58 protein-coding genes and 2 pseudogenes (1 of these 60 cut by a window edge) are annotated in these 55,207 nt (G+C 72.1%); 22 read left to right on the top strand and 38 right to left on the bottom strand.

Annotated elements, in window-relative coordinates; all coding sequences use genetic code 11:
• Positions 1-529: 529 nt before the first annotated feature.
• From IE248_RS24960 to IE248_RS38415, 6 genes are all read right to left on the bottom strand, one after another.
• Entirely contained in the window at positions 530-1,054 is a 525-nt protein-coding gene (locus tag IE248_RS24960) for a hypothetical protein (RefSeq protein WP_190031732.1), read from the bottom strand.
• Complete coding sequence (locus IE248_RS24955) at positions 1,051-1,665, bottom strand: hypothetical protein (RefSeq protein WP_190031731.1); 615 nt, start codon at positions 1,663-1,665, stop codon at positions 1,051-1,053. The genes IE248_RS24960 and IE248_RS24955 overlap by 4 nt, the downstream gene beginning before the upstream one ends.
• Positions 1,666-2,081: 416 nt before the next feature.
• The gene (locus IE248_RS24950) at positions 2,082-2,546 is read right to left on the bottom strand and encodes a lamin tail domain-containing protein (RefSeq protein ID WP_037796643.1); all 465 of its coding nucleotides are present in this window, start codon (positions 2,544-2,546) and stop codon (positions 2,082-2,084) included.
• A gap of 382 nt (positions 2,547-2,928) precedes the next feature.
• Positions 2,929-4,950 carry an FG-GAP repeat domain-containing protein gene (locus tag IE248_RS38235; RefSeq protein WP_190031730.1) on the bottom strand — a complete coding sequence of 674 codons (2,022 nt, stop codon included), beginning with the start codon at positions 4,948-4,950 and terminating at the stop codon, positions 2,929-2,931.
• A gap of 106 nt (positions 4,951-5,056) precedes the next feature.
• Complete coding sequence (locus tag IE248_RS24940) at positions 5,057-6,490, bottom strand: FG-GAP-like repeat-containing protein (protein WP_073797364.1); 1,434 nt, start codon at positions 6,488-6,490, stop codon at positions 5,057-5,059.
• A 157-nt stretch (positions 6,491-6,647) separates the two neighbouring features.
• A complete protein-coding gene (locus IE248_RS38415; protein ID WP_190031729.1) occupies positions 6,648-7,847 on the bottom strand; it encodes an FG-GAP-like repeat-containing protein in 1,200 nt (399 codons plus the stop codon).
• Positions 7,848-8,688: 841 nt separating this feature from the next.
• On the opposite strand from IE248_RS38415, the gene IE248_RS24930 reads away from it, so the two are divergent.
• On the top strand, positions 8,689-9,471 hold the full coding sequence (locus IE248_RS24930) for a DUF4328 domain-containing protein (protein ID WP_190031728.1): 783 nt from the start codon (positions 8,689-8,691) through the stop codon (positions 9,469-9,471).
• 36 nt (positions 9,472-9,507) lie between these two features.
• Here IE248_RS24930 and IE248_RS24925 read toward each other — a convergent pair.
• A pseudogene (locus IE248_RS24925) lies at positions 9,508-10,343 on the bottom strand (SDR family NAD(P)-dependent oxidoreductase).
• 225 nt (positions 10,344-10,568) lie between these two features.
• A complete protein-coding gene (locus IE248_RS24920) occupies positions 10,569-11,324 on the bottom strand; it encodes a hypothetical protein (protein WP_190031727.1) in 756 nt (251 codons plus the stop codon).
• 548 nt (positions 11,325-11,872) lie between these two features.
• Between IE248_RS24920 and IE248_RS24915 the strand changes: the two genes are divergently transcribed.
• Positions 11,873-12,244: a hypothetical protein gene (locus IE248_RS24915; protein WP_229895499.1), complete on the top strand. Its 372-nt coding sequence runs from the start codon at positions 11,873-11,875 to the stop codon at positions 12,242-12,244.
• Positions 12,245-12,271: 27 nt separating this feature from the next.
• Here the strand turns inward: IE248_RS24915 and IE248_RS24910 are convergent, their stop codons facing one another.
• Positions 12,272-13,177 (bottom strand): YihY/virulence factor BrkB family protein, encoded by a 906-nt coding sequence (locus IE248_RS24910; protein WP_229895498.1) that lies wholly within the window; start codon positions 13,175-13,177, stop codon positions 12,272-12,274.
• Between the two features lie 86 nt (positions 13,178-13,263).
• On the bottom strand, positions 13,264-13,527 hold the full coding sequence (locus tag IE248_RS24905; protein WP_100582135.1) for a hypothetical protein: 264 nt from the start codon (positions 13,525-13,527) through the stop codon (positions 13,264-13,266).
• Between the two features lie 151 nt (positions 13,528-13,678).
• On the opposite strand from IE248_RS24905, the gene IE248_RS24900 reads away from it, so the two are divergent.
• Entirely contained in the window at positions 13,679-13,852 is a 174-nt protein-coding gene (locus tag IE248_RS24900) for a CsbD family protein (protein ID WP_100582136.1), read from the top strand.
• Positions 13,853-13,940: 88 nt separating this feature from the next.
• Here the strand turns inward: IE248_RS24900 and IE248_RS24895 are convergent, their stop codons facing one another.
• Positions 13,941-15,191, bottom strand: a complete 1,251-nt coding sequence (locus IE248_RS24895) for an esterase/lipase family protein (protein WP_190031725.1) — start codon at positions 15,189-15,191, stop codon at positions 13,941-13,943.
• A 460-nt stretch (positions 15,192-15,651) separates the two neighbouring features.
• On the opposite strand from IE248_RS24895, the gene IE248_RS24890 reads away from it, so the two are divergent.
• The 4 genes from IE248_RS24890 (at position 15,652) to IE248_RS24875 (ending at position 20,287) form a co-directional block, all read left to right on the top strand.
• Positions 15,652-16,257 carry a hypothetical protein gene (locus IE248_RS24890; protein WP_073797372.1) on the top strand — a complete coding sequence of 202 codons (606 nt, stop codon included), beginning with the start codon at positions 15,652-15,654 and terminating at the stop codon, positions 16,255-16,257.
• Between the two features lie 288 nt (positions 16,258-16,545).
• Positions 16,546-17,091, top strand: a complete 546-nt coding sequence (locus IE248_RS24885) for a 2Fe-2S iron-sulfur cluster-binding protein (RefSeq protein WP_047961277.1) — start codon at positions 16,546-16,548, stop codon at positions 17,089-17,091.
• Positions 17,088-18,104, top strand: a complete 1,017-nt coding sequence (locus IE248_RS24880; RefSeq protein ID WP_073797373.1) for an FAD binding domain-containing protein — start codon at positions 17,088-17,090, stop codon at positions 18,102-18,104. Before IE248_RS24885 ends, IE248_RS24880 begins: the two co-directional genes overlap by 4 nt.
• Before the next feature lie 29 nt (positions 18,105-18,133).
• Positions 18,134-20,287, top strand: a complete 2,154-nt coding sequence (locus tag IE248_RS24875; RefSeq protein ID WP_190031724.1) for a xanthine dehydrogenase family protein molybdopterin-binding subunit — start codon at positions 18,134-18,136, stop codon at positions 20,285-20,287.
• Positions 20,288-20,359: 72 nt separating this feature from the next.
• On the opposite strand, the gene IE248_RS24870 is transcribed toward IE248_RS24875, so the two are convergent.
• Entirely contained in the window at positions 20,360-20,731 is a 372-nt protein-coding gene (locus IE248_RS24870; protein WP_008735595.1) for a winged helix-turn-helix transcriptional regulator, read from the bottom strand.
• A gap of 91 nt (positions 20,732-20,822) precedes the next feature.
• Between IE248_RS24870 and IE248_RS24865 the strand changes: the two genes are divergently transcribed.
• A complete protein-coding gene (locus IE248_RS24865; protein ID WP_190031723.1) occupies positions 20,823-21,662 on the top strand; it encodes an SDR family oxidoreductase in 840 nt (279 codons plus the stop codon).
• 82 nt (positions 21,663-21,744) lie between these two features.
• Here the strand turns inward: IE248_RS24865 and IE248_RS24860 are convergent, their stop codons facing one another.
• Positions 21,745-22,578 (bottom strand): enoyl-CoA hydratase/isomerase family protein, encoded by an 834-nt coding sequence (locus IE248_RS24860; protein WP_190031820.1) that lies wholly within the window; start codon positions 22,576-22,578, stop codon positions 21,745-21,747.
• Positions 22,579-22,700: 122 nt separating this feature from the next.
• Here IE248_RS24860 and IE248_RS24855 point away from each other — a divergent pair, with 122 nt between their 5' ends.
• From IE248_RS24855 to IE248_RS24845, 3 genes are all read left to right on the top strand, one after another.
• Positions 22,701-23,072, top strand: coding sequence for a winged helix-turn-helix transcriptional regulator (locus IE248_RS24855; RefSeq protein ID WP_100582140.1), 372 nt, complete (start codon positions 22,701-22,703; stop codon positions 23,070-23,072).
• A 60-nt stretch (positions 23,073-23,132) separates the two neighbouring features.
• Complete coding sequence (locus tag IE248_RS24850; protein ID WP_190031722.1) at positions 23,133-23,957, top strand: MerR family transcriptional regulator; 825 nt, start codon at positions 23,133-23,135, stop codon at positions 23,955-23,957.
• A gap of 90 nt (positions 23,958-24,047) precedes the next feature.
• The gene (locus IE248_RS24845) at positions 24,048-24,326 is read left to right on the top strand and encodes a GlsB/YeaQ/YmgE family stress response membrane protein (protein WP_073797379.1); all 279 of its coding nucleotides are present in this window, start codon (positions 24,048-24,050) and stop codon (positions 24,324-24,326) included.
• Between the two features lie 79 nt (positions 24,327-24,405).
• Here IE248_RS24845 and IE248_RS24840 read toward each other — a convergent pair whose 3' ends face one another.
• A complete protein-coding gene (locus IE248_RS24840) occupies positions 24,406-24,603 on the bottom strand; it encodes a hypothetical protein (RefSeq protein ID WP_100582142.1) in 198 nt (65 codons plus the stop codon).
• 125 nt (positions 24,604-24,728) lie between these two features.
• Here IE248_RS24840 and IE248_RS24835 point away from each other — a divergent pair, with 125 nt between their 5' ends.
• Positions 24,729-26,708, top strand: coding sequence for a helix-turn-helix domain-containing protein (locus IE248_RS24835; RefSeq protein ID WP_190031721.1), 1,980 nt, complete (start codon positions 24,729-24,731; stop codon positions 26,706-26,708).
• A 44-nt stretch (positions 26,709-26,752) separates the two neighbouring features.
• Here the strand turns inward: IE248_RS24835 and IE248_RS24830 are convergent, their stop codons facing one another.
• A complete protein-coding gene (locus IE248_RS24830) occupies positions 26,753-27,748 on the bottom strand; it encodes a magnesium and cobalt transport protein CorA (RefSeq protein ID WP_190031720.1) in 996 nt (331 codons plus the stop codon).
• Positions 27,749-27,776: 28 nt separating this feature from the next.
• Positions 27,777-28,406, bottom strand: coding sequence for a TetR/AcrR family transcriptional regulator (locus IE248_RS24825; protein WP_190031719.1), 630 nt, complete (start codon positions 28,404-28,406; stop codon positions 27,777-27,779).
• A 122-nt stretch (positions 28,407-28,528) separates the two neighbouring features.
• On the opposite strand from IE248_RS24825, the gene IE248_RS24820 reads away from it, so the two are divergent.
• A complete protein-coding gene (locus IE248_RS24820; RefSeq protein ID WP_190031718.1) occupies positions 28,529-29,980 on the top strand; it encodes an amidase in 1,452 nt (483 codons plus the stop codon).
• A gap of 43 nt (positions 29,981-30,023) precedes the next feature.
• Here the strand turns inward: IE248_RS24820 and IE248_RS24815 are convergent, their stop codons facing one another.
• The 3 genes from IE248_RS24815 to IE248_RS24805 all read right to left on the bottom strand — a co-directional run bounded on the left by IE248_RS24815 (position 30,024) and on the right by IE248_RS24805 (position 31,929).
• On the bottom strand, positions 30,024-30,641 hold the full coding sequence (locus IE248_RS24815; protein ID WP_190031717.1) for a hypothetical protein: 618 nt from the start codon (positions 30,639-30,641) through the stop codon (positions 30,024-30,026).
• Between the two features lie 79 nt (positions 30,642-30,720).
• Entirely contained in the window at positions 30,721-31,212 is a 492-nt protein-coding gene (locus IE248_RS24810) for a hypothetical protein (RefSeq protein WP_073797385.1), read from the bottom strand.
• Between the two features lie 156 nt (positions 31,213-31,368).
• A complete protein-coding gene (locus IE248_RS24805; protein WP_190031716.1) occupies positions 31,369-31,929 on the bottom strand; it encodes a TetR/AcrR family transcriptional regulator in 561 nt (186 codons plus the stop codon).
• A gap of 88 nt (positions 31,930-32,017) precedes the next feature.
• On the opposite strand from IE248_RS24805, the gene IE248_RS24800 reads away from it, so the two are divergent.
• Positions 32,018-33,583 (top strand): FAD-dependent monooxygenase, encoded by a 1,566-nt coding sequence (locus tag IE248_RS24800; RefSeq protein WP_308438180.1) that lies wholly within the window; start codon positions 32,018-32,020, stop codon positions 33,581-33,583.
• Positions 33,584-33,602: 19 nt separating this feature from the next.
• Here IE248_RS24800 and IE248_RS24795 read toward each other — a convergent pair whose 3' ends face one another.
• Positions 33,603-34,829, bottom strand: a complete 1,227-nt coding sequence (locus IE248_RS24795) for a phospholipase D-like domain-containing protein (protein WP_190031715.1) — start codon at positions 34,827-34,829, stop codon at positions 33,603-33,605.
• Between the two features lie 179 nt (positions 34,830-35,008).
• Positions 35,009-36,139, bottom strand: coding sequence for an NADH:flavin oxidoreductase (locus tag IE248_RS24790; protein WP_190031714.1), 1,131 nt, complete (start codon positions 36,137-36,139; stop codon positions 35,009-35,011).
• A 155-nt stretch (positions 36,140-36,294) separates the two neighbouring features.
• On the opposite strand from IE248_RS24790, the gene IE248_RS24785 reads away from it, so the two are divergent.
• Complete coding sequence (locus IE248_RS24785; protein ID WP_008735577.1) at positions 36,295-36,801, top strand: MarR family winged helix-turn-helix transcriptional regulator; 507 nt, start codon at positions 36,295-36,297, stop codon at positions 36,799-36,801.
• Between the two features lie 33 nt (positions 36,802-36,834).
• On the opposite strand, the gene IE248_RS24780 is transcribed toward IE248_RS24785, so the two are convergent.
• Entirely contained in the window at positions 36,835-37,137 is a 303-nt protein-coding gene (locus IE248_RS24780; RefSeq protein WP_037790056.1) for a winged helix-turn-helix domain-containing protein, read from the bottom strand.
• On the bottom strand, positions 37,137-37,589 hold the full coding sequence (locus IE248_RS24775) for a hypothetical protein (RefSeq protein WP_190031713.1): 453 nt from the start codon (positions 37,587-37,589) through the stop codon (positions 37,137-37,139). The genes IE248_RS24780 and IE248_RS24775 overlap by 1 nt, the downstream gene beginning before the upstream one ends.
• 179 nt (positions 37,590-37,768) lie before the next feature.
• On the opposite strand from IE248_RS24775, the gene IE248_RS24770 reads away from it, so the two are divergent.
• Positions 37,769-37,957 carry a hypothetical protein gene (locus tag IE248_RS24770; protein ID WP_229895512.1) on the top strand — a complete coding sequence of 63 codons (189 nt, stop codon included), beginning with the start codon at positions 37,769-37,771 and terminating at the stop codon, positions 37,955-37,957.
• A gap of 202 nt (positions 37,958-38,159) precedes the next feature.
• Here the strand turns inward: IE248_RS24770 and IE248_RS24765 are convergent, their stop codons facing one another.
• A complete protein-coding gene (locus tag IE248_RS24765; RefSeq protein ID WP_190031711.1) occupies positions 38,160-38,747 on the bottom strand; it encodes a pyridoxamine 5'-phosphate oxidase family protein in 588 nt (195 codons plus the stop codon).
• Positions 38,748-38,921: 174 nt separating this feature from the next.
• Here IE248_RS24765 and IE248_RS24760 point away from each other — a divergent pair, with 174 nt between their 5' ends.
• Positions 38,922-39,320, top strand: coding sequence for an STAS domain-containing protein (locus tag IE248_RS24760; RefSeq protein WP_229895511.1), 399 nt, complete (start codon positions 38,922-38,924; stop codon positions 39,318-39,320).
• Between the two features lie 218 nt (positions 39,321-39,538).
• Here IE248_RS24760 and IE248_RS24755 read toward each other — a convergent pair whose 3' ends face one another.
• Positions 39,539-40,168, bottom strand: a complete 630-nt coding sequence (locus IE248_RS24755; protein ID WP_190031710.1) for a class I SAM-dependent methyltransferase — start codon at positions 40,166-40,168, stop codon at positions 39,539-39,541.
• Positions 40,169-40,200: 32 nt separating this feature from the next.
• Positions 40,201-40,839, bottom strand: coding sequence for an SRPBCC family protein (locus tag IE248_RS24750; RefSeq protein ID WP_190031709.1), 639 nt, complete (start codon positions 40,837-40,839; stop codon positions 40,201-40,203).
• 119 nt (positions 40,840-40,958) lie between these two features.
• Between IE248_RS24750 and IE248_RS24745 the strand changes: the two are divergent.
• A pseudogene (locus tag IE248_RS24745) lies at positions 40,959-41,275 on the top strand (transposase); the annotation flags it as partial.
• 110 nt (positions 41,276-41,385) lie between these two features.
• Here the strand turns inward: IE248_RS24745 and IE248_RS24740 are convergent.
• Both IE248_RS24740 and IE248_RS24735 read right to left on the bottom strand, forming a co-directional pair.
• Positions 41,386-42,150, bottom strand: a complete 765-nt coding sequence (locus IE248_RS24740; protein WP_190031708.1) for a maleylpyruvate isomerase family mycothiol-dependent enzyme — start codon at positions 42,148-42,150, stop codon at positions 41,386-41,388.
• Positions 42,151-42,191: 41 nt separating this feature from the next.
• On the bottom strand, positions 42,192-42,806 hold the full coding sequence (locus IE248_RS24735; protein WP_190031707.1) for a TetR/AcrR family transcriptional regulator: 615 nt from the start codon (positions 42,804-42,806) through the stop codon (positions 42,192-42,194).
• A gap of 138 nt (positions 42,807-42,944) precedes the next feature.
• On the opposite strand from IE248_RS24735, the gene IE248_RS24730 reads away from it, so the two are divergent.
• Positions 42,945-43,736 carry an SDR family NAD(P)-dependent oxidoreductase gene (locus tag IE248_RS24730; RefSeq protein WP_190031706.1) on the top strand — a complete coding sequence of 264 codons (792 nt, stop codon included), beginning with the start codon at positions 42,945-42,947 and terminating at the stop codon, positions 43,734-43,736.
• Positions 43,737-43,751: 15 nt separating this feature from the next.
• Here the strand turns inward: IE248_RS24730 and IE248_RS24725 are convergent, their stop codons facing one another.
• Complete coding sequence (locus tag IE248_RS24725; RefSeq protein WP_100582151.1) at positions 43,752-44,045, bottom strand: hypothetical protein; 294 nt, start codon at positions 44,043-44,045, stop codon at positions 43,752-43,754.
• A gap of 41 nt (positions 44,046-44,086) precedes the next feature.
• Here IE248_RS24725 and IE248_RS24720 point away from each other — a divergent pair, with 41 nt between their 5' ends.
• Positions 44,087-44,842, top strand: coding sequence for an ASCH domain-containing protein (locus tag IE248_RS24720; RefSeq protein ID WP_229895497.1), 756 nt, complete (start codon positions 44,087-44,089; stop codon positions 44,840-44,842).
• Here the strand turns inward: IE248_RS24720 and IE248_RS24715 are convergent.
• Positions 44,827-45,501, bottom strand: coding sequence for a DUF4232 domain-containing protein (locus IE248_RS24715; protein WP_190031817.1), 675 nt, complete (start codon positions 45,499-45,501; stop codon positions 44,827-44,829). The two genes, IE248_RS24720 and IE248_RS24715, sit on opposite strands and share 16 nt — an antisense overlap.
• A gap of 322 nt (positions 45,502-45,823) precedes the next feature.
• On the opposite strand from IE248_RS24715, the gene IE248_RS24710 reads away from it, so the two are divergent.
• Positions 45,824-47,395, top strand: a complete 1,572-nt coding sequence (locus tag IE248_RS24710; RefSeq protein WP_229895496.1) for a N,N-dimethylformamidase beta subunit family domain-containing protein — start codon at positions 45,824-45,826, stop codon at positions 47,393-47,395.
• Between the two features lie 99 nt (positions 47,396-47,494).
• Positions 47,495-48,838 (top strand): LCP family protein, encoded by a 1,344-nt coding sequence (locus IE248_RS24705; protein WP_190031704.1) that lies wholly within the window; start codon positions 47,495-47,497, stop codon positions 48,836-48,838.
• Here the strand turns inward: IE248_RS24705 and IE248_RS24700 are convergent.
• From IE248_RS24700 to IE248_RS24665, 8 genes are all read right to left on the bottom strand, one after another.
• Positions 48,804-49,097 (bottom strand): Dabb family protein, encoded by a 294-nt coding sequence (locus IE248_RS24700; RefSeq protein ID WP_008741230.1) that lies wholly within the window; start codon positions 49,095-49,097, stop codon positions 48,804-48,806. The genes IE248_RS24705 and IE248_RS24700 overlap by 35 nt on opposite strands.
• A complete protein-coding gene (locus IE248_RS24695; RefSeq protein WP_190031703.1) occupies positions 49,094-50,263 on the bottom strand; it encodes an aminotransferase class I/II-fold pyridoxal phosphate-dependent enzyme in 1,170 nt (389 codons plus the stop codon). Before IE248_RS24695 ends, IE248_RS24700 begins: the two co-directional genes overlap by 4 nt.
• Entirely contained in the window at positions 50,260-51,576 is a 1,317-nt protein-coding gene (locus tag IE248_RS24690) for an MFS transporter (protein WP_229895495.1), read from the bottom strand. Before IE248_RS24690 ends, IE248_RS24695 begins: the two co-directional genes overlap by 4 nt.
• A gap of 73 nt (positions 51,577-51,649) precedes the next feature.
• A complete protein-coding gene (locus IE248_RS24685) occupies positions 51,650-52,423 on the bottom strand; it encodes an SDR family NAD(P)-dependent oxidoreductase (RefSeq protein WP_037792999.1) in 774 nt (257 codons plus the stop codon).
• Positions 52,414-53,175: an SDR family oxidoreductase gene (locus IE248_RS24680; protein WP_190031702.1), complete on the bottom strand. Its 762-nt coding sequence runs from the start codon at positions 53,173-53,175 to the stop codon at positions 52,414-52,416. Before IE248_RS24680 ends, IE248_RS24685 begins: the two co-directional genes overlap by 10 nt.
• Positions 53,175-53,876, bottom strand: coding sequence for a cupin domain-containing protein (locus IE248_RS24675; RefSeq protein WP_190031701.1), 702 nt, complete (start codon positions 53,874-53,876; stop codon positions 53,175-53,177). Before IE248_RS24675 ends, IE248_RS24680 begins: the two co-directional genes overlap by 1 nt.
• Entirely contained in the window at positions 53,873-54,487 is a 615-nt protein-coding gene (locus IE248_RS24670) for a type 2 periplasmic-binding domain-containing protein (protein WP_008741236.1), read from the bottom strand. Before IE248_RS24670 ends, IE248_RS24675 begins: the two co-directional genes overlap by 4 nt.
• Before the next feature lie 479 nt (positions 54,488-54,966).
• Positions 54,967-55,207: the final stretch of an alkene reductase gene (locus tag IE248_RS24665; protein ID WP_190031700.1), read on the bottom strand. 833 nt of this gene lie beyond the right edge of the window; the window shows 241 of its 1,074 coding nt (coding positions 834-1,074); its start codon lies beyond the right edge, outside the window; it ends in the stop codon at positions 54,967-54,969.

The following is a 55,207-nucleotide window of genomic DNA, read 5'->3' as shown; positions in this document are numbered from 1 at the left end:
TGACGGAAGCGCCTCGTCGGGCGACCCGAGCACGTGCCCGGGCGAGACGTGCTGTAGCTGCTCTGGCGGGGCCCAGAAAGCGGAGGCCTCCGGCTGGGGGTGGGGGTCGTGGAAGTGCGGGTATCCGTACGGCTCATACACGGGATCTGCCGCCCAAGCACTCGGGGACAGCCGGTGCGGAGGGCGCCGTCCTGCCCGGCCGCCTGCCGAACTCGAACGGGATCACGCTCATCGCATGGAGGAACTCCTCGAAGGTCGAGGAGGAGCAGATCGGATGGGCTTCCGGGCTCTCGGAGCGAATACTGCCGCCCTGCCCTCCTTCGCCTGCAGTCCTGCAGAAGGATGCGGGGAGCTCTGCTGTTGTCATATTCCATAAACGCCGACGGTGTTGCTCTGGGTGTGCGCCAACCGGGTGATGGTGGTCAATGCATACGCGTACGCATACGCGTACGGGGAAGGAACGCGGGCCCGGAACAGCGGCAGAAGCCCGACCCGGCTTCGGGATCGTCCGGGCGATCCGAGAGCGACGTCAGAAGGCCTTGAGGTAGACCCGTGCCCGGCCGTCGCCGATGTCCTGGACGAAGATGGTGATGGACTGGACGGCGGACCTGCGCTCGTCCTTGATGCAGGGCGGGCAGACCGAAGCGGTCCGGACCTTCTGCTGGGTTTCCGGCTCCGGCAGTCCGAGGTGGGACCACGGCGTGATGGTGGTGTACGTCGTGGAGTCGCGCGGGATGTTGGCCCGCAGGGCTTCCTCCGGGCGGAGGTCGGCGACGAACGCCTCGGCGTCACCGGTGGATGCGGCGAAGGAGAGCAGGTAGGTGGTGTCCTGGAAGCCGTGTTGCACCGCCCCCTTCATCTCGGCGGCGCCGGCCGGTGTCTGAACGCGCATGAATCCGACGGCTTCGGTGGCCCCTTGGCCCTCGGCCCAGACGGGTCCCCCGCTGCGGGACTTTGGTGCGCCGCTGCCGCCACAGGCGGTGGCCGACAGCGCCAGCAGGGCCGTCAGTGCCGCGGAAGCAGTGCGGATGGCGAGAGAGCTCGTACGCTTCACCGGTTCTCCTCCTCACCCCGGGCGGGGTCCTTGCGCGTGCCGTCCCGGCCGGGGTCGCCGGCGGACACGTCCGGCGTGCCGGCGCTTCCGAGATCGTGCTGTCGGGACGAGCTGGTCCCGTGCATGTCGAATTCCTGGGCAAGGCCTACGGTGTGCAGGCGGGCCATGTCGGCGTCCTTGATCGTGACCGGGCCGATGGGGGTCTCCTTGCCCGCGTCCCAGTTGTAGCGGTCCCACACGTTGACCTGGTAGTCCATGGTGATCTTCGGCTGTCCGTGCGCATCCGGCACGACCGAGACGTTCCCCGAGACGTTGCGCATGTGGGAGCCGACTCCGAGGTACCAGTTCCGGTCCTCGAACGTACCGCCGACCGCCTTCGTCTCCACCGGGATCGACACCGGCGCACCACCTGACTTCTTGAAGGCGTCCAGCGCCTCCTTCTTCCACTGCTCCTGGTGGTTGGAGATGTCGGAGGCGACCGCCGAGCGGAAACTGCTGTCGTCGCTCATGGCACGGTCGATGTCGAGCCGGAGCGTGGTACCCGTACCACCCAGGTAGTGGGCGAGGTTGCGGGAGGCTTCGGTGTTCCCGATGAGATCCCCGCCGGCCATCATCGTCTCCGCCTGCGAGAGCAGGAAGGCGTCGTGCGTGGTGGGTTCCTCGGAACCGAATCCGCGACGGTCGACGAGACCTGGTCGGGCCAGTCTTCAGGTCAGGCGTTTCCTCGCCGCCGCTTCCACTTCCACTGCCCCGCCGCCGTCAAGCTGGTTCAGGTGCATCCGGGTCTGCTCGGCCTTGATCTGCGACCACTCGTCGTCGAATGACATGCCCACCCCCGTCGATCTTGATCCCCTGCTCCCAGCCTACCGACCGGTCACTGCGCCGGGGCACCGAGCTGGGGGGGCGGTGGTGTACATGGCTGTGCGGGCCGCCGCCCGGTGGGGGTGGCGGCCCGCACGGGCCGGTGTGCTTGCGGGTGTCGGCGGTCGCCCGCCGTCAGGCGGCCGGCGGCAGTCCGCGCTGTGGATCAGTGGTGGCGACGGCCCCAGGACTCCGTGTCCACGGTGCGGCCGCGGTCGTCGCGCAGGGTGGCGGTGTCGGCGCGGTTGCCCCAGACGTATTCGCGGCGGTCCTGGAAGAGGTCGGTGCGGGTGTCGCGGCCGTTGCCGGTGTGGATACGGATGGTGGCGCGGCTGGCGATGCGGACGTTGTCGAAGCGGTAGCGGTTGCCGTCGTCGTCGCGCAGGGTCCAGCCGCGGAGGTTGATGGCGTCACGGGTGGTGTTGGTGATCTCGACCCACTCGTTGTTCAGGGAGCGGTTGGAGTGGTCGTCACGGCCGGGGCTGTCGGCCTGGACCCGGCTGATCTCCACCCGCGGACGCTGGTGGTGACCGTCGTGGGCGGCGGCCGGCAGCGCGGCCGCACCGACCACGGCTCCGGCGGCGAGGACGGTCGCGGCGATACGGCGGACGGAGGAAGAAGCAGAAGACATGGGTGACGCTCCCTCAAGAAGCAAGCCCGACCAGCCGAAAGAAGCTGGTGAGGCGGTGCGGTTTCCCAGCCCGGAATGAGCCGAGGCCCACACTCTCGACCCCACGACCGCCCCGCCGGCGCGCTCACCGGGGCCGGTTACCAGAACCGGACATTCCCGTCACAGTCACCTGCACACCACACGCATATCGGCTGAACGTGGCCCTGACATTTACTGACCGCTACACCCATCCGCCCCACCAGCGGAACCCGGAAACAACACACTCCGGCGCACCACCCGGCGCACTCCCGACCCCCGTCACCCGGCCGGAGTAGTTGTTCAAGTAACAACCGTTCTGCGGGATTCTTCGCTCCCGCGTTCGTGGCTCGCGCGGATGTTCGTGCTACCAGCCGGTGCCGGTCTGGACGCGCGCGCCGAAGGCGGTCGTCCCGGTGCCGGGGTAGAGGAAGAGGTTTCCGGTCGTGGTCGCGGGGGCCTCGACGGCGGCGAGGTCGCCCTTGCCGTCGCCGTTGAAGTCGCCTCCGGTCAGTTGGCGCATGCTGTCCCAGTTGGTGCCCATCCGGGTGCGGGCGCCGAGGGTGTTCATGCCGGTGAGGGTGCCGGTGCCGGGGTAGGTCCAGAGGTTTCCGCCCTGGTCGACGGCCACCAGGTCCGCATTGCCGTCCCCGTTGAGGTCACCGGGGCTGGTCAGTTCGGAAAGGCTGTTCCAGCCCGCGCCGATCTGCCGGCGGTTGCCCAGCCCGCTGCCGGTGCCGGGGTAGGCCCACAGGGCGCCGGCGGGATCGACGGCCAGCAGGTCGGGTTTGCCGTCCTTGTTCAGGTCGACGGAGGTCAGGCTGCGCATGGCCCCCCAGCCGGTGCCGATCTGGGTGCGGGCGCCGAGGGTGTTCATGCCGGTGAGGGCGCCGGTGCCGGGGTAGAGCTGGAGGGTGCCGGTCGCGGTTTCGAGCGCGAGCAGGTCGGACCTGCCGTCGGCGTTGAAGTCGCCGGCGGTGAGTTGGTTCATGCCGTTCCAGCCGGAGCCGATCTGGATGCGGCCGCCGAGGGTGCCGTTGCCGTTGCCCGGGTACAGCCAGAGCTTTCCGGTGGTGGCCTCGATGCCGACGATGTCCTGCTTGCCGTCGCCGGTGAAGTCGCCGGCGGTCAGGTTGACCAGACCCGCGAGTGCGGGCGGGGTGGGCCAGGTCGTGCGGTAGGCCATCCGCTCCTCCGGGCGTTCGTTGACCATCCACAGTTCGTCGGTGCCGGGCAGGTAGGCGAGGTTCTCGTTGTAGATCCCGGTGCGGGTCATCAGCCACACCGGTTCGTTGACGACACCGTGGTAGAGGCAGCTCGGCTGGTGTAGGTCGCCGCCCTCCTTGAACTCCGGGCAGGGCGCGGACAGGGCGATGCGGCCTTGGTTCATGGCCACGCCCTGGGTCCCGCCGATGGGCGAGCTGAACGCCTCCGATGCCTGGACCCGGCCGGTGGCGTCGGCCTTCAGGATTCCGGTGGTGGGGTCGATGGGCCAGCGGACGATGGGGGCGGACGCGAGATCGAAGGCGTCGCCGGTGGTGTTGTTCATCTCCGCCGTCACCAGGGCGGGCTGGGACCCGCTCAGATCGAGGGAGGCGGCGGAGATGCAGGGGCGTTCGGGCACCTTCTCGTGGACGCCGCAGCCGTCGCCCGCGCCGGTGTAGGCGTAGCTGCCGGTGCGCGGGAGGACGTACGTGTCGGTGCCGGTCTGCCAGATGTCGTTGACGTCGAAGACGTCGAAGCCGCTGCCGATGCTGGCGACGTAGAGGCGGGTGCCGGCCCATACGACGGCGTGGCCGTGGCCGGTCAGGGGTGAGTAGCCGCTGCCGTCGGCGGACAGGCCGACGAGCTGGACGTGCCGGTAGCGGACGTTGGCCGGGTCGGTGACGTCGGCGAAGGTGAGGCGTTCCGCCTTTTCGCCGGTGGCGTACCAGCTGGTGACGATGGTCTTGCGGCCGCCGGCCGCCGAGGCGGCGACGCCCTGCGGGGTCCACGATCTGGAGTCGTCGTCCTCGGGGGACCAGCAGAAGCCCTGGGCGCCGGTGATGTTGGTGGGGTGGCACAGGGGCCGGGCGGGGGTGGTCGTGGCCTGGTCGAGGAGGCGGGCGGCGGTGGTGCGCCGCAGGTCCGGGTGCGCGGCCTCGTAGGTCGCGACCCGTGCGGCGTCGGCGCCCGCGTCCCACTTCAGGCCGAAGCCCGTGGTTGCGCTGCGGGTGATGGCGTTGGGGGTGGCGAGCGAGGCGTCGGCGATGGCCGGCAGGGCGGACGCCGGACCGGCCGTCGTGAGCCCCGTGACCAGGGCCGCCAGCGCGCCGAGGACGGCGGTGGCCCTTCTGGCCCGGGTACGGGTACGGGAGCGGGAGCCGGCATGGTCGGCAGCGGCTGTCATGGCGGACGGTCCTTTCGGTTCGGCCGGTGGGGCGCAGCGGGCGGGGCCGCCACCGCGGTGGTGCGGTGGCGGCCCGTGGGTGGGGTGGGGAGCGAGACCTTCGGGGTTACCAGCCGGTGCCGATCTGGACGCGGGCGCCGAGGGTGTTGTTGCCGTTGATGGCGCCGGCGCCGGGGTAGGCGAAGAAGGTGCCGGTGGCGCCGGGGCTGGCCTGGACGGCGGCGATGTCGCCCTTGCCGTCGCCGTTGAGGTCGGCGCCGACCAGGTCGGTCATCGACTTCCAGCCGGTGCCGATCTGGGTGCGGGCGCCGAGGGTGTTCATCCCGCCCAGGGTTCCGGTGCCGGGGTAGACGAAGAGGTTGCCGGTCTCGTCCTTGGCGACCAGGTCGTTGATGCCGTCGGAGTTCATGTCGCCGGGGGTGACGAGGGAGTTCATGGCGTTCCAGCCGGCGCCGATCTGCACACGCGCCCCGAGGGTGCTCATCCCGTTGAGAGTGCCGGTGCCGGGGTAGGCGTAGAGGTTGCCGCTGGAGGTCTCGACGGCGACGACGTCCGCCTTGCCGTCCTTGTTGACGTCCATGCGGGTCACGTCGTGCATGCCGGACCAGCCGGCGCCGATCTTGACGCGTGCGCCGAGGGTGTTCATGCCGTTGGCGCCACCGCTGCCGGGGTAGAGGTAGAGGTCGCCGGCGGCGGACTCGGTGGCCAGGACGTCGGCCTTGCCGTCACCGTTGTAGTCACCGACGGTGACGTTGGTCATGCTGTTCCAGCCGGAACCGATCTTGACCCGGTTGCCGAGGGTGCCGTTGGCGTTCATGGTGCCGCTGCCGGGGTAGAGGTAGAGGTCGCCGCTGGTGGCATCGGTGGCGAGGACGTCCCGGGTGCCGTTGGCGTCCAGGTCGCCGCCCGCCAGGTGGGTCATGCCCGCCGCGGCCGGTGTGGCGCTGTCGTCGCTGTTCAGGACGGGCGAGATGTAGCCGCTGATGCGCTGCCGGCTCCAGGGGGTGGAGCCCACGGACCAGGAGGTGGTGGACTCGCGCTGGACGATGCCCTGGGTGTGGCCGCTGCCGTGGCCCTCGTTGCCGCCGACCACCGTCATCGTCGTGCCGTCGAATGCGGTCACCAGCGCGACGTGCTCGGCGTAGTGGTCGGAGTAGTCGAAGACGACCGCGTCGCCCGGCTTGGGGGTGGAGTGGAGGGTGCCGTAGGCCTGGCCGTAGTCGTAGAGGCTGGCCGCGCCGTCGGTGAGGGTGCTCATGTGGGCCACGTCGTAGTGGGACCAGATCCAGCCGACGAAGTCCGCGCACCAGGCGTGGGACTGGCCGCCGTTGCCGTTACAGCTGTTGCTCTGGCTGCGGTTGTGGCTCCAGTAGCCGCCCGGGGTACCGCAGGGGCCGTTGCCGACCTCACCGTACGCGAGGGAGGCCATGGACGATCCGGTGTCGGCGTGGGCGGGGATCGTACCCAGCGCGGTGACGGCCGCCGCGGCGACGAGGGTGGCGATGGCGGACTTCTTCAGGGTGGAGGCGAACTTCGACATGAGGTGAGAACTCCTGGAATCGTGAGGACGGGAGGAGCGGCGGACGGCCGCGAGGTGGGGCGGGTGGTGCGAAGTCATGGGCGTGGGTGGGCGCCACGTCTGCGAGCGGGTTCAGATCCGCGCTCGGGCGGTGAGGGGTGGGAGGAGCCCGGTGTGGCTACCAGCCGGTGCCGATCTGGGCGCGGTCGGCGAAGCCGCCGCTGCCGTTGCCGGGGTAGAAGTAGAAGGTGCCGGTCGAGCCGGTGGGGGCCTGGACGGCGTCGAGGTCGCCCTTGCCGTCGCCGTTGAAGTCCGCGCCGACGAGCTGGTGCATGGTGTCCCAGCCGGAGCCGATCTGGTTGCGGGCGCCGAGGGTGTTGGTGCCGGTCAGGGAGCCGGTCGAGGGGTACTTCCACAGGTTGCCGGCGGGGTCGACGGCGACGAGGTCGTCCTTGCCGTCGGAGTTCAGGTCACCGGGAGAGGCGAGCTCGGCCATGCTGCCCCAGCCGGAGCCGATCTGGGTACGGGCGCCGAGGGTGCCGTTGCCGTTGCCGGGGTAGGCGAACAGGGCTCCGGAGGGGTCGACGGCGAGCAGGTCCGCCTTGTTGTCCTTGTTGACGTCGATCGCGGTGAGGTTGCGCATGGTGCCCCAGCCGGAGCCGATCTGGACGCGGGCGCCGAGCGTGGCGCTGCCGTTCAGCGAGCCGGCGCCGGGGTAGACGAACAGCTTTCCGGTCGAGTTGTCGACCGTGACGAGGTCGGCCTTGCCGTCGCCGGTGTAGTCGGCGGCGGTGAGGTTGCTCATGCCGTTCCAGCCGGAGCCGATCTGGACGCGGTTGCCCAGGGTGCCGTTGCCGTTGCCGGGGTAGAGCCACAGCTTGCCGGACGCGGACTCGACGCCGACGAGGTCCTTCTTGCCGTCGCCGGTGAAGTCCGCGGCGGTGAGGTGGACCATGCCGACCGGCGCCGGGGGCGTGGAGGTGGCGGGGTAGGGATCCGCGTGGTCGCTTCCGAGGCCGGCGGCGGGCCCGCAGTTCGGCCAGGCCCCCTGGCCCTGCCCGGCGAGGATCTTCTCCCCGATGAGGATCTGCTGCTGCTTGGTCGCCTGGTGCGGGTAGGCGGCGTACTCGCGGCCGCCGAAGGCGTTCCACGTCTGGGGGGATATCTGTAGGCCGCCGTAGTAGCCGTTGCCGGTGTTGATCTGCCAGTCGTCGGTGGATTCGCAGTGGGCGACCTTGTCCCACGTGCCGACGGACGCGGCGTTGGCGGGGATGGTGGCGAGCAGGGCGGCGCCGAGACCGGCCACGGTCAGGGCGGTCGTGGCCAGAGCGGTGGTCTTCTTGTTGACGCGGCGCTTGGTACGGGGCGTTGCGGACATGACGAAACCTCACAGTGGTGTCGGGAAAGGCGTGGCAGGGCGACACGGGCCGGTTGGCCTGGGGCCACGGGGTGGTGCGGACGGCGCCGTTGGCGCCGGTGGGGCGGAGCGTGGGTGCGGCCGGGATCGGCCGGGGGGCTTGGGCTGCTGACAGCTGCCCTGCAGGAGCAGCTGGGAAGAGCGGGCCCCGCGTCGGACCAGCGGGTGTGTCAGGGTCGGCCCGTCGTCTACGTGTCGGCAGTCGGGGCGCTCAAGGCGGCGGCGGGGGCCGGCAGGAAGGTGGTGGTGAGCGTGGTGACCGCGGCGGCCTGGGCGAGACGGGTGCGAAGCATGGTCGTGGTCCTGTTCTGACGTGGGGTCGGGGCTCCTGAACCGGACCGCATCCCGCGGTGATGCCTTCCGGTGTCCGGCCTGCCGGGCGGTGTTCCCTGCTGGCAAGAACAACTCTCGCCGCTGGTGGGAGCGGTGGGAAGGTCCACCGGCTGGACCGAAACGGCCTTGGCCCGTTGAGTCCAGGCGGTGCCCGGCTTCCGGTGCGAAGGGTCGGTGGGGCGGACGTACGGTGTGCCCGGCCGCTGTCGTGGGTGTGTGCCGGGCCACCGCGAGGCGTTGTTCTCCTCCGTGACCGAGCGGGCGCGCAATCGCCGTACGAGGAGGCTGGCGCCGCCGGTGCACCCGCGTCCATCTGCCGCCCGGCCTGCGGGTTCTGCCGTGCACCCGGCACTTGAATCCCGTAGACGGCGGACTCGGAGTGACATATCTTCAGTCGGCTCGGGCCGCCCGTCAGGCGGCCCGTTTTCATGTCACACGTCGCGCATGTTCCCGTGGGGGGTACTCCGTCATGTCCGTCAACGCGCCCGGTCCTTCGCCGTCGCCGTCACCGTCGCCGTCACCACAGCCCGGGTCCTGGCCGGCTCCGCCGCCGCATGCCTCCGACGTCCTGCGTTCCCCGCAGGGGCTCGCGACGGCCCTGACCGTGCTGCTGGCCGCGGGTGCCGCCGTCGATCTCTTCTCGTCCGGGGTCGGCCTCTACACCCGGAAGCTGATGACGGACTACGCCGCCGATCCCGCGTCCGTCGAGTCCGGCAGCCTCGACCTGTCCGACTCCCTCACCATCCGTATCGGCTTCGCGCAGGGTCTCTTCTCCCTTGCCATCGCCGTGGTGTTCATCATCTGGTTCTACCAGGTCCGCTGCAACGGCCAGGTGTTCCGCCCCGACTGCTTCAGCCGGTCCGCCGGCTGGGCGATCGGCGGCTGGTTCATCCCGATCGGGAACCTGTTCATCCCGTACCGGACGGCGCGGGAGACCTGGGAGGCCAGCACCCCTTACGACCCCGACGGCACCCACCGCCGGGTGTCGGCCGCCCCGGTGATCGCCTGGTGGCTGGTGTTCACCGCCAGCGAGCTCCTCTACCGCTTCGGCTCGGCGCAGTACGTGCGCGCCGAGACACCCGAGGAGATCCGCGACACCTGCGCCTTCAACGCGGCGGTGGACCTGACCGCCGTCGTGGCCGCCGTGCTCGCCGTCGTGTTCGTGCGGAAGCTGACCGCGCTGCAACGCGCCCGGGCCGAGGAGCTGCTGCTCAAGCGGACGGCCCCGGGGGCTGCCACCGCCGCCGTGTGACCCGCGCGTCGGCGCGGCTGGGCCCCGTCGGCTGCTTCACGTACGCAGGTACGAGGCTCCGTTGAGGTCCAGAACACCGTTCCCGAGGCCCATTCGGCCGCGGGTGAGGCCAGCCACAGCACGGCCGCCGCGATCTCGTCCGCCGACGCCACCCGCCCGAAGGGGCTCTGGGCGCGGATCGCCTCGCCCTGCGCCCCGCTCAGCCGGTGCGCGACCCGCTCGGTCTCGAAGAACCCGGGTGCGACGGAGGCGACGCCGATTCCGTGGGGGGCGAGGTGTACGGCGAGCGACTGGCCCAGCGCGTGCACCGCCGCCTTCGTCGCCCCGTACGCCGGGTGGTCGGGCTCGCCCCGGAAGGCTCCGCGCGAGCCGACGTTGACGATCCGGCCACCGCCGCCCTGCTCGATCATCCGGCTGGCCGCGAGGTGGCTGAGGTTCGCCGTCGCGAGGAGGTTGACGGCCACGTGACCCTGCCAGGCGGTCGCCCAGTCCTCGTACGAGGTGGTGGCGAGCGGGTGCGGGAGGTTCACCGCGGCGTTGTTGACGAGCACGTCCAGCCCGCCGAGTCCCCCGGCCGCCGCCTCGGCGACGGCGTGCGCGCCCTCCGGGGAGGACAGATCGCCTCCGGCGAGCACGTGCCCCGTACCGGCGAGGGAACCGAGGGTTTCCTCCGCCTCCTCGCGCCGCGAGCCGAAGTGGACGGCCACCACGTCGCCGTTGGCGGCGAACGCCTGGGCGAGCGCGCGGCCGAGCCCGCGCGAGGCACCGCTGACGAGCACGCGGCGGCCGGTGGGCGGGAAGACGCGTGCGGAGGGAGAGGCAGCGGCGCGGGAGGCGGCCTCGGTGGGGGTGGAGGACGGGGCTGAAGTCATGTGGATCATGATGCCCCCCGGTCGGCTCGGCCGCGTCGGCGTCCCGCGCTGACCGCCGGGGAACCCGTGCTCGTGTTCCGGCACCACGAGGACGTCCACCCTGGACCGCTTCCGGCCAGGGTGGACGCGTGGAGCACCACGCGAAAGGGCTCGTCTCTTTGTTCGTTCGGTCCCTTCCGTCCCTTCCGTCCCTCCGTCCGCCGTGTACGGCAGTTGGGGGGGCGGTCAGGCGGTGGCGACGGCCGGTGCCTTCTCGGTCTGGGCCGGCACCTCGGTGCCGGCCGGGGTCTCGTCCGCCGTGCCCTTGGCCTGGACGGCCGTGTAGTAGACGGTGGAGCCCTGCTTGGAACGCTCCACCAGTGCGCGGGCCACCAGACGCTCCGTGGTGGTGCGCACCAGGTTGCCGTTCAGGAGCCGCTCCGGGTGCGCGGCGGCCAGGGCCTGGGTGATCTCGCCTGCCGTCTTGGGCTCCTTCTGGGCGCTGAGGTGTTGGTGGATCAGCCCGGTCAGCGGAGCCCGCGTCTCTCCGGAGGTGTCGGCCTTCTCCGCCGTGGCCTTCGCGGGGATCGCCTTCGCGGGAGTGGCCTTCGCAGGGGTGGCCTTCGCGGGAGTGGCCTTCGCGGGAGTGGCCTTCTTGGCGGTCGCCTTCTTCGCGGCCGGCTTGTTGGCTGACGCCTTGTTGGGCGCCTTCTTCGCCGCGGTGGTGCTCGTGGCACTCGCCGCCGTCTTCCTCCCCTTGGCGCCCGCGGACGTCGGGGTCTTCTTGTCGGCGCGCGGGCCGGGCACCACGGCCAGGGTGTCGCCGAGGGCGGTGCGCATCCCGATCAGGAGTTCGTGGTCCTGCTCCAGGCCGGTCAGGCGCTCCTGCAGTGATGCGATCTCTTCGCGGATACGTTCCTGCTCAGCCGTGTTCAGTTCGAGGTCGGCCGTGACCTTGTCGGCGTACTGGGACTTGAGGGTGGTGGTCTCCTGCGGGGGCATGAGGGCTCCTGGGTAGAGGTGTGGGATGCGGACTCTACCCAGGTGATCTGTGAGACGTGTGAAATAGCGTTGTTCACCCCTCCAAGGAGACAACATCTTCGTCGAAGTCCCGACCACCGCCTTCTTGACGGGTGTCACCCGATGCCGTGTCATGAGACGGGATGAACTGCGGCGAGGGGCGGCGGCGCGATGGCGGCAGACGATCAGGTCGGCCCGGGAGATGCCCCCAGCGGCGAGAGCGAAGACCTCCCTCCAGCCCGGGACAACAGCGCCCCGAGGCCGATTCCTGAGCACAAGGGGGGTAGTTGGGCCTCCGAGAACGTTCCCCTGATCCTCCTGGCACTCATCATCCTGGTGCTGATGGTCGTGGGCTTGAAGTCCAACGGCAACGTCACGTGCCCCGGCGGCGCCAGCAGCTGCGGCTACCCCTGACACGGGGGCCCGCAGCCGTCCCGACCTGCTGTGCTCCTTGCGGGGTAGCCTCGGCGGGTGCCCGCTCCACGGCGGGCCGCGGCCGGTGGACAACACGTAGGGGAGATGGGGCGTCGATGACTCTGAGGGCAGGCCAGCGGGTGGTGCTGGCGGCGGACACCCGGCTGACGGATTCGGTCGAGGTGTCGGGGGTCCTCGTCGGGTTCCTGTCCCTGGCCGCGGGCACCGGCGGGACCGTCGAGCAGGTGGTCGACCACCAGGACGAGAGCGACGACGTACGCGAGTACGAGCGGCTCAAGTCGCTGCTCGACGCCTTCGGGGGCGAGATGCCCCCGGAGAGCAGGAGGCAGCTCGAAGAGAAGGTCGGCTCCCTGGAACCCGCCTGGACCGCCTTCCAGGAACGGGCGCCACGCGTGAGCGTACGGGTCCGCTTCGACAACGGCTTCATCCTCGACGGGGCCCAGGCGGACGTCTTCGTCCCCGCCTGAGCCCCGGCGGCGACACCGCGACCCGGCCTACGCGATCTCCCGGACGCGCTCGGCGGGCGCGGCGCCGCTCCCCGCGCGCACCGCGTTGAACTGTGCGCCGGCGAGCAGTGCCAGGTTGGTGAACCACAGCCACACGAGGAAGACGACGACCCCCGCCAGCGAACCGTAGAGACGGCTGTAGGTGCCGAACTGCGTGTAGAGGGTGAAGAGCGCCGAAGCGCCGAGCCACAGGCACGCCGCCAGGGCGCCGCCCGGGAACCCGCGGCGGACTCCGCGGGCCTCGGCGGGCCCCGTCCGGTAGAGGATCAGGATCAGAGCCGTGACGATCACCAGGAGCACCGGCCACCGCAGGAGGGCCATGGCCTCCGTACCCGAGTGCCCTGCGGCCGCCGCGAGTCGTCGGGCCACGGGGCCGGTCGCGACGAGGCTCGCGGTGCCCGCGACGAGCAGGGCCAGCAGCACACCGGCGGTGAGGACGAGGATGTGCGCCGCGCGCAGGGGCGGCCTCGTGTCGGGCAGCCGGTGCATCGTGTGCAGGGCGCGGCGGAAGACCGCCAGGTAGCTGGAGGCCGACCACAGGGCGCTCAGGACGCCGCTGACGAGCAGCACCCACAGGGAGGACGGATTCGAGGTGAGGCCGTCCAAGGCCTCGCGGAGCACCTGCGCCGACTGGGGAGGCGCGTAGGAGGTGAGGTCGAGGATCAGGCGTTCGCGGGTGCCGGCCCCGGCCAGTCCCACCAGGGAGACCGAGACGAGCAGGGCGGGTACCAACGCCAGCACCGCGTAGTAGGTGAGAGCTGCCGCGTAGTCGGCGATGTTGTCGTTCCAGAGGCGCACGGCCGTGCCGCGCAGGGCTGAGCGCCCCCGTCCGACGAGCTCGACGGCGCGGTTCCCGGGGGTGCTCCGGTGCGTGCGGAGAGTGTTCGATGCCACGAAGCCCTCTTGCCCGGCGTCACCGCTCTCATCCCCGGCAGGCCGCTCTGCCTGCCGTTCCGTGGGGCCGCCGGGGCCAGGGAGTGTCAGGGTGTGTCGCCGTCCCAGTCGAAGGTGTGGTCGGGGTCGGTTCCGGAGGGGCTGTACAGCGCGCGCCCTCCGACCCCGAACAGGCCCCGGTCGGTCGCCAGGAGCACGCCGTCCGTCCGCTCCTGGTCGGGCAGGTTGGTGATGTCGAGGAGCTGGCCGTCCAGCGGACCGCCCGCCAGCCTCACGTACACCCGCCCCGGGGTCGGCCGCACCAAGTGGCCCTCGTCACCGCAGTACACCCGCTCATCCATCGTGCTCATCCCGCCCGTCTGCCCTCCCCCGGACCGCCGGCAACGGCCCCGCTTGACGAGAACGTACTCGAAGACGGTTGCGACCCGGCTGTTTGGGGAGGCGTCCTGCGGTCATACGGGGCTGCGTAAGGCTTTTCCACCGAAGAGGGAGTGATCAGCTGTGTCTGGTGAGCAGAAGGCCGAGGCGAAGGGCGAGCAGGCCAAGGGCAAGCTCAAGGAGACCGCTGGCCGCCTGACCGGCAACGAGCGGCTGACCGCCGAGGGCCGCGCCGAGCAGGCGAAGGGCGATGCCCGCGAGGCCAAGGAGAAGGTCAAGGACGCCTTCAGGCACTGACCCTCATGCCCGCACGCGACCGGGGCCGGGACCGCTGCTGCGGTCCCGGCCCCGGTGTGCCGAGGGACGGCGTCTTCGCGGTGGCGGGTTATTCGCCCTGGAGCCTGGTCAGGATCCACTCGCCGAGTTCCGGGGTCATCAGCGTGTGTCCCTCGTTGTCACTGGCGCACATGAAGGCGTCGAGCTCGCTGTCGGCGGGGTCGATCTTGCTGTAGAGCGTGTCGTGGTCGTCGATGTCGCCGGCCGCCACCGCGCTGACGCTCGGGACGAACGTGCTGGTGTTGTACGTGAGTTCGGCCGGCTGGCCTTCGAGGAGCCCGGCCAGGAAGGCGGCGGTTCCGAAGTTGCCGGGGTGGCCCGGGAGGTTGTGGGCTTCGGGGAACAGGCCGCCGGGAGCGCCGTCGATGTCGGGCAGGCCGCTGGTGGTGATCCGGATCTCGGGGTCTCCGGTCTTCTTCAGTACGGCGACGACCTGCTCCCCCGTGTTCTGCGTGTCCAGGTAGGTGCCCGTCAGCTCCTGACCGGTGGTGCGCATCGCCGTCACGCCGGCCGGGATGTTGTTTCCCGCGCCGGTGCCCGCCCCGTTTCCGACACCGAGCCGGCGTACGCCCTCGGGCCAGCCGCCGACCCGTTCGAGTTCGGCGAGGAAGTCGATGCGGGCCTGGTCCTCGCGCGCCTCGTCGCCGACGGCACCGATGTGCCAGCGCAGCAGTTCCCGGGCGGCCGGGCTGTTGACCAGTACGGAGAAGCTGCCGAGGAGTTCACCGAACCCCGGGATCGAGCCCCAGTTGTCCTTCACCCAGTGCGCGAACGCCTGTACCGAGATGGGCAGCCAGGCGCCGCGGTGAGGGGTGTCGTAGGAGAGGTAGGTCGAGGTCTCGGGGTCGTCACCGTCGTGCTGCATCTTGGCGAGCGCGTAGCGCGTGACCAGCCCGCCCATGCTGAAGCCGCCGACCGTCAGCCTGGCGGTCCCTTCGCGGTCGTCGATCGCCTTCTCGATGCACTGGATCGCCACGGCGGCGTTGTCGAGGATGGACGCGGAACGCTCGTCGAAGCCGAGGAGGACCAGGTCGAAGCCGGCCTCGCGCAGCTTGGTGACGAAGGGGTACTCGCCGTTCTCCAGGGCGTTCCACAGCGCGTCGGGGTCGCTCTTCCCGGCGGAGAAGCCGTCGGAGAGGATCACCGGCTTCCTGACCCGGGTCTGGCCCTGCGTGCTGTAGAACACCCAGGCGTTCCCCCCTCGGAGGGGCCACGTGGCGTCCCACGCGGAGGTCTTCGGGTGCGCGGGCTGAGCGCCCGGCATGGCGTTGTCCCAGATGCTCACAACAGGCATGGACATGGATCCAGCTCCTCCGTTTCGTGGTGCGGCCGGGCTGCGCCACCCGTGAGACCGCCGCTTTCAGAGCGAAAGCGGACCCATGATCGCGAGGCTCGGATCCCGCTGCCAGCGAATCCACACCACGTCACTCTTCGGCCCCGGCGCCCTTTCCGTGCAGGTCACAGGGGTGAAAGGGAAGAAACGATGATGCGGGTCCGGGGTCCGGGAGCATTCGGCCGGGCGTGAAGTGCGGCGGAGGGACGGCTTCGAGCGCCCCCCGGCATGTGGCCGCCCCCCCGGCGCGTGGGCGCCCCTCGGCTGCCGACATGCCGCGCATCGGCGTAATGAGCCGCTCCGGCGGTTTCCCGGGTCACGGTGTGCGCAGGTGGTGGCGGGCGTGGTGGGCCGCCTCATCCGTTGCCTCAGACGTCCGGGGCGGGGCCGGTGCTCCTCGACGCCATGACCGGAATGGGAGCGGCCGATGCTTCTGTACGCCCAGACCCCAGCACGGCGGACCCGCCAGATCCTCGCGGACCTGATCGCCGTGGTCCTGATCGCCGTCGCGGTCCGGTTCGCCCTGGCCGTCCACGGCGCGATCATGATGCTGGCCGAGCCGGGACGCAAGGTGGAGAGCTCCGGCGAGGGCCTCGCGAGCGCCCTCGACGACGCCGGTGCCACGGCCTCGAAGGTGCCGCTCGTCGGCGACCTGCTGGAGAAGCCGTTCCAGTCCGCTGCCGACGCCGGCACCGGGATCGCCGACGCCGGCCAGTCGCTTCAGGACGCCGTCAGCCAGTTGGCCACCCTGGTCACGCTCGCGCTCATCGTCGTCCCCGTGGTCTTCGTACTGCTGCTGTGGCTCCCCCTGCGCCTGCGCTGGATCCGTCGCAGCGCCACCGTCCGGCGCCTTCTCGACGCACCCGGAGGCGCCGATCTGCTCGCCCTGCGCGCCCTGACCGGACCGCCGGGCGAGCTCTCCACGATCCCCGCCCCTCAGGGCGGCCTCGCGGACGCCTGGCGCCGCGGCGACCGGCAGGTCATCGCCGCCCTGTCCGAGATCACCCTCAGGCGGGCCGGTCTGCGGCCCTGACGGGATCCTCGGGCGGTCCCGGAACACGGCCGCCCGCGCCCGCCGCGGCTTCTCCCGGGCCTGCCGTGGGCCGTTCGGGGGAGGACGGCGGAGGCGTGCGGCGCGCTCGGGCCCGCGAGGGGCCACGCTGGGCAGTCGAAGGGATTCCCCATCCCCGAACGGACGTCAAGGGAGCTCGTGGTGCCCCACGCAACCGACCCGCCCGCCCACGGGCCCGTACCCGACGGCGCTCCCGGCCCGGCGCCGCGCACGCCGGACGGCGCGCCCGCCACGGCCGTCCGCTCCCGCGTGGCCCTGCGCGTCAACGGTGTCCACCACGAACTCGACCTGGACCACCGGGTCACGCTCCTCGACACCCTGCGCGAGCACCTGGACCTGACCGGCGCCAAGAAGGGGTGCGACCACGGGCAGTGCGGTGCCTGCACCGTCCTGGTGGAGGGCCGGCGCGCCAACAGCTGCCTGCTCCTCGCCGTGGCCCTCCACGGCTGCGAGATCACCACCGTCGAGGGCCTGGCCGGCCCCGACGACACCCTCCACCCGCTCCAGCGCGCCTTCATGGAGCACGACGCCTTCCAGTGCGGCTACTGCACGCCCGGCCAGCTCTGTTCCGCGGTCGGCGCGCTCCGCGAAGCCGCCGCCGGCCACCCCTCCCACGCCACCGCCGCCGCGGCCCTGGCGGTGCCCGGCCCCGCCGCGCTGAGCGCCGAGGAGGTCAGGGAACGGCTCAGCGGGAACCTCTGCCGCTGCGGCGCCTATCCCGCGATCGTACGAGCCGTCACCGACGCGGGAGCCGACGCCGCGGCCACCGCGGCCGGTGCGGAGGTGACCCCGTGAGGCCCTTCGCCTACGTACGCGCCACGAGCCTCCAGGAGGCGGCCGATGCCTACGCCGCCCACCCCGGCTCCCGCTATCTCGGCGGCGGCACCAACCTCGTGGACCTGATGAAGCTGGGCGTCGAGACACCCGGCGCCCTCATCGACGTCTCCCGCCTCCCACTGGCGGAGATCCGCGAACTCCCCGACGGCGGTCTGCGCGTCGGCGCCACGGTCCGCAACAGCGACCTGGCCGCCCATCCGCTGGTGCGCAGCCGCTACCCGCTCCTCAGCCGGGCGCTGCTCGCCGGCGCCTCCGGCCAGCTGCGCAACGTCGCCACCACCGGTGGCAACCTGCTCCAGCGCACCCGGTGCGGCTATTTCCAGGACCTGTCCACACCCTGCAACAAGCGCGAGCCCGGCAGCGGCTGCGGGGCCCGCGACGGCCTCCACCGCGACCACGCCGTGCTCGGGCACTCCGAGCACTGCATCGCCACGCACCCCTCCGACATGGCCGTGGCCCTCGCCGCGCTGGACGCCGAAGTCGAGCTGTACGGCGGGGCGGGCACCACCCGCAGGGTCGCGGCCGCCGAGTTCCACCGGCTGCCGGGGGACCGGCCCGAGGACGACACCGTCATCCGCCCCGGGGAGATCGTCACGGCGGTGCTCCTGCCCGCGCCCGCGCCCGGCGCCGTCTCCCTCTACCGCAAGGCGCGCGAACGCGCCTCGTACGCCTTCGCCCTGGCTTCGGTCGCCGTCGTCCTCGACCTCGACCCCGGCGACGGCCGCGTGCGCCGGATCGCCCTCGCCTTCGGCGGCCTCGCCCACCGGCCCTGGCGCGCGGCCGCCGCCGAGGCCCGGCTGACCGGCGCCGTACCGGACCCGGGCGCCGTCCGCGATGCCGTCGACGCCGAACTCGCGCGGGCGAGGCCGCTGCGCGACAACGCGTACAAGCTCCCGCTCGCCCGCCACCTCGCCTGCGACGCCATCGCCGAGCTGACCGGCGCGCACCCCGGTTCCCCCGCCACGCCGTAACGGTGCCACCGACCAGGAACAGGACCACGATGAGCCCGACCGCCGCCACCCTCGAACCCGCCACGGCCGCCGCTCTCGGCGCCCCCGTCCCGCGGCGCGAAGGCCGGGAGAAGGTGACCGGCGCCGCCCGCTACGCGGCCGAACAGCACCTGCCGCTGCGGGCCTACGCCTGGCCGGTGCCCGCGACCGTCGCGCGCGGGCGGATCACCGCCGTCGACACCGCCGGGGCCCTGGCCCTGCCCGGCGTACTCGGCGTCCTCACCCCCTACGACGCCCCCCGCCTGGGCCCCTCCGACGACCCCACCCTCCAGCTCCTCCAGGACCTGCGGGTGCCGCACCGGGGCTGGTACGTGGCGCTGGCCGTCGCCGACACCCTCGAAGGGGCGCGGGCCGCCGCCTCGGCCGTACGGGTCACCTACGAGACGGAGCCCCACGACGTCACCCTGCGCGCGGGGCATCCGGGCCTGTACACGCCCGAGGAGGTCAACGGCGGCTATCCGGCGCACCGCGAACACGGCGACCCCGACGGGGCGTTCGAGGAGGCGCCCGTACGCGTCGACGTGCGCTACTCGGTTCCGCCGCTGCACAACCACGCCATGGAGCCGCACGCGGCCACCGCCGACTGGGACGCGGAACGCGGCCACCTCACGGTGTACGACTCCTGCCAGGGCACCACGGTGGTACGCGGCGTCCTGGCCGGGCTGTTCGGGCTGCGGGCGGACCAGATCACCGTCCTGGCCGAGCACGTCGGCGGCGGATTCGGCTCCAAGGGCACACCGCGCCCCCACGTCGTCCTCGCCGTGATGGCGACCCGGTACTGCGGGCGCCCCGTCACGCTCTCCCTGCCCCGCCGGCACATGGCCGCCACCGTCGGGCACCGCGCGCCCACCCTGCACCACCTCCGGCTGGGCGCCCGGGCCGACGGCACCCTCACCGCCCTCACCCACGAGGTCACCACGCACACCTCGCGGGTCCGCGAGTTCGTCGAACAGGCCGCCGTACCGGCCCGGGTGATGTACGCCGTGCACAACAGCCGCACCACCCACCGCGTCGCCGCGCTCGACGTGCCCACGCCCTCCTGGATGCGCGCCCCCGGCGAAGCCCCCGGCATGTACGCCCTGGAGTCGGCCATGGACGAGCTCGCCGACGCCCTCGGCATGGACCCCGTGGAGCTGCGCGTGCGCAACGACGCGGCCACCGAGCCCGACGGCGGCCGCCCGTTCAGCAGCCGCCACCTCGTGGAGTGCCTGCGCGAGGGCGCGCGCCGGTTCGGCTGGGCCGGCCGGCGGCCGCCGCGCCGCGAGGGGGCGCTCCTCATCGGGGCGGGTGTGGCCGCCGCCACCTACCCCGTGTACATCGCCCCTTCGGGCGCCCGGGCCCACGCCCGCCCCGACGGGAGCTACCTGGTCGAGGTCAACGCGACCGACATCGGCACCGGCGCCCGGACGGTCATGGCCCAGATCGCCGCCGACGCCCTCCGCGTCCCGCTCGACGCCGTCTCGCTGTCCCTCGGCAACAGCGCGCTGCCGCCCGGCCCCGTCGCCGGGGGCTCCACCGGAACGGCGTCCTGGGGCTGGGCGGTGCACGACGCCTGCACCGCGCTGACCGACCGGCTGGCCCGGCACCAGGGACCGCTGCCCGCCGCCGGGCTCTCGGCGTCCGCCGACACCACCCAGTCGGCGAAGCAGAAGTCCCCGTACGCGCGCCACGCGTTCGGGGCGCACTTCGCCGAGGTCCAGGCCGACACCGTCACGGGCGAGGTACGCGTGCGCCGGCTGCTCGGCGTCTTCGCCGCCGGCCACATCCTCAACCCGCGTACGGCCCGCTCCCAGCTCATCGGGGGGATGGTGATGGGGCTGGGCATGGCGCTGACGGAGCACAGCGGGCTCGATCCGGCGTCCGGCGACTTCGTGGAGCGGGACCTGGCCGCCTACCACGTGCCGACGAACGCCGACGTCCCCGCGATCGAGGCCCACTGGATCGACGAGCACGACAAGCACCTCAACCCGATGGGCAGCAAGGGCATCGGGGAGATCGGCATCGTCGGCGCGGCCGCGGCGATCGGCAACGCCGTCTGCCAGGCGACCGGCCGGCGGCTGCGGGAGCTGCCGCTGACCCCTGACCGGGTCCTGGCCGCCCTCGATGCCGGGCCGGAGGGCGCGGGACGCGTCGCCGGCCCGTAGCGCGGTGTCCGCGCGCGGGGTTGACCGCCCCCACCGGGCCCCACGGGGTGCGGTCGCCCGGCCCGTTCACCGCTACCGCGCGGGGCGCGGTGGCAGCCGCTTCGTGATCCGGTCGAACAGGTCCGTCAGCGGCTCGCCGACGTCCTGGCCGAACTCGGTCAGCCCGTAGGTGACCTGGGGCGGTGTCGTCGGCTCGACCTTCCTCCAGACCAGGCCGTCCTGGACCAGGGCGCGCAGCGTCTGGGCGAGCATCTTCTCGCTGATCCCCTTGATGCTCTCGCGCAGTTCATAGAACCGGAGGTCATCGCTCCGAAGGGCGATCAGCACCCAGACGCCCCACCGGCTGGTGACGTGGTCGACGACGTCCCGGGCGGGGCAGTCGGTGTGAAACACCTCATACGGCGCCCCGGTCCCGGCCTGTGTGAGCTGCGCGCCTTCTGTCATGTGAGGAGCTTACCCAGAGGTATGTCCTTACCAAGAGTTAGTCCGGCTCCTAGCGTCGTTGCCACGAAGGACATCGAACGAGGAGCAGATCATGATCGTCGTAACCGGGGCCACCGGGAACATCGGCCGGCCGTTGACGCGGGCGCTGGCCCGGGCGGGCCGGCAGGTGACGACCGTGTCGCGGCACGCCGCGGCGGCGCCCGACGGCGTACGCCACCTGACCGTCGACCTGGCCGAGCCGGCCGCTCTCGAACCCGCGCTGGCCGGGGCCACCGCGTTGTTCCTGCTGCTCTCCGGCGACCTGCACGCCGAGGGGGCCGGGCCGGCCGACATCATCGGGCTGGCCGCGGCCAGCGGGGTGCGCAGGGTCGTCCTGCTCTCCTCGCTCGGTGTGGCGACCAGGCCCTTCGGCACGACGCGGATCAGGATGCGCGAGCTGGAGGACGAGCTGCGCAAGTCCGGTCTGGACTGGGCCGTCCTGCGGCCGGGCGGCTTCGCCTCCAACGCCTTGTGGTGGGCCGAGTCCGTGCGCGCGCAGCGGGTCGTCGCCGCCCCGTTCGGCGATGTGGGGGTCCCGGTCATCGACCCGCTGGACATCGCCGAAGTCGCGGCCGCCTGCCTGCTGGACGACCGCCACACGGGAGGGGTCTACGAACTGACCGGACCTCAGGTGATCACGCCGCGCGAGCAGACCGGGGCCCTCGCCGCCGCCCTGGGCTCGCCAGTGCGGTTCCACGAGCTCACCCGCACGGAGGCCCGGGCGGCCATGGCCCGGAGCATGCCGGCCGAGCTCGCCGATGACACCCTGGACATCCTCGGCTCGCCGAACCCGGCCGAGCTGCGCGTCAGCGAGGACGTGGAGCGCGTCCTCGGCCGCGCTCCTCGCTCCTTCGCGGACTGGGCCACCGACCACGTCGCCGCGTTCCGCTGACCGGGCCGGCGCGAGCCGGGTACCGGGCCCGCGCTGACCCGGCGTCAGCGCGGCCCGGTCCCGCCCCGCCGGTGAGGACCTGTCATCCGGCCAGCCCCCGCAGCAGGCCCTCCAGATCACGCTCGCCGTCACGGGTCTGGGCGCCGCGGGCCAGTGCGCCGCGGATCAACCGCTCGGCCGCGGGGCGGGCGAACTGACCTGCCCAGGCGTCGTGCTCCCGCCGGAGCCCCTCGGACAGGTCCTCGGGGGCCAGGGCGCGCTTGGCCGCCGCGATCACGCCCTCGGGCAGGGCGGCGATGTCGCGGGCTAGACGGTCGACGACGCCGTCGAGTTCGGCGGCGGGAACGGCCCGGTTGACCCAGCCGTAACGCTCCGCGGTTTCGGCGTCGTAGAGGCCGGCGCCCAGCACCGCCTCCAGGGCGCGATTGCGGCCGACCCGGCCGGCGAGGTACTGCGTGCCCCCGCCGCCGGGGACGATCCCCATGAGGGCCTCTATCTGGCCGATCCCGGCGCGACCGATCGCCGCGAACGCCATGTCCGCCGCCGCGACGAACTCCGCCCCTCCCCCGCGCGCCGTCCCGGCGAGCTTGACGATGGTCACCTGGGGCTGGTGCCGGAGCAGTTCGCCCAGTGCCTGGAAGACGTTGACTCCGTCCGGAAGGTCGGCCGCGAACCGGTCGAAGGCGTCCGGCGCGTCGACGAGCGTCATGTCGACGTGGGCGATGAAGAACTCCGGGCTGGCGCTGTCGAACACGATCACCCGGACCGAGTCGTCGTCCCTCAGCGCGGTCAGCAGGTGCCGGAGGTCGGCCATCAGGGCGACGTTCAGGACGTTGACCGGGGGGTTGTCGAGGGTGACGCGGGCGATGCCGCCCTCAAGGCTCACCCGCAGGGTCGCGTAGGCGTCGTGGTGCACGGAGATCTCCGATCGGTACCCGGTACGCATCTAGGTTCCTGATGCATACTTACGGTGCTTTGGCGGGCGACCCGCGTCAATAACGCACTTTCGGCATCGCAAGGATCGCGAAGGATACCGACATGGCCACTTCCCCAACCGACACCGTCTACCGGTCGGACTGCCCCAGCCGCCCGATCCTCGACCAGATCGCCGACAAGTGGTCGATGATGGTGATGGCGGTCCTCGAAGAGCCCACTCGGTTCAACGAGATCAAGCGCCGCCTGGAGGGTGTGACCCAGCGGGTCCTGACCCAGACCCTGCGCCGCCTGGAGCGCAACGGGATGGTCGCGCGCCGCGTGCTGCCCACCTCCCCGGTCGGGGTCGAGTACTCCCTCACCCCGCTCGGCGCATCCCTGCGGGAGCCGTTCGGCCGCCTGTACGACTGGACGGTCAACCACGCGGAGGAGATCCGGACGCACCAGAGGGACTACGACCAACGCACGCGGATCTGAGCCGGGACCTCTGGCGCCCTTGACCCTCACACCGTGTCAGGCGGTCGACTCGGAGACATCATGTTCACCATCGGAGACTTCGCCCGGCACGGCCGCGTCTCGGTCCGGATGCTTCGGCACTACGACGCGACCGGCCTGCTGCGCCCGGCACACGTCGACCCGGCCAACGGCTACCGCTCCTACACGGCCGCCCAGTTGGCACGCCTCAACCGCGTCATCGCGCTGAAGGACCTCGGCTTCACCCTCCAGCAGGTCCGGGCGATCCTGGACGAAGAGGTCACCGCCGGGGAGCTGCGCGCCATGCTCCGGCTGCGGCGCGCCGAGCTGGAAGCGGAGATGACGGCGGCGGCGTCCCGGCTGGCCCAGGTCGAGGCGAGGCTCCGCTCGATCGAGAGCGAGGGGCAGATGCCCGTCAACGATGTCGTACTGAAGAGCCTGCCGAGCGTACGGCTGGCCGAACTGACCGCGGTGGCACCGGACTTCGACACCATCGGACCGGTCATCCAGCCGCTCTACGACGAGCTGTTCCGGCGTCTGGAGGCGGCGGGCATCGCCCCCTCCGGGCCAGGGGTCGCCCACTACGAGGACGCGCCGGACGGCGGGATCCTCGTTCACGCGGGCGTCGAGGTCTCCGTACCTCTCGGCGAGGACGACGGGCTGCGCGTCGTGGACCTGCCACCCGTCGAGCAGGCGGCGACCGTCGTGCACCGCGGCTCGATGGAGGCCGTCCTGCCCACCGTGCAGACCCTCGGCCGCTGGATCGAGGCAAACGGCTACCGCTCGGCCGGCCATCCCCGGGAGGTCAATCTGGAATGCCCCGAAAGCCGCGACGACTGGGTGACCGAACTTCAGGAGCCGGTGCGCAGCGCCGGCCAGGGCCGCTGAAAACGATCACGAAACAAGGGCGTTTGGAAACCTCAAGACGGTGAAGACGAGCGTTGACACGGACTTCACTCTTCGAGGTAGGAGAAGCGCATGGGCATCATTGCCTGGATCTTGATCGGACTGCTCGCGGGCTTCATCGCCAAGGCACTCATGCCGGGCAAGGACCCGGGCGGCGTCATCATCACGATGCTGATCGGCATCGCGGGCGGCCTGCTCGGCGGCTGGCTCGGCAAGGTCCTCTTCGGCGTCGACTCCATCGACGGCTTCTTCGACCTCTCCACCTGGATCGCCGCGATCGCCGGCTCCGTCATTCTCCTCGCCGTCTACCGACTGGTCACCGGCAACCGGCACCATCACCGCCACGCCTGAGCAACGACCCGGCTCCGTCCGGCGCGGGCGGTCCCCTGAGGGGGGCCGCCCGCGTTCGCGTGGGCGGCGGATCCAGCGCTCAGGAGTTCAGGCCGACGAGGGCGGCGGCGATGGCGACGGCCAGGGTGAGGACCGCGCCGAACGTGACGGCCGCCTGCCTGAGCGCGGCGGGGTAGCCGACGCCCTCCAGGCGGGCGAGTTTGGCGGCCGCGGCGCCGGCCAGCAGTGCGATCACGAGGACCAGCGTGACGGTGAGCAGTACGGCGGTGAGGAACACGTCGAACTCCCTTGGCATGTGGGGCGGTGACGTGGTCGAGGTTCGCGGAAACGCTGTTCGCCGTGGTTCGCCGCGGAAAGGATGAACACCGGCGAACAGCACTTCACTGCCCCGGGGTGAGAAACGTGTACGACGGACCGTCCGATCAGAATCCGGCGCTCACCGAACTGCGCGACAGGCTGAGGACCGCGATGGACCAGCCCGGGAGGAGCATGACGACCCTCGGCCGCAGCTTGGGCCTGGGGCGCACGACGGTGCACACGGCGGTTCGCCGCAGCGGGCCGCCGCCGTCGAAGCGCACGGTGGTGATCCTGGCCCGGGGGCTGGGGCTGCCGGTGGCCGAGCTGGTGGAGCTGTGGCGGAGGGCGACGGAGCGGGCGGATCCGGCTTCGGTGGCGGGCGGTGGGGCGGGCCCGGGCCGGCCGATCGGTGACTGGGACCCGCACGACCTGGAGGTGCACCCGGCCGGCACCGCCCCGGACAGCAGCCCCGGCGCCGCCCCGGGCGGGGTGGTGCGGCGGGTGCTGCCCGGCTACGTGTCACGTGAGCACGATCGGGTGCTGGCGCGGGCGGTGCGGGAGGCCGGGAACGGGCACAGCCGGCTGGTGGTCCTGGTCGGCGACTCGTCGACCGGGAAGACCAGGGCCTGCTGGGAGGCCGTACAGCCGCTCGCCGCGCTGGGGTGGAGGCTGTGGCACCCCTTCGACCCGACACGGGCGACGGAGGCCTTGGACGACTTGCACCGTGTCCTGCCGAGGACGGTGGTGTGGCTGAACGAGGCCCAGCACTACTTCGGCGACCCGGTGACGGGCGAGCGGATCGCGGCAGCCGTGCGCAGCCTGCTGACCGTGCCCGAGCGCGGGCCCGTACTGGTCCTGGGCACGCTGTGGCCCAAGTACGCCCTCCGGTACGCCGCCCTGCCCGCCCCGGACGAGCCGGATGTGTACAGCCCGGTCCGCGCCCTGCTGGAGGGCCGCACCCTGATCGTCCCCGAGGCCTTCGACGCCCCCGCACTGGCCGCCGCGGTCGCCCTCGCCGAGTCCGGGGACCGGTTGCTGGCCGATGCCCTGACGCGCGCCCGCACCTCGGGGCAACTCGCACAGGACCTCGCCGGCGCCCCTCAGCTGCGCGACCGCTACGAACAAGGGAGCCCCGCCGCCAGGGCCTTGTTGCGTGTGGCGATGGACGCGCGCCGGCTCGGCGCCGGTCTCCATCTGCCCCGTGCCTTCCTCGTCGACGCCGCCGCCGACTACTTCAGCCAGGGCGAATACGACCAACGGGCCGACGACTGGGCGGAGGCGGCGTTCGCCGAACTCGCCCGCCCCGTCCACGGCAAGCAGGCCCCGCTGCGCCGCTCCGTCCCCCGGCCCGCGCTGCGTCCGCCGGGCGACGCGCGCCCGGGTGAGGCCCCTGCCGGGCCGGCCGGGACGGTGTTCCGGCTCGCCGACCACCTGGAACAGCACGGCCGCGCCGTTCGCGGCGATCTGTGCCCGCCCGCCTCCTTCTGGCACGCGGCCCACACCCATCTCACCCGACCCGACGACCTGTACCGCCTCGCCGAGGCGGCCAGGGCCTGCCACCGCCTCCAGTGGCACCACCACCTCTGCCACCGCGCCGCACACGCCGGTCATGCCGGCGCGCTGTTGCGTCTCTCCCGTGCGCGACGGGAGGCCGGGGACCACCCCGGGGCGGACTCCCTGCTCCGACGGGCCGCCGACGCGGGCGACGTTGACGCCCTGCTCGATCTGGCGGAGAGGCGGGAGCGGGCGGGAGACCTGGCGGGCGCCGAGGAGCTGGCGCGGCGAGCGACCCGGACCGGCCGGCCCGAAGCCCTGCTCTACACGGCCCGCAAGCGGCGGGAAGCGGGGAGCGTACAGGAGGCCGAGGCCTGGGCGCGGCAGGCCGCCGACGCCGGCGGCCGCGATGCCCTGCTCTACCTGGCCGAGCTGCGGACGGAGGCGGGCGACACCCCGGGCGCCGAAGCCCTGCTCCGGCGAGCGGCCGATGCCGGTCACGCCGACAAGGTCAAGAACCTGCCCGCGATCGCGGCGAAGTGGCGGTACGGGCTGGACCCGGACGGTACGCCCACGCTGCCGTGGCACTGACCCGGAGCCGGCCCGGCCGTGGCAGGGCCCCCGACTGCGGGGTGCTACAGCCAGCCGTTGCGGCGGAAGACCCGGTGGAGGAGTCCTGATGCCAGGGCCATGAGGGCCACGGCGAGCGGGTAGCCGTAGGCCCAGCGCAGTTCCGGCATGTGCTCGAAGTTCATGCCGTAGACGCCGGCGACCATCGTGGGGATCGCGAAGATCGCGGCCCAGGCCGAGATGCGCCGCATGTCGTCGTTCTGCCAGGTGCCCACCCGGGCCTGCTGGGCGCTCAGGACCGAGTCCAGCAGCTCGTCCAGGGTGCGCACCTCGATGTCCGTACGGTGGAGGTGGTCGCTCACGTCGCGGAGGTACGGGGCGATCTTCGGGTCGAGGTCCGCCGCGCCCGGGCCGCTGAGGAGCCCTTGCGCCACCGGGACGAGCGGCTGCACCGCGTCTCGGAACTCGCGCACTTCCCGCTTGAGGGAGTAGATGCCCTGGGTGTGATCGACGCGCGAGGTCGAGAAGACCTGGTCCTCCAGCCGGTTGAGTGCGGCGCGCACCCTGCGGGCGGCGTCGCTGTAGGCGTCGACGGCGACGTCCAGCACGGCGTGCAGGACGGCCCACGGGCCGAAGCGCAGCATGTCCGGGTCGGAGTCGAGCCGGCGGGCGGCCTCGGCGCAGGGATCGACCGCGCCGTGGCGCACGGTCAGTACGGCGCGGGGCCCGACGAAGAGCATGATCTCGCCGGTCTCCACCGCCGTCTCCTCCTCCACGTACCAGAGGGTCTTCAGCGCGATGGCCAGGACGTCGCCGAACCGTTCCCGCTTCGGGCGCTGCTGGGCGTGGACCGCGTCCTCGACGGCCAACGGGTGCAGGCCCAGTTCCTCGGCCAGCTGGAGCAGTTCGTCCTCGGAGGGGTCCGCGAGGCGCACCCAGGCGAACTCGCCGTCACCCACTCCCCGCAGCCGCTTCAGGACGCGCTGGCACTCCTCGTCGGGCAGCTCGCACTCCACGTACTCCGAGCGGCCCGATCCCTTGTCGTAAATGACGCATTCCATCTCACGCACATGCTTCACAACGCCGGCTTCATGCGCCCCCTCGGGCCGGGATTTCCGCCCCGCCCCTCTCCAGGACGCCCTCGACCGCGGCGAGGAGCCGCTCCCCCACGCGGTCGACGCTTCCGTTCTGGGCGCTGATCTGAGCGCCCTCCAAGAGGAAGGTGATCTCCGCTGCGGCCTCGTCGGGAGAGCGCACGCCGGCCCTCTGGCACATGTCCGTGAGCCTGCGCCGCTGGGTGGCCTTGTGGCCCTCGATCAGCCGGCGGGCCGGGTGTCCCCGGTCGGGCAGCCCGGCGATGGAGTTGACGAAGGGACAGCCCCGCCGCGCGATGTCCGGCAGCCCCTCGGCGATGAACCGCGTCACGGCGAGGACCTGGCCCCGGCCGTCGCCGGGGTGCTCGGCCTCTGTCCGGTCGAAGGCGGTCGAGTACCCCACCGCGACGATGCGCAGCCACTCCTCGATCAGGGCGTCCTTGGTCGCGAAGTGCCGGTACAGGGCCATCTTCGTGGTCTTCGCCCGCTCGGCGATGGCCTGGACCCCGACGGCCCTGACGCCCTCGCTCAGGAAGAGCTCCTCGGCGGCGTCGAGGATGCGTTCGCGCGGGGGCAGGCGGGCCACTCGCGTATCGCGGCCGGGCCGTGGGGTGCTGCTCGCCATCTCCGCCTCACTTCGCTCGCCGTCGCCGGCCTCTCTCCGCTCATGCTACGTTACCGACCATCCCCGGACGATACCGATCGGTATCGCACGGGACCGATCGGACTATCGCGAGGCTGGACATCTTGAAGCTGCACGAATACACCCGGTACGACGCCGTGGGGCTGGCACGGCTCGTCGCACGAGGAGACGTCACCGCCGCGGAACTCGCCGCCTCGGCCCGGGAGGCGATGGCCGCCGTCAATCCCCGTATCAACGCGGTCGTGGAGGACTGGCCGGCCGAGGACGCCCCGCGCCCCGGCAGCACGCCGCTCGCCGGTGTCCCGTTCCTCATCAAGGACCTGGCGGTGGCCATGAAGGGCAAGCGCGTCGAACTGGGCAGCCGCCTCGCCGCCGGCAACGTGGCGGCGGCGGACTCCTTCCTCATGCGGCGGTTCCGGCGGGCCGGTCTGGTGACGCTGGGCCGTACGGCGTCCCCCGAATTCGCCTACAGCACCACCACGGAGCCGGTCCTCACGGGAGCGACCCGCAACCCCTGGGACCTCGGCCGGACGCCGGGGGGTTCCAGCGGCGGTTCGGCCGCGGCCGTCGCCGCCGGCATCACCCCCCTCGCGCACGCCACCGACGCGGCCGGCTCGATCCGCGTCCCGGCGGCCAGTACGGGGCTGTTCGGGCTCAAGCCCACCCGCGGCCGCGTCTCCATGGGTCCGGACGCCGACGAGGTCTTCAACGGCCTGGCGGTGCACGGCGCCCTCAGCCGGACCGTGCGCGACAGCGCGACGCTCCTCGACCTGATCCACGGCCCCGAGAGCGGCGATCCCTACTTCGCGGCACCTCCCCGGCGCCCGTACGCCGAGGAGAGCACCCGCGACCCGGGGCGGCTGCACGTCGGGCTGCTCACCACCCCCTTGAACGGACGCGCCGTGGAACCGGCCGTACACGAGGCCACCCTGGCCGCCGCCCGCCTGCTGGAGTCGCTCGGCCACCGGGTCGAACCCACCTGCGTGGACCTCGGGGTGAGCTGGGAGGAGTTCGTCCTCGCCAACGCCCGGCTGTGGACGGCGAACCTGGTGACCTGGATCGACGGCTTCGCCGAGGCGTACGGCCGCCCCGTGGACGAGACGACCGTCGAGCCCGAGATGCTGGCGAGCTACGCCTGGGGCCGCGGGGTGAGCGGTGCGGAGTTCGTACGGGCCCTCGACGTGCGCAACCGGGTCGCCCGGGCGATCGGCGCGCACTTCGAGCGTCGCGACGTACTGCTGACACCCGCGCTTCCCGAACTCCCCCCGGCCATAGGCACCTACCACCACGGCTCGGAGGGGGCGGACGGCCGGGGCTGGCTGGAGCACCTGTTCCACAGGTCGCCGTTCACCGCGGCCTTCAACGTCGCCGGCACGCCCGCCATGTCGGTGCCGCTGGCGGCCGATCCGGCGACCGGCATGCCGATCGGCATCCAGTTCGCCGCCGGGTACGGGCGCGAGGACGTGCTGTTCCGCCTTGCCGGGCAACTGGAGAGGGCCGCCCCCTGGGCGCGGCGCACGCCCCCCGTCTGGGCGGGCGCCCTCCCGGTTGCCTGACCCCCGGGAACGGCGGCCCGGTATCGGACGCCGCCGGCGCGCCTCAGATGCGCTGTGCGGTCAGCCTCTTCCCGTCCGCCCCGAGGACCAGCACGTTCCTGGCGGTGCCGTCCCGGCCGTGATCGCCCTCCCACCAGTCGACGAAACTCCGGGCGAGCGATTCGGATCCGGGCTTCCCGGGCGGCCCTGCCGGGTAGTCCGTGCTCAACTCGACGTCATAGTCCCGTTCGGTCAGTTGGACGACGGTCAGCACGCGGACGTGGTCGGCTTGCCGCGTCTCGCCCTCGGCGCGGGCCCGGGCGCGGAACCGCTCCAGCATTTCCGCATCCGTGGTCCTCTTGGTCACGGGGCCGGTGGGCAACTGCTCGGGGGCATGGGCGACGCCGCCCAGGCAGCCCCGTACCCAGGCGCCACGATCCTCCTCGGCGGCGCCGCCGGCCTGCAGGGCCCGGCGCGTACAGCCGCCCCATACGGTCTCGCGCACGGCCGCGCCCTTGCCCGAGGAGTCGTAGACGGCCTTGCCCGCGGTGTATCCGGCCCGGTAGGCGGCCACGTAGGCGGGTACGGCGGACGGGCGGGGCTCGGGCGCGGAGCCGTCGAGGGGCTCGCCGCCGCCACACCCGGCCAGGCAGGCCAACGCGGCGACGGTCATACCGATCACACGGACCGAGCGATGATTCATTGCTCCCCCGGGGCTCGGGCGTCGGCCGGGCCGTTGAGGGGCCCGGCCCTTCAGCGGATCAGGCGTGGACCGGGCGCCACTGGGTGCACTGGCGCTCGCTGCCCTTCACCACGCACCCGCGCAGCTTGTACGGGTGGCCCTCGGGCAGGTTCCCGGAGGCGACCTTCATGTAGATCGCCTTGTGGCCGCGCGTGGAGGCGATGCGGCCGTTGCTCAGCTCGGCCTCGACCGCCCAGCCGTCGGGGCTGATGTCCTTGGCGATGAGGGAGTCGCCCGGGATGCCGGGCGCGGGCGCCGGGTCGGCGTTCCACCGGACGAAGCCCATTTCGTGGCCGTCCCTGGGGCTGACGATGCTGACGGTGAGCGACCCGTCCGCCGACATCGCGGTGAGCCCCGAGACCCCGGTCGCGGACACCGAGACGTCGACGTCGGAGGCGAGGTCTCCCGTCTCGTCGGCGCTGGCGGTGCCGGCCCCGGCCGTGAGCCCCACGCCGACGAAGAGGGCGGCCGAACCGAGGACCGCTCCGATGCGCTTGTGTATCGAACCCATGATTTCCTTACGTTCCCGCGCGCGACGGCGCACCGCCGCACGCACGCTCTCCCGCCGGCTGCGAACGTCGCCGACGGACAGTCAAGACCACTGTAACCAGGCCCTGTTGGAAACCTACTGGCGGGTACCGGCCCCCGAGGTGCGCGCCCGTCGCGGTCAGCGCACGAGGGGGAGGAAGATCGTGTCGACGATCTCTTCGAGGACGTCGTCGGGCGCGGGGGCGCGGGTCACGAGGATCTCGTGGCGCAGCAGGTCGAAGGGGAGGGACTTGACGCGTTCGCTGAGGCGGTCCGGTGCGATCTCCCCGCGGTCGACGGCGCGGTCGAAGATGGCGTCGGCGGGGTTCTCGCCTCCGGTGGCGAGAAGGTCGCCGAGGTCGGCGCCCGTCGCCTGGTGGTAGCCGGCCAGGTGCGCGCTCATGGCGGTGACGAGCTGGACGCGGGTGGCGTTGATCGTCCGCAGGAGGGTGAGGACGTCCTCGCGCAGGCTCCCGGTGTCGGGGACCTCGACCCGGGACCGCTCCAGGACGTGCGTGATGGCCGCCCGTACGAGCGCGTCGCGGTCGGACCAGCGGCGGTAGAGCACGGGAGGGCTGGTGCCGGCGCGCTGGACGACGGCGTCCATGGTGAACCTCGCGTAGCCGCCGGCCGTGAGTTCTTCCCAGGCCGCATCGAGGAGCGCCTTCTCCAGTGCCGCTCCGCGGCGTCGCTCGGGCATCCGTACACCTCCATTGGATAGATTTGCCTATCTTATCTCGGCGCCCTAGCCTGAGGTTCGCAAGATACAACCCTCTATCTTAAGGGCGGTGCTCGTGAGCACTCTCGGGATGTCGACGACACCGGACCACGACGTGCTCGTGGCGGGCGCCGGGCCGGTCGGCTTGATGCTCGCCGCGGAACTGGCGCTGGCGGGGGTCCGGGTGGTGGTCGTCGAACGGCGTACGGAGCCCGACACCGCGCCCAGGGCGGCGGGGATCAACACCGCCTCTGCCGAGGCTTTCGAGCGGCGGGGGCTGCTCCCCGCGGTGGAGGCGGTACAGGGGCGGCTGCCGTTCCAGGGGGATCGCAAACGGGCGCCCTTCGCCGGGCACTTCGGCGGGATCCACGTCCCCGCCGGAGCCGTCGACGAGCAGGACCCCGTCCTGCGCGGCCGCGGGCCCCACTGGTTCCTCGCGGTCCCGCAGGCCAAGGTGGAGCGGATCCTCGGCGAGCGCGCGGCGGAGCTGGGGGTCGAGGTCCGGACCGGGGTCGAGGTGCGCGGATTCGACGCGGACGAGGAAGGCGTCACCGTCCACCTGCACGACAGCGACGGCGACAGCGACAGCAACGACGGCGGCGACGCCGTGCGCGTGGCGTGGCTCGTCGGCTGCGACGGCGGCCGCAGCCTGGTCCGGCGCCTGGCGGGCTTCGAGTTCGCCGGTACGGACCCGCTGATCACCGTCCGCCAGGCGACCGGCACCGTGGAAGGGGCGGAGCTTCTGGGACGGGGCTGGCAGCACACTCCCACCGGCGTCTACCACTACGGGCCGGTGCCGGGCTGGATCCGCACCGTCGAGCTGGACGGCCCCCCGGCGGACCGGGAGGCGCCGGTCACCGCGGCCGAGATGGACGCCAGTCTGCGGCGCGTCAGCGGCATCGACGTCCGGGTGAGCGAGGTCGCCGAGGGCGGCACGCGCTTCACGGACCACGCCCGGCAGGCGACGGCCTACCGGCGCGGTCGCGTGCTGCTCTGCGGGGACGCCGCCCACGTCCACTCGCCGTTCAGCGGCCAGGGCCTGAACCTGGGGCTCGGCGATGCCGTCAACCTGGGCTGGAAACTCGCCGCCACCGTACGGGGGTGGGCGCCCGAGGGCCTGCTCGACACGTACACCGGCGAACGGCACCCCGTCGGCGCGGGGGTGCTCGACTGGACGCGTGCGCAGGTGGCCGCGATGCGCGGCGACACCTACAGCAGTGCGCTCCGGGCCGTGGTCACCGACTTCCTCGGCACCCGGGACGGGGCGACCCTCTACGCGCGGCGGATCTCCGGCCTGGGGCAGCGCTACGACCTGGGGGACGGCCATCCGATGGTCGGCGCGCTGATGCCGAGGCTCCGGCTGGACGACGGCAGCCGGCCGGCCGACCACGCCCACGGGGGCCGGGCCCTGCTCGTCGACCTCACCGGGGACGACGAGCAGGCGGCCGAGCTGGCAGCCCTGGCCGAGCCGTACGCCGGGCGTCTGGAGCTGCTCCGGGGCAGTTCGGAGGACGCCGGGGTGAGCGGCATGCTGGTGCGCCCCGACGGTTTCGTGGCGTGGGCGTCGGCCACGGGTGGGACCGCCGGCCTGGAAGCCGCCCTGACGCGCTGGCTGGGGGACGCCGGGAAGGGGTGAGCCTCAGCGTCACCTCACCTCACAGGAAGCGGCGCAGCGGGCGGACCGACAGTTCCCGGGCGCGCTGCACGAGGGAGCGGCGCTTCCAGCGCTGCGCGCCGATCAGGGCGCTGGCCTCCAGGTCCTGGTCGTAGTGCTCGTCCAGGGTCCGGGTGACGTCCGGGTCCATCACGGCGAGCATGACCTCCTCGTCGTGGTCGAGGGAGCGGCGGTTGAAGTTCGAGGAGCCGATGAGGGAGACCACGCCGTCCATGGTGATGACCTTGGCGTGCATCATCGTCGGCTGGTACTGGTGGATGCGCACGCCGGCGGCGGTGAGCGCCTCGTAGTGGTGCTGGCCCGCGAGCTGGCACACCCGCTTGTCGGTGTGCGGCCCGGGCAGCAGGATCTCGACGGTGACGCCCCGGCGGGCCGTGGCGGTGAGCAGCTCGACGAAGAAGTCGTCGGGAGCGAAGTAGGCGGTCGCCAGGCGCACGCGCTCCTCGGCCGATTCCAGGATCACCCGCATCAGCGTCTGCATGTCCTGCCAGCCGAAGGCGGCCGAGCCCCGCACCACCTGGACGACGGCGGAGCCGGCGGGCTCGTGGGACACGAAGCGGTCGCGGGCGTCGAAGAGCTCGGGATGGCACTCGGCCCAGTTCTGGGCGAAGGCCGCGGCGATCCCGTCGACGGCGGGCCCGCGGACCTCGGCGTGGGTGTCGCGCCATTCGCGCGGGCTGCGGGCGTCGCCGCACCACTCCTCCGCTATGCCCACGCCGCCGGTGAAGGCGGTCTGTTCGTCGATGACCAGGACCTTGCGGTGGCAGCGGTGGTTCTGCTTGAGCGGGGAGAGGAAGACGGGTCTGCGGAACCAGGCGATGTCCACCCCGGCCGCGTCCATCCGGTCCAGCAGGTCCCGCTCGATCAGGCGGCTGCCGAAACCGTCCAGGAGCAGCCGCACCCGCACGCCCTCACTGGCCCGCTCGGCCAGGGCCTCGGCGAACCGGCGGGCGATGGCGCCCTTCCAGTAGACGAAGGTCATCATGTCGATCGTGTGGCGGGCGGAGCCGATGGCGTCCAGCATCGCGGTGAAGATCTCGTCGCCGTTGCGCAGGGGGCGTACGGAGTTCCCCTCGGTCGCCGCGATGCCGATGAGCCGCTCCAGCCGGCGCCGGATGCGGTGGATGCGCTCGTCATCCCGGGTGGCCTGCGGCGCTGCGGTCTCGGTACGGGCGGCTTCGGTACGGGCGGCTTCGGTACGGGTCATGGCGGGGCTCCTCGGGCAGACGCTGCGCGCGCCGTGGTTCCCGGCCCGCTCGGGTCGGACCCCGTGGCGGGGCCGGACGCTGTTCGGTGGCCGTATGGCCGCGATCGCGGGTCCCAAACCCGGGCGGCGGGGCCGGCCGACTCCTGTGCGGCGGTCGGCGGCCCCGCTGCGGCTGGCGGCTACCGGCTGAGCGACTTGAGCGCCGCCGCGTCGTACGGCTTCAGCTCGTCGAGGCGGTTGCCGAGGACCTTCGCCGCCCAGTGCGGGTCCTGGAGCAGCGCCCGGCCGACGGCGACCATGTCGAACTCGTCGCGTTCCATGCGGTCCAGGAGGTTGTCGATGTCGCCGAGCGCCGCGCCCTCGCCCGCGAAGGCGCGGATGAAGTCGCCGTCGAGGCCGACCGAGCCGACGGTGATGGTCGGCCGGCCGGTGAGCTTCTTCGTCCAGCCCGCCAGGTTCAGGTCCGAGCCCTCGAACTCCGGGAGCCAGTAGCGCCGGGTGGAGGCGTGGAAGACGTCGACGCCGGCCGCCGCCAGCGGGGCCAGGATCGCCTCCAGCTCCTGCGGGGTCTGCGCGAGGCGGGCGTCGTAGGCCTCCTGCTTCCACTGCGAGTAGCGGAAGATCACCGGGAAGTCGGCCCGGACGCGCTCGCGGACCGCGGCCACGATCTCGGCGGCGAACTTCGTACGGGCCACCGCGTCGCCGCCGTAGGCGTCGGTGCGGCGGTTGGTCCGCTCCCACAGGAACTGGTCGAGCAGGTAGCCGTGGGCGCCGTGCAGTTCGACGCCGTCGAAGCCGATCCGCTCGGCTTCCGCGGCGGCGTCGGCGAACGCGCCGATGACGTCGTCGAGGTCGGCGCGGGTCATCGCCTCGCCGGTTCCCTCGGTGCCGTCGACGCGGATGCCGGAGGGGCCGACGGCGGGCGCGTCGGCGTACGGCGCGTCGCCCTGCTTGCGCACCATGCCTATGTGCCACAGCTGAGGCACGATCGTGCCGCCCGCCTCGTGCACGGCCGCGGCGACCTTCGCCCACCCCGCCAGCTGGTCCTCGCCGTGGAACCGCGGCACCCGGTCGCTCTGCCCGGCGGACTGGTGGCCCACGTAGGTGCCCTCGGTGACGATCAGGCCCACGCCCGCGGCGGCCCGGCTGGCGTAGTACGCCCGTACGTCCTCACCGGGCACGCCGCCGGGGGAGAACATCCGCGTCATCGGAGCCATCGCGATGCGGTTGGGGACGGTCAGGCCGTTCAGCGTGACGGGCCGGGACAGGATCTCGGCCGCGCGGGAGGCGGTGGACGTGGTGACGGTCATGCGGGTCCTCCGGGGGGTGAGGCTGTGGTTCGTCGGGGGGACGACGAGAAGTGCATAGTACACACGCTATGTATGATGCATATTGCCGCGGTCCGCCGGTCCGCGGATCGGCGATGGGCGATAATGGAGCGCCGGAAGGAGGGGGAGGCGCAGTGCTGGAGAAACTGGAGCGGGAGCTGATGCTGCTCACGCGGCACCAGGTGCTCGCCCGGCGCGAGCGCGACCCCGAACGCCTGGAGCGGTCGGCGTACCTGCTGCTCAGCCGGATCGACACGCAAGGCCCGATGTCCATCGGACAGTTGGCGGAGGCCTTCGGGCTCGACACCTCGACCGTGAACCGCCAGACGGCCGCGCTGCTGCGCTGCGGACTGGCCGAGCGCGTCGCGGACCCGGACGGCGGCATGGCCCGCAAGCTGCGCATCACCGCCGAAGGCGGGCACCGGCTCGCCGGAGACCGCGAGGTCAACCGGTCCTGTCTGGCCCGGGTGGTCGCCGACTGGTCCCCCGCGGAGGTGCGGGAGCTGGAGGACGTCCTGGTCCGGCTCAACCGCAGCGCCGAGGCCCTCGAAGGGCGGTACTGGCCGCGCCCGGAGGAAGACGGCGCCCGCGCCGCGTGCCACCCGCCGCGCGCCTCGCGGGAGACCGCGGCTCCCGCCCCGTAGGCGCTGCGGCACTGCCGGGCGGCGATGGCGCGACTACAGCGGAGGCGTGCGCGCCGCCGCCACGATCCTCTCCAGGGCCGAGGCGTGCCGCTGGAACGCCTGGCGCCCGTGCGGGGTGAGGCGGAGGTGGGTGTGGCGTCCCGTGCTGTTCCGCGTCTTGCGGACCTCGACGTACCCGGCGCCCGCCAGTGCGGCGATCTGCTTGGACAGGGCCGAGTCGCTGGTGCCCACCGCGTCGCGGACGAACCCGAACTCCACCCAGTCGGCCGGAGTCAGCAGCGCGACGACCGCGAGTCGCGCCGGGACGTGCAGGAACTCGTCGAAGTCGGGGTCCATCAGCCGTTGCCGTTCCCGCGGACGATCGACTCGGCGACCGGGCGCAACGCGTACGAGGCGACCACGGCCGCGAGGGCGGTGACGGCCGCGGCGAGCGTGTGCCGCGCCGGAAGGCCGAGGAAGTGGGCGCCGATCGCCACCGCCCAGAAGAGCCCGAGGAGGGCCACCCCCACGGCCGCGTAGAACAGCGTCTCCGGGCCGGCGGTCTTCCGGCGAACGGGAGCCCGGCGCTGGTGCACGAACAGCCCGCCCAGGGTCAGCCCGTTCGCCACCACGACCACGGCGGCCCTCCAAGGGCTCTGCAGATCGAAGGACGCGCACACGAGGAACAGGCCCAGCGCCGCGATGAGCACGTAGGGGCGGGAGTGGGCGTGCCGCAGATAGGCGTCGAACGTCTGCTCCTGCCGGTGCCGTATGGCGTTGAGGGCGGTCTGCGCGTCGTGAGGGTTCATGGGCGGCGTTCCTGGTCATCGGTCTTCCGAGTACTTTCCTGTAGAGAAAGTACCACCTTCTTTCCTGGCGGGAAAGAAGGTGGTGGAAATCGGTGTGTGCCGCGCGGGTGTCTCCCGTAGGTTCGGGTGGCGGCGCGCCCGGCGCCGTGGACTGGCGCTGAGGAAGTGCACTGTTGGATGTGAAGTACGCCTGTTGTTTCTGTGACCTGACCGTCGATGTGGAGCAGGACGCGTCGGCGACCGTGGTCCGGTTCGATCCGCTCGACCCCGCGCACGACGCTGGTGTGCTGCGTCAGCAGGTCCGCGCGCACTCGTCCTGCCTGCGGGACCGGGTCAGCGCGTCGATCGATCTCTGGTGGGAGCACTGAGGCCCGCGCCGCGGCGCGCGGGGGCGGCGGGGGCCGCGGAGGCCGCCAGGCCGCGCAGGGCGGTGCGGCTCGGGCGGCGGGCCTTGGTCAGCGCCTCGCCGGCCTTCCCGGCGTCGGTGGCGGTGAGGCGGTAGTACCGGCGGGCGGGGGTCGATGTCCTCCTTGCGGGAGGCCACCCAGCCGGGCCGGTCCGGCTCGGGGCTCAGAAGTTGCCGGGGGGCAGCGGGAGGGGCAGGCCGGGCAGGCCGTCGATGCTCTGCGCGATGTGGTCCTTCTTGCTGAAGTACGCGCTCAGCGAGGCGTCGTCCTCGCGCGCGAAGCGCTTGCCGTGCAGGTCGCGGTCCTCGTCGTACGACATGAAGGGCACCCCGTATCCGCAGGAGTCGCGGACGAGTTCGGCCGTCACCACGATGATCGCGCGCAGGCCGTGCGGGGCCGGGTCGATGTCGGGGAAGTGCGCGAGCAGTTCCCCGAAACGCGGGTCGTCGCGGAAGACGGGCTCGCCACGGCCGTGTACGCGGACGATGTTGGGCGGTCCCTGGAACGCGCACCACATCACCGTGATCCGGCCGTTCTCCCGCAGGTGTGCGATGGTCTCGGCGGTGCTGCCGGCGAAGTCGAGATAGGCGATCCGCTTCTCGTCGAGCACCGCGAAGGAGCCCTTGAGGCCCTTGGGGGAGAGGTTGACCGTGCCGTCGCCGACCAGCGGGGCGGTCGCGGTGAAGAAGACCGGCTGCTGCTCGATGAAGGTACGCAGCCGGCCGTCGATGCGTTCGTAAGCCTTTCCCATGTCTAAGGATTATGTAGGGAAACTATTCGCCTGTCTAACGAAATCCTCCGGGCCGGGCGGCGCGCGGATGCCCGAGCCCCAGCGAGCCTCGCAGCCTGGCCGGGAGCGCCGGGTCAGGATGGGAGGGCCGGCGGGCGCGGTGCCCGCGGGTGGGAGGAGAACGCATTGATCACCATGGACGTCCAGTGCAGCGGCGGTTCGGTCCTGGCCAAGGTCAGCGGGAATCTCGACGACGAGGCGGGGGCGGCGCTCCAGCGGGCGCTGGAGGGGGTCACGGGTTTCGAACGGGACCTCATGGTGGATCTGCACGGCATGGTTTCCATGGACGCCGACGGTCTGCTGCACCTGTTGGATCTGCACCGGCGCGCGGAGGGCCTGGGCCTGCGGGTCCTGGCCATCGGCTGGCAGCCGCAGCCACAGCGGCTGATGGCCGAGGTCGCCGGCATCCCCGGGCCGGGATCGGCCGTCGGCGAGCGGTACGCGCTGGCCGGCTTCCGGCGGCTGATCGAGGAGCGGGCGCAACGGGCGAGGGACCGCGCGGACTTCGCCGCGGGATGGCTGCCACGGGCCTGACCGGCCGCGGGGGGGCGCCGGCCGGGGGTGCCGGCCGCGCATCCCGCGGCTGCTCGGTGTGTCCGGCGGCGCGGCGACGGCGTGGGCAACGGCGTGCGCGCAGGGGCCGAGGGCGCCGAGCCGCGCCGGGCCGCTGTTCGACGGCACGTACTTCCCCGCCCGGCCGAGGTGGCGGTGCCCGGCGGCCTCCCCGGCTGGGGACTCGCGCGTGAGCCGGGTTACGGGAGGCGGGCCAGTACGTGGGCGTCGAGGAAGCCCCGCTCGGTGGCCGGGTCGTGGAGCAGTCGGGCGAAGGGTGCGAGGCCGGCCCCGGTCAGCAGCTCGGCGAAGAGGTCCACCGGCCAGCTGTACGCGGGCGTCACCTTGTGGTCGAAACGGACCGGCTCCGGCCCTTCGGTCCCGAAGAACGAGACCAGGAGCAGGCCCCCGGGCGCCAGGACGCGCGCCTGCTCGGCGAGCAGCGCGGGCAGTTCCGCCGGCGGGGTGTGGATCATCGAGTAGCGGGCCACCACGCCGCCCAGCGCGCGGTCCCCGACGGGCAGGGCCTCCATCCGCGCCTCCTCGAACCGCAGGGAGGGGTGCGTGCGCCGGGCGTGGCCGATCATGGCCGGGGAGATGTCGAGGCCGAAGGCGTCCAGCTCCAGGTCGTGCAGCATCGCCGTCAGGTGTCCGGGGCCGCATCCGACGTCGGCCGTCCGCGTGTTGCCCGTCGCGCGCACCAGCTCGGCGAAGGTGGCGACCATGGCCCGCGCGAACGGCTGCGTCTCCAGCCGGTCGGCGAACATCGACGCGTAGAGCTCGACGACCGCGTCGTAGGCCGCCCTGGTCTCGTCCTGGTGTTCCGCCACGACAGGGAAGGTAACACCCGCGCCGTTCGCGGTCAGTTCGGCTGGTGGGGGGTGCGGGCCTCGGCGGTGGTCTTGAGGTCGCTCAGCCATGCGTCGAGGCCCTGGCGGAGGATGGCGGTCGCGGTGGGGACGTCCGCGTCGACCTGGGGGCCGGTGTGGGTCTCCTCGGTGCTAACCCTGACGCCTCCGGGGACCGCGGTGAAGTTCCAGACGTGGACGCCGTCGATGTGGAGTCCCTCGCCGGTCGCGGGGCCGGTCCAGCGGATGCAGGAGTGGTGCCGGAGCTGTCCGACGGTCGAGGTGATGTCCAGGCGGGTGGCCGGGGTCGGATTGGGGGGTACCGGGGTCGTCCACCGGAAGGCCGAACCCCGGCGGAGGGGGCCGTGGTCGAGGCGTTCCGCGGTGGTCACGGGAGCCTGCCAGGACGGCCAGCGCTCGATGTCGGTCTGGAGCTTCCAGACGGTGCGCAGCGGGGCGCGGACGAGGATCTCGGCCCGGTGGCGGACGCGGGCGGCGGGGTCGACGCCGGCTCCGCGGCAGGTGAGGGACTCGGCGGCGCGGGAGCCGGAGGAAGCCGCCGCTCCAGCGGGTAACGCGGCGCCGCCGAGGAGCCCGATGGCGAGGGGGACGGTGAACAGGGCGCGGAGGTGCGTGCGATGGGTCCCGGGCATGGGGCTCCCCTTCGTGAGACGCGCGACTTGATGCCCTGCCGATCGGCAAGGCATCACGTGATTGTTAGACGCTATAACCCAGAAGGGGTGAGGGGCAAGAGCGGGACGGTCCCCGCCCGGTGGTGCCGGCTGCGCCGACGCGCCCGCAGGGCGGCGGTCGGCGTCGGTACGGGGACCGGGAGGTGTTGGCGGCGATCGTGTTCGTGGCGACGTCGGGGTGTACGTGGGCTCAGCTGCCGCCCTGTTTCGGCCCGTCCGGGCCTACCGCCCATCGGCGCTTCACCGAGTGGAGCAGGGCCCGGGTGTGGGCCAAGCTCCACTCGGTCGTCCTGGACGAACTCAGCGCGCATGGCGAGCTGGACTGGTCGAGGTGCGCGGTCGATGCGGTGAACATGCGGGCCCTGAAAAGGGCGAGCTGACGGGTCCGAACCCTACCGCCTCGGCCGGCACCGCTGGGCGATCGAGCGATCGAGCGCGCTGTCGCCCGGCTCGGCGGCTTCCGCCGGCTCCACCGCCGCTACGAGCTCAAGGCCGACCACTTTTCTCTCAGCCCCCGTTCTGCAGCCGCTGGAGCAGGTCGGCGTCGCCCTCCATCCGCAGCGAGCCGGCCGGGATGCGCATGTACATGAGCAGGGCCATCTCACTCGCCGTGCCGTGGATGGCGGCGGTGGGCTTGCTCTCGGCGGCGTCCGCCGCGGTGAGGCGGGTGAAGCGGGAACCGGCGGCGTCCACCGTCTGGCGCCAGGAGCCACCCTCGGCCGCGTGGTAGTCCATGGTCGCGGGCTCACCCGGCCACGGGACCGTGACGGTGCAGACGGTGGCGAGGAACTCCTCGATGGCGTCGACCGCCTCGGTCGTCGGCAGCTCCTGCGGGTCACCGGAGGCCAGCTGGGCGTCGTAGGTGTGGATCAGCGACTCCGCGACGCGGCGGCGGGCCACGGCGGCCACCGTGTGCGGCGAGGCCAGCGGCTCCCACCAGGCCCAGCAGCTCCCGTCCGGGCCGGCCTCGCGCAGAGCGGCAAGCAGCTGCTCCGTCGAGTCGGCCAGCCAGGCTATGAGGGCCTCGCGCTCCCTGGGCGCCGCCAGCCCGTCCTTGCTCGGCCGCTCGTCGCCCGGCGCGGTGTTCCGCACGATGTGGGCCCAGAAGCGGTCCCCCTCACTGAGGTGGTTCGCCAGGTCGTACAGCGTCCAGCCCGGGCAGGACGGGACGTCGGCGTCGAGGGTGGGGGCCGCGGCGACGGCCTCGCGGAACGCGGCGGAACGCTCGTCGATCATCCGCAGCAGGGAGGGGAAGTAGAGATGCTCAGTCACGCTGACCTTGTATCACCCGGACCGGAACACTCGCACTCGATTTAGGCCCCAAATGAGATGTCCTCCCCTTTCCACGGGGTCCGCGCGGGGGTCAACCGCGTGAGGACCAGGAGGGTTTCGACGAGGTCCTCGGCGGGGGCGCCGGTGGCCAGGCGGCGCAGCTGCTGCCCGAAGACCAGGGCTACGGCCGCCCCGGCCAGGCGCTCGGGGTCCGGTACGCCGAGCTGGGTCAGGATCCGGGTGGCCAGCAGGTCGTACGCGGCGAAGCACTCGGCCGCGGAGGCGCGCAGCCGTTCGTCGCGGCCGGCCTGGACGTACAGCTCGAAGGGCGCGATGTGCCGGCTGTCGAAGGCGTTGCCGCCCGCGACCTGGGCGACCACCTCGGCCGCCTGCCCGATGTCGAAGCGCTCGTCGGAGCATTCGTCGGAGCATTCGTCGGCGAGTGCCGTGAAGTGCCGGGTCTCCTCGGCCACGAAGTGCAGCAGGCTTTCGCGCAGCAGCTCGTGCTGGGTGGCGAAGTGGTAGGTGACGGAGCCGAGGGAGACCCCGGCCTCCTTCGCGATGCGCCGGTTGGTGACGGCGGCGATGCCGTCCTGCCCGATGATCCGCAGTACTGCGTCGATGATGCGCTGGCGGGTGTCGGAAGCGTGGGGCATGTCGGCATTGTGCCCCATCGGCCGGGGCCAGCGGCCGGGCAGGGCGGGCGAGTTGGGGTGTCCGGGGGTGTGGACAGCCGAGGGGGCGATCCCTACTGTTCGTTCGAACGAACAACAGTCTGCCGCGCGGGAGTGATCGTGGACCTATCAGGATCGAATGTTCTACTCACCGGGGCCACCGGGGGCATCGGCTCCGCACTGGCCGCGCGCCTGACGGCGCAGGGGGCGCGCCTCACGGTCAGCGGGCGCCGGGAGGAAGCCCTCAAGGTCGTCGCCGACGCCTGGGGCGCCCGTACCGAGGTCGCCGATCTGGCCGTCCGGTCCGATGTCCTGCGCCTCGCCGAGAGCTGCGCCGACGCGGACGTCCTCGTCGCGAACGCCGCGCTGCCGGCCAGCGGCGACCTCGGCGACTACACCGAGGAGCAGCTCGACCGCGCCCTCGACGTCAACCTGCGCGCGCCCGTCCTGCTGTCCCGGCTGCTCTCGGAGCACATGGTGGCGCGCGGCCGCGGCCACATCGTGCTGGTCGGTTCCCTCTCCGGCAAGGCGGCGACCAAGTCGACCTCCCTGTACAACGCGACGAAGTTCGGGCTGCGCGGATTCGCCCTGGCCCTGCGCCAGGAACTCAGGGGCACGGGGGTGGGGGTGTCCCTGGTGCAGCCCGGGTTCGTCCGCGACGCCGGGATGTTCGCGGCCACCGGCGCCGCCCCGCCCAAGGGCATGAGGACCGTCACGCCGGGCCAGGTCGCCGACGGCGTCGTACGGGCGGTCCACCGCGACCGCTGCGAGGTCAACGTGGCGCCGCTGGAGCTGCGGCTGCTCAGCGCCGTCGCCGGGCAGTTCCCCGGCTTCGCCGAGCGCATCCAGGCCCGGGCGGGCGTCGACGGCTCCGTGCGGCAGATGGTCGAGGCCCAGCGCGCACACCGCTAGACGCTGTCCGGCGGATCAGGCTTCGGGGTCGAGGGTCCGAAGGTCGTAGAGGTAGGAGCGGTCGTCTTTGAAGCTGCGCCAGACGGTGGCTGGGGGTTCGGGTTCGTCAGCGTGGCTGTCGAGGGGATGGGCTGTCACGAGACCGTCAGCTATTTCGCAATGCCAGCCGTCGGTCGGCGACCAGACACACCACACGTGCCCGTCCGTTCGGCGGTAGGCAGGGCGTCCGTTGTGCTCGCCGTCGCGTTCGAAGCGGTAGCGGAGCCCGTCTGTGTGGCGCACGAAGGTGAAGGATGCGAGTGCCGTCATACTTTCGGCACTGTAGGGGACGACGCGGGTAGGTTTGTCGGATGGACAGCACGATGCGCATGCCGACAGAAGAAGACATGGAGCTGGTCGAGTTCGCCCGGGGCGTCGTCGAGGCCAACGGTGACGGTGAGGTGCACACCGTCGGGGCGGCGGTGAGAGACGCACAGGGCCGGATGTTCGGTGGCATCAACCTCTATCACTTCACGGGCGGGCCTTGCGCGGAGCTGGTGGCGCTCGGGCATGCGCGCGCTGCGGGAGCACGGGATCTGACGACGATCGTTGCCGTCGGTGACACGGGACGCGGCGTGCTCGCGCCGTGTGGCCGGGACCGGCAGGTCCTGCTGGACCACCACCCTGGTATCCGCGTCCTGGTGCCGGTGGCCGGCGGCATTCGCAGTGTCACGATCACCGGCCTTCTGCCGCACGCCTACGTCTGGGCGGAGCAGCCCGCAGGGTCCGACAGCGCGCCGCGTTCGGCCCCGGTGCAGTCCCTGCACTTCCACCGCGCCTATCTCGATGCCGTGCGCACGGGGCGGAAGACGACCACGGTGCGGTTCCGGGACCCGGTGGAGACGGGCCCGGTGGACATGGTGTTCGAGTTGGACGACGAGGTGGTGCTGCCCGGTGTGGTCACTCGGATCACTTCCAAGGGCGTGGGCGAGCTGACCGAGGTGGACGCCGTCGCCGACGGGTTCGACGATCTCGCGGAGCTGCAGGACAGGCTGCGGTTCCACTACCCCGACATCAAGTCGAGCGACGAGGTCACCATCGTTCACTTCCGTCACTCGCCGCCCTGACCGGCGCTGCCGATGGGGCCGACCTTGACCGGGGTGCCGGAGCCGTCCGTGACGGGGAGGGTGGCGGTGCCCGGCCAGGGGAGGGTGACCGACTTCGTCTCGTCCGGCGGGGTCACCACCAGTCCCGTGATCCGGACGCCGGAGCCGCCGGACGTGTTGAGCGGGTAGTTGATGCCGAAGGCGACCGTCTTCCCCTTCTTGAGGACGCCCGCCGGGGCCTGCTCGCCCGTGCGCTTCGCGGACAGCGATCCCGCGCTGGTCTTCAGGTCGACGCCCGCGTACCCGGAGATCGCGCAGTCCCGGCCGCTGCGGTTCTTCAGCTCCACCGCGACGGTGCCGTCGGTGTCGCCGTCGATGGTGTGGTCCAGCGCCTTGATCTCCAGGTCGTCGGTGCGGCACTTGCCGGTCTTGCCGGAACCGGGCGTGGTGGTGCCGGCGGCGGTGCCCTTGCCGGCAGCCGTGCCGCCCTTCCCGCCGGGCTGGGCCGAGCCGGGCTGGGCCGAGCCGGCCTGGTCCGGGGCGCCCTTCGAGGAAGACGCGGAGGGCGCGGAGGACGTGCCGCTCCCCGCCGCGCCGTCGTCGCCGTTCTGGCAGGCGGTGAGCGAGAGGCTCGCGGCGGCGGCCAGGGCTGCGATGACGGTGAGCTTGTGAACGCGCATCATGTCTTCCTCAGTATCGGTTGGGGGTCCGACCGCTCCGCACGAGTCGGTACGAGCGAGCGTTTCTGATCATCAGGACCCACCGGGCCGGTGATCCGTTCCGCCCCCTCACCCGCTCATACATTCCCGTTACACGCATGGCCGGGCGGGCGGGGCCCGGCCGCCCCGCCGACCTGCCGGGACGGCGGTTCCCGGCACCGCTCCGTACGCGCGTACGAGCGCCGGCCACTGGGACAGACCCGTAACGCGGCGGCTCTTGACCGGGCGTCAGCTCGCGGCCTGTCGGCCCGTCGGGGCCCGACGGCGGGCCTACCGTGGTGCGGTGGCACAGAGGCAACCACGGCGGGGTGTCGGGCCCGCGCGCAGGCAGGTGCTCGGTTTCGCGGCGGCGGCCGCCCTCTCGGGGGCGGGCCCCGGCGCCGCCTCGGCGGCGGGCGGCGGGCCGGGCCTCGACGTACGGGAGGAGAACTCCCGTACGGGCGCGGCGGACTGGCGGATCACCCGCCCCGGGGCGGCGCGCGCCGTCGAGGGGTACGCCGACCGCGACTCGGTCCTGAGCGGGGAGCGGGTGGGGCTGCGGGTGTCGACGACCGCTCCCGCGTTCACCGTGTCGGCGTACCGGATGGGCTGGTACGGCGGTGCCCGGGCCCGGCTGGTGTGGCGTTCGCCCGCGGTGCCCGGAGTCCTCCAGGGGGCGGCCCGCACGGATCCCGCCACCCGGATGGCGTGGGCCGGGTGGGAAAGGACCCTCGGCCTCGACACGGGCGGCTGGCCGGAGGGCAGTTATCTGCTGCGGCTGGACACCGTGGGGGGCGAGCGGGCCCAGCGGTTCGTCCCGCTGACCGTGCGCTCGGCGTCGGCTGCGGGGCGGGTGCTGTTCGTCCATGCCACCGCCACCTGGCAGGCGTACAACCGGTGGGGCGGCGCCGACCTGTACGAGGGGCCGACGGGGAAGAAGGGGTCGAGATCGCTGGCGGTGAGCTTCGAGCGGCCCTACCGCAGCGGGCACGGGGCCGGTCTGTTCCTGACGTACGAGGCGCCGCTGCTGGCGGTGGCGGAGCGGATGGGGCTTCCCCTCGCGTACGCGACCGGCCTCGACCTGGCGCGCGGGCGGACGCGGGCACGCGGGGCGGTGGCGCTGCTGTCGCCGGGGCACGACGAGTACTGGAGCCCGGAGCAGCGCCGGCACGTGGCCGCGGCCCGGGACTCCGGTACGAACCTGGCGGTGTTCGGGGCGAACTGCTGCTACCGGCGGGTGCGGTTCGAGGACTCGGCGACCGGCCCGGACCGGATCATGGTCTGTTACAAGGACGACTACGCGCTGGATCCCGGGTACCGGGGAGGGCTGCCGCCGACCAACGACTTCCGCCGCTCTCCGGACCCGGATCCGGAGAGCGGCCTGCTCGGGGTGATCTACGACGGGTACCCGGTCGACGCGCCCTACGTGGTGGCCCGTCCGGACCACTGGCTGCTGGCGGGGACCGGAGCCGTCGCGGGGGACGCGTTCGCGCACCTGGTGGGGGTGGAGTACGACCGGGTGGACCTGCGGTACCCGACGCCGAGACCGATCGAGATCCTGGCCCACTCGCCCGTGGTGTGCAAGGGCAGGGCCTCGTACGCGGACACCGTCTACGCCTCGCTGCCCTCCGGCGCCGGCCTGTTCGCGGCGGGGACGATGAGGTGGGTGGAGTCCCTGGAGGCCCGGGGAGCCGGCGGCGGCAAGGCGAACCACGGGCTGGACGGCCGGGCGGGGCGGTTCACGCGTACCGTCACCGAGAACGTCCTGCGGGCGTTCGCCGCGGGTCCCGCGGGGTGCGCGCGGCCGGCGGTGGACACCGTCGCGCTCCATTACGGTGACCCCGGCGCCCCGGAGGAAGCAGCGACCGGCGTGTAGTGGCCGCCGCGCCGGGGGCCCTCGCTAGCGTCTGGGCTCCGATCCGCCGGCGCGGCCGCATGCCGATGCGCCGGTCCGCCCGGTCTTCGGGAGTCCGCGATGCTCCGTACCACCGCCGCCATGACGCTGCTGGCCACTCTGGTGTCGGGTGCGGCCTGGACCGCCGCGCCGGCCGGCCCTCCCCCGCCGGGAATCGGGAACGGCAACGGGAACGGGACGAACGTCCTCGTCGTCGGTGTCGACAGCCGTGCCGGGCTGTCGAAGGCGGAGAAGAACCGGCTGCACGTCGGCGGCAAGGGCTGCAACTGCACCGATGTGATGATGCTGGTCCACCTCTCGCGGGACTCCCGCCGGGCGAGCGTGGTCTCCCTGCCCCGGGACTCCTACGTGGAGTACGCCGACGGCAGCGGCGTCCGGGGAAAGATCAACGGGGCGTACGCCCGCGGGGGCCGGGCGCTGACCGTCAAGACCGTCGAGAAGGTCACCGGGCTGCGGGTGGACCACTTCCTGGAGACCGGGTTCACCGGGTTCGAGCAGACGGTCAACGGCCTCGGGGGCGCGACCCTCTGCACCGACCGGCACCTCCAGGACGAGAACTCAGGTCTGGATCTGACCCCGGGCATGCACCACGCGGACGGCAACGGCACCCTGCGCTTCGTGCGGGCCCGGCACATCGAGCGTCCCGGTGACCTGGGCCGGGTGCGGCGCCAGCAGCGCACCGTCTCCGACCTGCTGACCCGGCTCACCGCCGAGGGCGCGCTGGCCGATCCGGCGGCGGCCGCCGGGACCGCGGCGACGCTGCTGAAGTCGGTGCGCACGGACGACCGCACGGGCGTGGCCGACCTGGCGCGCATCGGCCTGGCGCTCGCGCGGCTGCGGCCCGAGCGGACCGAGTTCGCCACCGTCCCGATCGAGGAGTTCGACCACCGCGTGCCCGGGGTGGGCTCCACCCTCGTCTGGCACGAGGCCCGCTCGCGGGCGCTGTGGAAGGCGCTGGCGCAGGACCGGCCGATCACCGGGGACCCGGCCATCCAGCCGGTCCCCCGGACCCCGGCGGTGACCAACCCCGCCGGGATCACGGTACGGATCGACGACGCCGGGGCGGCGGCGGGCCTCAGGGCGGCGGGCTTCATCGTCACGGACACCTCGGCGCGGGCACCGGAGGTCAGGCCCGCCGGTCCGCCGGTGATCCGCTACGCGCCCGGACGGGAATCCGACGCCGCGACCCTCGCGGCGGCGCTCCCGGGGGCCCGGCGGCAGGTGGTCCCCGGACACGACGGTGCCTTCGACGTCGCGGTGGGCGCCCGGAAGCCCGAGGTCAGGGCGGTCACCTACGACCGGAACGTCGCCGAGGGCGCCCCGGTGACGGCCGACCGCCTGGGCTGTCTGACCCGGCGTCAGGCCTCCCCTACTGCTCTACGTCGACCATCACCCAGTCGCTGATCTCCCGCCATTGGGCGATCGCGTCCTGGTGGAAGGGGTGGACGAGGTACCTCTCGACCGCTTCCATGTCGTCGAGGAGTCCGTCGACCAGGAAGTCGCAGGCGATGGGGCGCGTCGAGACGTTGCGCCCGTGGCGCCACTCCCTGAGTTCGGGTACCTCGGCGCCGACCCTGGCCGCGGTGCGTTCCGCTTCCAGGACCCGCGGATCGCTCCAGTCGACGCCGGGCTTGAAGGTGAAGAGCACGACGTGGCGTATCACGGTTTCCCCCATGTGGTGGAGAGGCGTTCGACGGCCTCCCTGAGTCTGTCCTCGGGCGCCAGGAGGCTCACCCGTACGTATCCTTCGCCGTGCTCCCCGAACCAACGGCCGGGCGCCACGGCCACGTTGGCCTTTCGGAGCAGCTCGTCGGCGAACGCGACGGAACCTCCCCCGCCGGGTACCGGCAGCCAGGCGAAGATCGACCGCGGTACGTCGAGGTGCCATCCGGCGTCCCGGAGCCCCGCGACGAAGACGTCCCTGCGGCGTGCGTAGATCTCCGACAGCTCGTGGACGCACGTCTGGGGACCGGTGAGCGCCGCGACGGCGGCCCGTTGGATGAACGGCGGGAGCGAGACGTAGTAGTGCTCCTGGATGAGGTTGATCGCGGAGATGACGTCGCGGTTGCCCACGACGGCGCCGACCCGCCATCCCGCCATGTTGAACGTCTTGGACAGCGAGATGAACTCGACACCGACCTCCTTGGCGCCGGCCGCCCGCAGGAACGAGACCGGCGCGGGGCCCCCGAGGGCCAGCGCCCCGTAGGCGAAGTCGGATGCGACGATGACGTCGTGCTCGGCGGCGAACTCGACGGTGCGCTCGTAGAACTCCGGCGGGGCCGTCACCGAGGTCGGGTTGTTGGGGTAGTTCAGGAACATCAGCCTGGCCGCGCGGAGCACGGCCGGGTCGAGGGCGTCGTAGTCCGGGAGGAAACCGTTCTCCCGCAGCAGCGGAAGGGGGTGCATGCGCGCTCCGGCGAGCACCACTCCGGCCCAGTAGTCCGGAAAGGCGGGATCCGGCATGAGGCAGACGTCGCCCGGGTTCAGGAAGCACTGGCTGATCTCCACCAGGCCGGCCTTCGCGCCGAACAGGATCGCGACCTCGGACTCGGGGTCCAGTTGGACCTGGTGGTGCGCGGCGTACCAGCCGGCGATGGCGGCCTTGAGTTCGAGCATGCCGGAGAAGGCCGGGTACCGGTGCGTGGCGGGGTCGAGCACCTCTTGGCGCAGGGCCTCGACGATGTGCGGCGGGGTGGGGAGGTCGGGGTTCCCCTGGCACAGGTTGACGACGTCCTCGCCGGCCTCGACGAGTTCGGCGATCCTGCCCGCGGTCGTCGCGAACGAACTCCGGGGCAGGCCGAGGAGCCGGTGCGCGGGTTCGGTCCTCACCTGCGGCCACCGCCGCCCGTCGCCGCCCGCTCGCCGCCCGTCGCCGGCCGCGCGGTGTCCTTCGCCGCCCGCTCGGAGCCCCGCCTCTGGGCCCATCCGCTGAGGACGAAGGCGACGAGGGTGATGCCGGCGCAGACCCAGCCGAGGGCGGAGAACCCGTACGCCGTGAACAGGGGGCCGAGCAGCGCGGCGCCGAGGGCCACCGCGAGGTTGGTCGCGAGGCTGTAGAAGGCGAGGACGGTACCGCGGTACTGCTGGGAGGACTCGCTGAGGAGGGTGCTGAGCAGGGTGACGACCAGGCTCTGCATCGCGCCCCAGAGGAACAGGCAGAGCACCAGCAGCGGCGTCCACCCGGCGACGAGCGGGATGGCCACGAGGGCCGGGACCAGGCCGCCCAGCAGGGCGATGAGGACCCGCTCCTTGCCCAGCTTGTCGGCCCACCTGCCGGTGACGAAGCTCGTCGCGAACCCGAGGCCGTACAGCAGGATCATGATGCCGGTCATGGAGCTTCCGTCGCCGAACCGGTACTGCAGGGCGCTGCCGAGGAAGGTGTACATGCCGTAGAAGCCGAGCATGTTCAGGAAGGTCGCCAGTACGTACAGGCTCACCTTCGGCGCCAGGAACGCGCGGGCCGCCGACTGGATCCAGCGCTGCGACGAGACGGGGTCCGGGGCCGGGGCCGTGTCCGGCGCGGTCGCCTGCGGGGGGACCCCGTCCGTGGCGGGGCCGGCGCCGACCCGGGTCATCAGCAGGACGCAGGCGACGAACACGCCCAGTACCGAGAGCATCCCGAAGGTCCACCGCCAGTTCGCCCACTGCCCGATGAAGGACCCCATGGGCACGCCGAGCACGAGCGAGATCGACCAGCTGGACACCAGGATGCCCATGGCCTTGGCGCGGTGGCGGTAGGCGATGTGGTCGCCGACGAAGGCGTAGGCGGTCGGAACGAACGCTCCCGTCGCCAGGCCGGCCAGCGCCCTCCCGGTGAAGAACAGCCCCGGTCCGGTCGCGAACGCGCACATCAAGGTGCCCGACACGAACGCGGCCATCCCGATCGTCAGACTGAGGCGGCGCGAGAACCGGTCGCCGAGCGGGGCGAAGAGCAGGGCGCCGATCGCCGTGCTGACGCCGTAGGCGCTGACGGACAGCGCCATCACGGCCACCGTCGTGTCGAAGGAGGCGGCCATGTCCACGAGCAGCGGGGACACCACGAGTTCTTCCGAGCCGACCGCGAAGATTCCGGCCATCAGCGCGAGGACGGTCAGCAGGGGGAATCCGGCCGCGCCCTCCTCGCCGCTCAATCGGTCTGACACTCCGGCCAACCTTTCTTCAGGGGTGATGGTGGTGAGGGTGGTGAGGTGGTGAGGGTGGTGGTCCGCGGGCCGGCTAGATCGCCGTGTATCCGCCGTCGACGGTGAGCGCGGCGCCGGTGATGAACGACGACTTCTCCGAGGCGAGGAACAGGATCGCGTTCGCCACGTCCTCGGGCGTGCCGAGACGTCCGATCGGGTTCAGCTTCGCCTTCGCCTCCTTGACCGACGCGTCGTTGCCGATGGACGTGTCGGTCATGGGGGTGTCGATGATGCTGGGGCAGACGCAGTTCGCCCGGATGTTGTACGGGGCGTAGTCGACGGCGAGGGATTTCGTCAGCATCATCACGCCGCCCTTCGTGGCGTTGTACGCGGCGATGCCGGGCCAGGCGACCAGTCCGCTGACCGAGCAGACGTTGACGATGACGCCGTTCGTAGCCCCGATCATGTGCCGCAGGGCGTGCTTCGAGCACAGGAACATGCTCTTGAGGTTGGTGTCGACGAGCCTGTCCCACTCCTGCTCGGACATCTCGTGCAGGGGCGTCGAGATCTCGATCCCCGCGTTGTTGACGAGGACGTCGAGCCGGCCGAAGGTGGCGGTGGCGGTGGCGATGAGGTGTGCGCAGTCCGCCTCGCTGGTGAGGTCGGTCCTGACGAAGACCGCGTCGAGTCCGTCGTTCCTCATGTCGGCGACGACGGCCGCGCCGCGCCGCTCGTCGATGTCGGCGACGACGACCTGTGCGGCCTGCCGGGCGAATTCGATCGCGGTCTGCTGTCCGATGCCGGAGGCGGCGCCGGTGACCACGACCACACGGTCCTTGAACACGAGCTCTTCTTCTCCTATACGCATGTCAGTTGTCCGCCGTCGACGGAGATCTGCTGCCCGGTGAGATAGGACGCCTCCTCGGACGCCAGGAACCCGATGAGGGCCGCGACTTCTTCGGCACGGCCCGGTCTGGCCATCGGGATGGCCCGCTTCAGGAGCTCCTCCGCCGTGGACCGCGAAGTCCCGGCGGTCGCGCTCAGGTGCTCCACGGCGCGGTCGTAGCGCGGGGTCCGGATCGTTCCGGGGTGCACGCAGTTCACCGTCACGTTGTGCCGGGCGTACTGGCTCGCGAGGTACTTGCCGGCGTTCGCCACGGCCGCGTTGACCAGGCCCGAGAGGAACATGCCGGAGGCCGGTTCCCTGCCGACGTTCCCGACGATGTTGACGATCCGCCCGAATTCGTTGCGCGCCATCAGGGGAGCCACGGATTTGATCAGGTCCAGGTACGGTACGAGCTTCCGCTCCATCGCGGAGGTCACGTCCCCGGCGTCCACGCTGTCGAAGGATCCCGGCGGCGGGCCGGGCGCGTTGTTGACGAGGACGTCGATCCTGCCGAACCGCCGTTGCGCGTCATCGACGAGTTGGGCGCGGAACGCCCGCGAGGTGATGTCACCCGGACACACGTGGACGTCCCGCCCGCCGGATTCCTCCGCGACCTCCCGCAGCGCGCTTTCCGTACGCGCGGTCAGCACCGTCGCGAATCCTCTGGCGCTCAGGTGCAGGGCGGTCGCGCGCCCGATCCCGCTGCCGGCGCCCAGGACCATCGCCACGCGCATCAGGAGGCTTCCCGGCCTTCGTCCTGCTTGGGTACGCGGTGGTACCGGGGCGGGATGAAGATGTTGAGGGAGCGCGCCATGCCGGAGTGGGGGTTCTCCGCGCTGTGTCCCTCCTGGCCGGCGCAGAAATAGGTGCCGCCGAAGCGGAGCTCGTGGCTCGTCTCCTCGACGGTCATGTCGTAGCGCCCTTCGAGGCAGATCCCGATCTGCTCGTGCGAGTGCTTGTGGTACGGCATCTGGCCGCCGCCGGGTATGTCGGCGATCATCAGCTCGATCCAGTCGGCCAGGAAGAACGTGACGTCCATCTTGACGAACTTGCGGGATTCGAGCGGTTCCAGGAAGTACCCGTCCGGCGCGGGGTAGTTCTCGCCCGGCTTGCCGCGCGTGATGTCGAGCAGGACGGTCTCCCGCTCCGAGGGGTTCACGGCCGACAGCGCGATCTGTGGCGGGACGACGTAGACGTCGTGCTCGGGCCGCATCGCCTTCGTCACCTCCCCCACGGTGACGGAGAGGTCGCCGCGGACGGTCATGCCGACCCGCGCCCGCGTCAGATCGCGGCCCGTCACGGCGGCGCCGGGCGGAATGAAGGAGAGCCGGACCTCGGTGCCGTCCCGCCGGTAGGACTCGACGCGCACCCCGTTGTCGTGGCGCACCACGTCCGGAGCGGGGAAGTACGGTCGCTCACGCGTCGGCGCGGTCACTTGTTCACCTTTCGCGAGAAGACGGTCCACGTCATGGGGATGTGCGAGAACCTGTGGACGAACTTCAGGTTGTGCTCCCGCACCGCCTGCGCGTTGGTGATGGCGATGTCGTACCGCCCGTCGGCGACGTCGCGGGCGGCCTGACTCGTCGAGTTCGCGGTGGCCAGCCGGACGGGGCGGCCGAAATGGTATTCGAGCAGCGGAACGGGCGCGGGGTGCGAGACGACCGTTTCACTGAAGAGCAGCTCTTCGCTGAATTCGAAATCGGGTCGCGTCGCCAGACCGTACTCGGGTGTGTTCCCGCGGAACACGATCGCCGGTTCCAGGAGCGGGTTCATGTAGAAGGCGTTGATCTTCGGATAGGCGTGCGCCACCAGCGCCAGGTCGACCTGCCCGTCGGCGAGGGCGGTCATGCACTGTTCGTACGTGCTCTCCAGCACGATGCGCAAGGCGTCTCGGCCGCCGATGCTGCGCGCCATCGACTGGGCGATGTACTCGCTGCTCGTCCCCTTGGGACCTAATGTGCCCAGCTTCACGGATTTCGCGGAGCCGGCGGGTATGAGCGCATCGAATACCCGCCTCTCGCTCTCGGATATCTGTAGTATTTCCACGCGTCACTCTTCTCCGGTGTCACCACACGGGTCGGCATATCCGGCCGAGTCCGCGCCGCACCATTGCGGTTTCGCGGATTCCCGCCACTGGGGCCGGGGGGCCTGCCGATCTAAACGTGACACGAAGGTACATGGCCTGATCAGCGCATTCAACATTTCCTCGATCATGGCCGAAAAGCGTTGAACGGCAGGTCCGCACCGGGCTCTTCCCTCACTTCACCCGGGAAAGTTACGCCGCTATTTCCGGTCGATGACGTTTCTTTTGCCGCCTATTCACGTGGGGTGCGGCGAGCCGTCCCGAGTTTCGAATTGCGTCAAGCCGGACCGATGGCGGACCGCGGCGGACGCCGGGAGGGGGTGGGAGCGGAGCGAGTGACCCGCGCGCCGCGTTGGCCGAAACGCACCGGTGGGCCGTCGGAGCATGCCTCCGTGGCCGCGGACGCGCTCAACCGCCGCGGCCACGGAGGCGCCGCCACCGCTCAGGCGGTGGTGAGGGTGGGGTAGTCGGTGTACCCGCGGTGGTCGCCACCGTAGAAGGTGGACTTGTCCGCGCTGTTGAAGGGACCGCCGACGGCCAGACGGGCCGGGAGGTCGGGGTTGGCCAGGAACAGCGCCCCGTAGGCGACCATGTCCGCCGTCCCGTCCTCGACCAGCTTGAGCGCGTCGGGGCCGGTGGCGTCGGGGTAGGTGAACGGGTTGAGGACGAAGGTCCCGGGCCAG

This window comes from Streptomyces goshikiensis, assembly GCF_014650555.1.
Classification (GTDB): domain Bacteria; phylum Actinomycetota; class Actinomycetes; order Streptomycetales; family Streptomycetaceae; genus Streptomyces; species Streptomyces goshikiensis.
Note: the sequence above shows the minus strand (reverse complement) of the source record. Positions and strands in the feature narration are given on the sequence as shown.

Coding starts and splice junctions, on each gene's coding strand:
- IE248_RS24875 (WP_190031724.1), top strand. CDS start 18,134: ATGAGCCCGACCGCCGCCACCCTCGAACCCGCCACGGCCGCCGCTCTC.
- IE248_RS38415 (WP_190031729.1), bottom strand. CDS start 7,847: ATGTCCGCAACGCCCCGTACCAAGCGCCGCGTCAACAAGAAGACCACC.
- IE248_RS24790 (WP_190031714.1), bottom strand. CDS start 36,139: ATGACCGTCACCACGTCCACCGCCTCCCGCGCGGCCGAGATCCTGTCC.
- IE248_RS24870 (WP_008735595.1), bottom strand. CDS start 20,731: ATGACAGAAGGCGCGCAGCTCACACAGGCCGGGACCGGGGCGCCGTAT.
- IE248_RS38235 (WP_190031730.1), bottom strand. CDS start 4,950: ATGACAGCCGCTGCCGACCATGCCGGCTCCCGCTCCCGTACCCGTACC.
- IE248_RS24725 (WP_100582151.1), bottom strand. CDS start 44,045: ATGACGGCACTCGCATCCTTCACCTTCGTGCGCCACACAGACGGGCTC.
- IE248_RS24735 (WP_190031707.1), bottom strand. CDS start 42,806: ATGCCCCACGCTTCCGACACCCGCCAGCGCATCATCGACGCAGTACTG.
- IE248_RS24865 (WP_190031723.1), top strand. CDS start 20,823: ATGATCGTCGTAACCGGGGCCACCGGGAACATCGGCCGGCCGTTGACG.
- IE248_RS24920 (WP_190031727.1), bottom strand. CDS start 11,324: ATGCCCCCGCAGGAGACCACCACCCTCAAGTCCCAGTACGCCGACAAG.
- IE248_RS24685 (WP_037792999.1), bottom strand. CDS start 52,423: ATGCGTATAGGAGAAGAAGAGCTCGTGTTCAAGGACCGTGTGGTCGTG.
- IE248_RS24775 (WP_190031713.1), bottom strand. CDS start 37,589: ATGAACCCTCACGACGCGCAGACCGCCCTCAACGCCATACGGCACCGG.
- IE248_RS24890 (WP_073797372.1), top strand. CDS start 15,652: ATGCTTCTGTACGCCCAGACCCCAGCACGGCGGACCCGCCAGATCCTC.
- IE248_RS24830 (WP_190031720.1), bottom strand. CDS start 27,748: ATGGAATGCGTCATTTACGACAAGGGATCGGGCCGCTCGGAGTACGTG.
- IE248_RS24780 (WP_037790056.1), bottom strand. CDS start 37,137: ATGGACCCCGACTTCGACGAGTTCCTGCACGTCCCGGCGCGACTCGCG.
- IE248_RS24805 (WP_190031716.1), bottom strand. CDS start 31,929: ATGCCCGAGCGACGCCGCGGAGCGGCACTGGAGAAGGCGCTCCTCGAT.
- IE248_RS24955 (WP_190031731.1), bottom strand. CDS start 1,665: ATGGCCGGCGGGGATCTCATCGGGAACACCGAAGCCTCCCGCAACCTC.
- IE248_RS24855 (WP_100582140.1), top strand. CDS start 22,701: ATGGCCACTTCCCCAACCGACACCGTCTACCGGTCGGACTGCCCCAGC.
- IE248_RS24845 (WP_073797379.1), top strand. CDS start 24,048: ATGGGCATCATTGCCTGGATCTTGATCGGACTGCTCGCGGGCTTCATC.
- IE248_RS24825 (WP_190031719.1), bottom strand. CDS start 28,406: ATGGCGAGCAGCACCCCACGGCCCGGCCGCGATACGCGAGTGGCCCGC.
- IE248_RS24765 (WP_190031711.1), bottom strand. CDS start 38,747: ATGGGAAAGGCTTACGAACGCATCGACGGCCGGCTGCGTACCTTCATC.
- IE248_RS24940 (WP_073797364.1), bottom strand. CDS start 6,490: ATGTCGAAGTTCGCCTCCACCCTGAAGAAGTCCGCCATCGCCACCCTC.
- IE248_RS24680 (WP_190031702.1), bottom strand. CDS start 53,175: ATGCGCGTGGCGATGGTCCTGGGCGCCGGCAGCGGGATCGGGCGCGCG.
- IE248_RS24750 (WP_190031709.1), bottom strand. CDS start 40,839: ATGCCCGGGACCCATCGCACGCACCTCCGCGCCCTGTTCACCGTCCCC.
- IE248_RS24905 (WP_100582135.1), bottom strand. CDS start 13,527: ATGAGCACGATGGATGAGCGGGTGTACTGCGGTGACGAGGGCCACTTG.
- IE248_RS24795 (WP_190031715.1), bottom strand. CDS start 34,829: ATGACCCGTACCGAAGCCGCCCGTACCGAAGCCGCCCGTACCGAGACC.
- IE248_RS24930 (WP_190031728.1), top strand. CDS start 8,689: ATGTCCGTCAACGCGCCCGGTCCTTCGCCGTCGCCGTCACCGTCGCCG.
- IE248_RS24895 (WP_190031725.1), bottom strand. CDS start 15,191: ATGTCCATGCCTGTTGTGAGCATCTGGGACAACGCCATGCCGGGCGCT.
- IE248_RS24850 (WP_190031722.1), top strand. CDS start 23,133: ATGTTCACCATCGGAGACTTCGCCCGGCACGGCCGCGTCTCGGTCCGG.
- IE248_RS24760 (WP_229895511.1), top strand. CDS start 38,922: ATGGACGTCCAGTGCAGCGGCGGTTCGGTCCTGGCCAAGGTCAGCGGG.
- IE248_RS24950 (WP_037796643.1), bottom strand. CDS start 2,546: ATGTCTTCTGCTTCTTCCTCCGTCCGCCGTATCGCCGCGACCGTCCTC.
- IE248_RS24810 (WP_073797385.1), bottom strand. CDS start 31,212: ATGGGTTCGATACACAAGCGCATCGGAGCGGTCCTCGGTTCGGCCGCC.
- IE248_RS24715 (WP_190031817.1), bottom strand. CDS start 45,501: ATGCGCGTTCACAAGCTCACCGTCATCGCAGCCCTGGCCGCCGCCGCG.
- IE248_RS24720 (WP_229895497.1), top strand. CDS start 44,087: ATGGACAGCACGATGCGCATGCCGACAGAAGAAGACATGGAGCTGGTC.
- IE248_RS24705 (WP_190031704.1), top strand. CDS start 47,495: ATGCTCCGTACCACCGCCGCCATGACGCTGCTGGCCACTCTGGTGTCG.
- IE248_RS24915 (WP_229895499.1), top strand. CDS start 11,873: ATGACTCTGAGGGCAGGCCAGCGGGTGGTGCTGGCGGCGGACACCCGG.